Source organism: Sphingomonas sp., assembly GCF_019749955.1.
GTDB lineage: Bacteria > Pseudomonadota > Alphaproteobacteria > Sphingomonadales > Sphingomonadaceae > Sphingomonas.
Genome location: NZ_JAIEPC010000008.1, coordinates 111,533 through 166,728 on the forward strand (window position 1 = coordinate 111,533; position 55,196 = coordinate 166,728).

The 55,196-nt window shown below is 64.5% G+C and carries 54 protein-coding genes (1 of these 54 cut by a window edge); 31 read left to right on the forward strand and 23 right to left on the reverse strand.

Features of this window, described 5'->3' with window-relative positions:
• Positions 1 to 398, forward strand: the 3' portion of a protein-coding gene (locus K2W81_RS01615; RefSeq protein ID WP_294100719.1) for a GNAT family N-acetyltransferase. The gene continues 175 nt to the left of window position 1, outside the view; the window shows 398 of its 573 coding nt (coding positions 176-573); the start codon falls outside the window, past its left edge; its stop codon occupies positions 396 to 398.
• A 146-nt stretch (positions 399 to 544) separates the two neighbouring features.
• On the opposite strand, the gene K2W81_RS01620 is transcribed toward K2W81_RS01615, so the two are convergent.
• Positions 545 to 1,180: a trimeric intracellular cation channel family protein gene (locus K2W81_RS01620; RefSeq protein ID WP_294100721.1), complete on the reverse strand. Its 636-nt coding sequence runs from the start codon at positions 1,178 to 1,180 to the stop codon at positions 545 to 547.
• Between the two features lie 157 nt (positions 1,181 to 1,337).
• Here K2W81_RS01620 and K2W81_RS01625 point away from each other — a divergent pair, with 157 nt between their 5' ends.
• From K2W81_RS01625 to K2W81_RS01635, 3 genes are all read left to right on the forward strand, one after another.
• A complete protein-coding gene (locus K2W81_RS01625) occupies positions 1,338 to 2,501 on the forward strand; it encodes a phosphoserine transaminase (RefSeq protein ID WP_294100722.1) in 1,164 nt (387 codons plus the stop codon).
• Positions 2,502 to 2,628: 127 nt separating this feature from the next.
• Complete coding sequence (gene serA, locus K2W81_RS01630; protein ID WP_294100724.1) at positions 2,629 to 4,206, forward strand: phosphoglycerate dehydrogenase; 1,578 nt, start codon at positions 2,629 to 2,631, stop codon at positions 4,204 to 4,206.
• 19 nt (positions 4,207 to 4,225) lie between these two features.
• Positions 4,226 to 5,332: an ATP phosphoribosyltransferase regulatory subunit gene (locus K2W81_RS01635; protein ID WP_294100725.1), complete on the forward strand. Its 1,107-nt coding sequence runs from the start codon at positions 4,226 to 4,228 to the stop codon at positions 5,330 to 5,332.
• Here K2W81_RS01635 and K2W81_RS01640 read toward each other — a convergent pair.
• Positions 5,329 to 6,027 carry a TonB-dependent receptor gene (locus tag K2W81_RS01640; RefSeq protein WP_294100726.1) on the reverse strand — a complete coding sequence of 233 codons (699 nt, stop codon included), beginning with the start codon at positions 6,025 to 6,027 and terminating at the stop codon, positions 5,329 to 5,331. The genes K2W81_RS01635 and K2W81_RS01640 overlap by 4 nt on opposite strands.
• Positions 6,028 to 6,119: 92 nt before the next feature.
• Between K2W81_RS01640 and K2W81_RS01645 the strand changes: the two genes are divergently transcribed.
• Positions 6,120 to 7,409 carry an adenylosuccinate synthase gene (locus K2W81_RS01645; protein WP_294100727.1) on the forward strand — a complete coding sequence of 430 codons (1,290 nt, stop codon included), beginning with the start codon at positions 6,120 to 6,122 and terminating at the stop codon, positions 7,407 to 7,409.
• On the opposite strand, the gene aroC is transcribed toward K2W81_RS01645, so the two are convergent.
• The 7 genes from aroC to K2W81_RS01680 form a co-directional block, all read right to left on the reverse strand.
• On the reverse strand, positions 7,410 to 8,477 hold the full coding sequence (aroC, locus tag K2W81_RS01650; RefSeq protein ID WP_294100728.1) for a chorismate synthase: 1,068 nt from the start codon (positions 8,475 to 8,477) through the stop codon (positions 7,410 to 7,412). It abuts the gene before it with no gap.
• Complete coding sequence (locus K2W81_RS01655) at positions 8,474 to 8,698, reverse strand: DUF2442 domain-containing protein (RefSeq protein ID WP_294100729.1); 225 nt, start codon at positions 8,696 to 8,698, stop codon at positions 8,474 to 8,476. Before K2W81_RS01655 ends, aroC begins: the two co-directional genes overlap by 4 nt.
• Entirely contained in the window at positions 8,685 to 8,951 is a 267-nt protein-coding gene (locus tag K2W81_RS01660) for a DUF4160 domain-containing protein (protein ID WP_294100730.1), read from the reverse strand. The genes K2W81_RS01655 and K2W81_RS01660 overlap by 14 nt, the downstream gene beginning before the upstream one ends.
• Positions 8,951 to 9,337 (reverse strand): hypothetical protein, encoded by a 387-nt coding sequence (locus tag K2W81_RS01665; RefSeq protein WP_294100731.1) that lies wholly within the window; start codon positions 9,335 to 9,337, stop codon positions 8,951 to 8,953. The genes K2W81_RS01660 and K2W81_RS01665 overlap by 1 nt, the downstream gene beginning before the upstream one ends.
• Before the next feature lie 77 nt (positions 9,338 to 9,414).
• Positions 9,415 to 10,206, reverse strand: coding sequence for an enoyl-ACP reductase FabI (gene fabI, locus K2W81_RS01670; RefSeq protein ID WP_294100866.1), 792 nt, complete (start codon positions 10,204 to 10,206; stop codon positions 9,415 to 9,417).
• 8 nt (positions 10,207 to 10,214) lie between these two features.
• Entirely contained in the window at positions 10,215 to 11,174 is a 960-nt protein-coding gene (locus tag K2W81_RS01675; protein ID WP_294100733.1) for a YihY/virulence factor BrkB family protein, read from the reverse strand.
• Between the two features lie 10 nt (positions 11,175 to 11,184).
• The gene (locus tag K2W81_RS01680; protein ID WP_294100735.1) at positions 11,185 to 12,114 is read right to left on the reverse strand and encodes a DnaJ C-terminal domain-containing protein; all 930 of its coding nucleotides are present in this window, start codon (positions 12,112 to 12,114) and stop codon (positions 11,185 to 11,187) included.
• A 150-nt stretch (positions 12,115 to 12,264) separates the two neighbouring features.
• Between K2W81_RS01680 and pdxH the strand changes: the two genes are divergently transcribed.
• The 3 genes from pdxH to K2W81_RS01695 are packed head-to-tail and all read left to right on the forward strand — an operon-like array spanning position 12,265 to position 14,605.
• Positions 12,265 to 12,840 (forward strand): pyridoxamine 5'-phosphate oxidase, encoded by a 576-nt coding sequence (gene pdxH / locus K2W81_RS01685; RefSeq protein ID WP_294100736.1) that lies wholly within the window; start codon positions 12,265 to 12,267, stop codon positions 12,838 to 12,840.
• 44 nt (positions 12,841 to 12,884) lie between these two features.
• Complete coding sequence (locus K2W81_RS01690; RefSeq protein ID WP_294100868.1) at positions 12,885 to 13,811, forward strand: cation diffusion facilitator family transporter; 927 nt, start codon at positions 12,885 to 12,887, stop codon at positions 13,809 to 13,811.
• Positions 13,808 to 14,605, forward strand: a complete 798-nt coding sequence (locus K2W81_RS01695) for a PhzF family phenazine biosynthesis protein (protein ID WP_294100739.1) — start codon at positions 13,808 to 13,810, stop codon at positions 14,603 to 14,605. Before K2W81_RS01690 ends, K2W81_RS01695 begins: the two co-directional genes overlap by 4 nt.
• A 214-nt stretch (positions 14,606 to 14,819) precedes the next feature.
• Here the strand turns inward: K2W81_RS01695 and K2W81_RS01700 are convergent, their stop codons facing one another.
• Positions 14,820 to 15,431: a 1-acyl-sn-glycerol-3-phosphate acyltransferase gene (locus K2W81_RS01700; RefSeq protein ID WP_294100740.1), complete on the reverse strand. Its 612-nt coding sequence runs from the start codon at positions 15,429 to 15,431 to the stop codon at positions 14,820 to 14,822.
• An 816-nt stretch (positions 15,432 to 16,247) separates the two neighbouring features.
• Here K2W81_RS01700 and K2W81_RS01705 point away from each other — a divergent pair.
• A complete protein-coding gene (locus K2W81_RS01705; RefSeq protein ID WP_294100741.1) occupies positions 16,248 to 16,556 on the forward strand; it encodes a glycine zipper 2TM domain-containing protein in 309 nt (102 codons plus the stop codon).
• Between the two features lie 56 nt (positions 16,557 to 16,612).
• Here K2W81_RS01705 and K2W81_RS01710 read toward each other — a convergent pair whose 3' ends face one another.
• Positions 16,613 to 16,834, reverse strand: a complete 222-nt coding sequence (locus K2W81_RS01710) for a hypothetical protein (RefSeq protein WP_294100742.1) — start codon at positions 16,832 to 16,834, stop codon at positions 16,613 to 16,615.
• 96 nt (positions 16,835 to 16,930) lie between these two features.
• On the opposite strand from K2W81_RS01710, the gene K2W81_RS01715 reads away from it, so the two are divergent.
• The 3 genes from K2W81_RS01715 to K2W81_RS01725 are packed head-to-tail and all read left to right on the forward strand — an operon-like array spanning position 16,931 to position 19,188.
• Positions 16,931 to 17,686 carry a hypothetical protein gene (locus tag K2W81_RS01715; protein ID WP_294100743.1) on the forward strand — a complete coding sequence of 252 codons (756 nt, stop codon included), beginning with the start codon at positions 16,931 to 16,933 and terminating at the stop codon, positions 17,684 to 17,686.
• 36 nt (positions 17,687 to 17,722) lie between these two features.
• Positions 17,723 to 18,088 carry a fluoride efflux transporter CrcB gene (crcB, locus tag K2W81_RS01720; protein ID WP_294100744.1) on the forward strand — a complete coding sequence of 122 codons (366 nt, stop codon included), beginning with the start codon at positions 17,723 to 17,725 and terminating at the stop codon, positions 18,086 to 18,088.
• Positions 18,085 to 19,188 (forward strand): RluA family pseudouridine synthase, encoded by a 1,104-nt coding sequence (locus K2W81_RS01725; protein WP_294100745.1) that lies wholly within the window; start codon positions 18,085 to 18,087, stop codon positions 19,186 to 19,188. The genes crcB and K2W81_RS01725 overlap by 4 nt, the downstream gene beginning before the upstream one ends.
• Positions 19,189 to 19,212: 24 nt before the next feature.
• On the opposite strand, the gene K2W81_RS01730 is transcribed toward K2W81_RS01725, so the two are convergent.
• Together K2W81_RS01730 and K2W81_RS01735 are read right to left on the reverse strand one after the other, a co-directional pair.
• Positions 19,213 to 19,860 (reverse strand): hypothetical protein, encoded by a 648-nt coding sequence (locus tag K2W81_RS01730; RefSeq protein WP_294100746.1) that lies wholly within the window; start codon positions 19,858 to 19,860, stop codon positions 19,213 to 19,215.
• A gap of 181 nt (positions 19,861 to 20,041) precedes the next feature.
• On the reverse strand, positions 20,042 to 21,310 hold the full coding sequence (locus K2W81_RS01735; protein ID WP_294100747.1) for a DUF418 domain-containing protein: 1,269 nt from the start codon (positions 21,308 to 21,310) through the stop codon (positions 20,042 to 20,044).
• 847 nt (positions 21,311 to 22,157) lie between these two features.
• Between K2W81_RS01735 and K2W81_RS01740 the strand changes: the two genes are divergently transcribed.
• On the forward strand, positions 22,158 to 22,397 hold the full coding sequence (locus tag K2W81_RS01740) for a hypothetical protein (RefSeq protein ID WP_294100748.1): 240 nt from the start codon (positions 22,158 to 22,160) through the stop codon (positions 22,395 to 22,397).
• A gap of 244 nt (positions 22,398 to 22,641) precedes the next feature.
• A complete protein-coding gene (locus tag K2W81_RS01745; RefSeq protein ID WP_294100749.1) occupies positions 22,642 to 23,178 on the forward strand; it encodes a hypothetical protein in 537 nt (178 codons plus the stop codon).
• Between the two features lie 196 nt (positions 23,179 to 23,374).
• Here K2W81_RS01745 and K2W81_RS01750 read toward each other — a convergent pair whose 3' ends face one another.
• Entirely contained in the window at positions 23,375 to 25,147 is a 1,773-nt protein-coding gene (locus tag K2W81_RS01750; protein WP_294100750.1) for an ATP-binding cassette domain-containing protein, read from the reverse strand.
• 11 nt (positions 25,148 to 25,158) lie between these two features.
• Positions 25,159 to 26,565, reverse strand: coding sequence for a hypothetical protein (locus K2W81_RS01755; RefSeq protein WP_294100751.1), 1,407 nt, complete (start codon positions 26,563 to 26,565; stop codon positions 25,159 to 25,161).
• Between the two features lie 75 nt (positions 26,566 to 26,640).
• Between K2W81_RS01755 and K2W81_RS01760 the strand changes: the two genes are divergently transcribed.
• From K2W81_RS01760 to K2W81_RS01775, 4 genes are all read left to right on the forward strand, one after another.
• The gene (locus K2W81_RS01760; protein WP_294100752.1) at positions 26,641 to 26,949 is read left to right on the forward strand and encodes a hypothetical protein; all 309 of its coding nucleotides are present in this window, start codon (positions 26,641 to 26,643) and stop codon (positions 26,947 to 26,949) included.
• A 25-nt stretch (positions 26,950 to 26,974) separates the two neighbouring features.
• The gene (locus K2W81_RS01765) at positions 26,975 to 27,640 is read left to right on the forward strand and encodes a response regulator transcription factor (RefSeq protein WP_294100753.1); all 666 of its coding nucleotides are present in this window, start codon (positions 26,975 to 26,977) and stop codon (positions 27,638 to 27,640) included.
• A 150-nt stretch (positions 27,641 to 27,790) separates the two neighbouring features.
• Positions 27,791 to 29,182 (forward strand): HAMP domain-containing sensor histidine kinase, encoded by a 1,392-nt coding sequence (locus tag K2W81_RS01770; RefSeq protein ID WP_294100754.1) that lies wholly within the window; start codon positions 27,791 to 27,793, stop codon positions 29,180 to 29,182.
• Positions 29,183 to 29,187: 5 nt separating this feature from the next.
• Positions 29,188 to 29,886 (forward strand): enoyl-CoA hydratase/isomerase family protein, encoded by a 699-nt coding sequence (locus K2W81_RS01775; RefSeq protein WP_294100756.1) that lies wholly within the window; start codon positions 29,188 to 29,190, stop codon positions 29,884 to 29,886.
• A 9-nt stretch (positions 29,887 to 29,895) separates the two neighbouring features.
• Here K2W81_RS01775 and K2W81_RS01780 read toward each other — a convergent pair whose 3' ends face one another.
• Together K2W81_RS01780 and K2W81_RS01785 are read right to left on the reverse strand one after the other, a co-directional pair.
• Positions 29,896 to 30,894, reverse strand: a complete 999-nt coding sequence (locus K2W81_RS01780; protein ID WP_294100758.1) for an LLM class flavin-dependent oxidoreductase — start codon at positions 30,892 to 30,894, stop codon at positions 29,896 to 29,898.
• A gap of 122 nt (positions 30,895 to 31,016) precedes the next feature.
• Complete coding sequence (locus K2W81_RS01785) at positions 31,017 to 31,520, reverse strand: hypothetical protein (protein WP_294100759.1); 504 nt, start codon at positions 31,518 to 31,520, stop codon at positions 31,017 to 31,019.
• A 183-nt stretch (positions 31,521 to 31,703) separates the two neighbouring features.
• On the opposite strand from K2W81_RS01785, the gene K2W81_RS01790 reads away from it, so the two are divergent.
• The 4 genes from K2W81_RS01790 to glpX all read left to right on the forward strand — a co-directional run bounded on the left by K2W81_RS01790 (position 31,704) and on the right by glpX (position 36,128).
• Positions 31,704 to 32,369, forward strand: coding sequence for a pyrimidine 5'-nucleotidase (locus tag K2W81_RS01790; protein WP_294100760.1), 666 nt, complete (start codon positions 31,704 to 31,706; stop codon positions 32,367 to 32,369).
• A complete protein-coding gene (gene dapD, locus K2W81_RS01795) occupies positions 32,366 to 33,193 on the forward strand; it encodes a 2,3,4,5-tetrahydropyridine-2,6-dicarboxylate N-succinyltransferase (RefSeq protein ID WP_294100762.1) in 828 nt (275 codons plus the stop codon). Before K2W81_RS01790 ends, dapD begins: the two co-directional genes overlap by 4 nt.
• A gap of 164 nt (positions 33,194 to 33,357) precedes the next feature.
• A complete protein-coding gene (locus K2W81_RS01800) occupies positions 33,358 to 35,049 on the forward strand; it encodes a DUF262 domain-containing HNH endonuclease family protein (protein ID WP_294100764.1) in 1,692 nt (563 codons plus the stop codon).
• A 110-nt stretch (positions 35,050 to 35,159) separates the two neighbouring features.
• Positions 35,160 to 36,128, forward strand: a complete 969-nt coding sequence (gene glpX, locus K2W81_RS01805) for a class II fructose-bisphosphatase (RefSeq protein WP_294100766.1) — start codon at positions 35,160 to 35,162, stop codon at positions 36,126 to 36,128.
• 93 nt (positions 36,129 to 36,221) lie between these two features.
• Here the strand turns inward: glpX and K2W81_RS01810 are convergent, their stop codons facing one another.
• A complete protein-coding gene (locus K2W81_RS01810; protein WP_294100768.1) occupies positions 36,222 to 36,737 on the reverse strand; it encodes a hypothetical protein in 516 nt (171 codons plus the stop codon).
• Positions 36,738 to 37,018: 281 nt separating this feature from the next.
• Here K2W81_RS01810 and K2W81_RS01815 point away from each other — a divergent pair, with 281 nt between their 5' ends.
• Entirely contained in the window at positions 37,019 to 38,875 is a 1,857-nt protein-coding gene (locus tag K2W81_RS01815) for a CocE/NonD family hydrolase (RefSeq protein ID WP_294100769.1), read from the forward strand.
• A 12-nt stretch (positions 38,876 to 38,887) separates the two neighbouring features.
• Entirely contained in the window at positions 38,888 to 39,115 is a 228-nt protein-coding gene (locus K2W81_RS01820) for a hypothetical protein (protein WP_294100770.1), read from the forward strand.
• Here K2W81_RS01820 and K2W81_RS01825 read toward each other — a convergent pair whose 3' ends face one another.
• The 5 genes from K2W81_RS01825 to K2W81_RS01845 all read right to left on the reverse strand — a co-directional run bounded on the left by K2W81_RS01825 (position 39,116) and on the right by K2W81_RS01845 (position 46,048).
• A complete protein-coding gene (locus tag K2W81_RS01825; protein WP_294100771.1) occupies positions 39,116 to 39,886 on the reverse strand; it encodes an ABC transporter permease in 771 nt (256 codons plus the stop codon).
• Positions 39,883 to 40,839: an ABC transporter ATP-binding protein gene (locus K2W81_RS01830; protein ID WP_294100773.1), complete on the reverse strand. Its 957-nt coding sequence runs from the start codon at positions 40,837 to 40,839 to the stop codon at positions 39,883 to 39,885. Before K2W81_RS01830 ends, K2W81_RS01825 begins: the two co-directional genes overlap by 4 nt.
• Positions 40,840 to 41,058: 219 nt before the next feature.
• Positions 41,059 to 41,787 carry a DsbA family protein gene (locus K2W81_RS01835; protein ID WP_294100774.1) on the reverse strand — a complete coding sequence of 243 codons (729 nt, stop codon included), beginning with the start codon at positions 41,785 to 41,787 and terminating at the stop codon, positions 41,059 to 41,061.
• A complete protein-coding gene (locus tag K2W81_RS01840; protein WP_294100775.1) occupies positions 41,784 to 43,130 on the reverse strand; it encodes a M48 family metalloprotease in 1,347 nt (448 codons plus the stop codon). The genes K2W81_RS01835 and K2W81_RS01840 overlap by 4 nt, the downstream gene beginning before the upstream one ends.
• A 266-nt stretch (positions 43,131 to 43,396) precedes the next feature.
• Positions 43,397 to 46,048 (reverse strand): ribonuclease E/G, encoded by a 2,652-nt coding sequence (locus K2W81_RS01845; RefSeq protein ID WP_294100777.1) that lies wholly within the window; start codon positions 46,046 to 46,048, stop codon positions 43,397 to 43,399.
• 540 nt (positions 46,049 to 46,588) lie between these two features.
• Here K2W81_RS01845 and K2W81_RS01850 point away from each other — a divergent pair.
• The 7 genes from K2W81_RS01850 (at position 46,589) to K2W81_RS01880 (ending at position 54,858) form a co-directional block, all read left to right on the forward strand.
• Positions 46,589 to 47,773: an N-acetylmuramoyl-L-alanine amidase gene (locus K2W81_RS01850; protein ID WP_294100779.1), complete on the forward strand. Its 1,185-nt coding sequence runs from the start codon at positions 46,589 to 46,591 to the stop codon at positions 47,771 to 47,773.
• 236 nt (positions 47,774 to 48,009) lie between these two features.
• Positions 48,010 to 50,556: a transglycosylase domain-containing protein gene (locus tag K2W81_RS01855; RefSeq protein WP_294100781.1), complete on the forward strand. Its 2,547-nt coding sequence runs from the start codon at positions 48,010 to 48,012 to the stop codon at positions 50,554 to 50,556.
• Between the two features lie 103 nt (positions 50,557 to 50,659).
• Positions 50,660 to 51,787 (forward strand): peptide chain release factor 2, encoded by a 1,128-nt coding sequence (gene prfB / locus K2W81_RS01860; protein ID WP_294100782.1) that lies wholly within the window; start codon positions 50,660 to 50,662, stop codon positions 51,785 to 51,787.
• The gene (locus K2W81_RS01865) at positions 51,768 to 52,472 is read left to right on the forward strand and encodes a class I SAM-dependent methyltransferase (protein WP_294100783.1); all 705 of its coding nucleotides are present in this window, start codon (positions 51,768 to 51,770) and stop codon (positions 52,470 to 52,472) included. Before prfB ends, K2W81_RS01865 begins: the two co-directional genes overlap by 20 nt.
• Before the next feature lie 188 nt (positions 52,473 to 52,660).
• Complete coding sequence (locus K2W81_RS01870; RefSeq protein WP_294100784.1) at positions 52,661 to 53,455, forward strand: thymidylate synthase; 795 nt, start codon at positions 52,661 to 52,663, stop codon at positions 53,453 to 53,455.
• A complete protein-coding gene (locus K2W81_RS01875; protein ID WP_294100785.1) occupies positions 53,452 to 53,919 on the forward strand; it encodes a dihydrofolate reductase in 468 nt (155 codons plus the stop codon). The genes K2W81_RS01870 and K2W81_RS01875 overlap by 4 nt, the downstream gene beginning before the upstream one ends.
• A 9-nt stretch (positions 53,920 to 53,928) precedes the next feature.
• Positions 53,929 to 54,858 carry a bifunctional riboflavin kinase/FAD synthetase gene (locus K2W81_RS01880; RefSeq protein ID WP_294100786.1) on the forward strand — a complete coding sequence of 310 codons (930 nt, stop codon included), beginning with the start codon at positions 53,929 to 53,931 and terminating at the stop codon, positions 54,856 to 54,858.
• The last annotated feature ends 338 nt before the right edge of the window (positions 54,859 to 55,196 follow it).

A 55,196-nucleotide genomic window follows, 5' to 3' on the forward strand; every position in this document is an offset into this window, starting at 1 on the left:
GCGAGGCCGATGACGAGGATGGCGGCGGCGTGCTGGCCTTTGCCTATGCCGCCAAGTTCCGCGAGCGCCCCGCCTATCGCTATGCGGTTGAAACGACCGTCTATGTGACGTCGGCAACGCAGGGGCAGGGAGTCGGGCGGCTGCTCTATCAGTCGCTGATCGATACGTTGCGCACGCAGGGATTTACCCAGGCGATCGCCGCGATTGCGCTGCCCAACGACTATTCGATCCGGCTGCATGAATCGGTCGGCTTCCGGCGTGCGGGCGTCTACCGCGAAGTCGGGTTCAAGCATGACCGGTGGATCGACGTCGGCATCTGGCAGCGCGAATTACACGAACCAAGCGTGCCGCCGGTCGAACCAAAACCCTTCAGCGACGTGGGTGTGGTGCGGGGCTGAGGTCTGAGGTTTGATCCCAGTCTGCCGTTTGCCCTGAGCTTGTCGAAGGGCCGTCCTTCTTCTGCGATCGGCTCGCAAAAGAAGGACAGTGCTTCGACAAGCTCAGCACGAACGGGATAGGTCTGGGAAGAACACACCCGCATCCCCTACCGCGCCCGCCGGTACGCTGGCAGCGCGAGCTTCCAGCGAATTGCCGCCCCCCGCAACGCAAAGCCTGCCGCCGCGCCCACGCCCGCTGCGACTTCGCCCGGCAGCCCGACCGTCACCAGCGCAACGTAGAGCCCGGCACTCAGCGCCGCCGCCGTCACATAGATCTCGGGCCGCATGATGATCGACGGCTCGCCCGCCAGCACGTCGCGGATGATGCCGCCGACGCACGCCGACATCACCCCCATCAGCGCGGCGGGCACCACCGGTACGCCGTAAGAGAGCGCCTTGGCCGCGCCGTAAACGGCATAGGCGGCGAGCCCGACCGCATCGAACCAGTCGAGCGCGGTGCCGCGCCACCAGCGTTCGGGCGTGACGTAGATCAGAAACGCAATGACGAGGCAGGTCGCCGCCGCGCGGCTGTCCTGCAACCAGAACACCGGTGCGCCGATCAGCAGATCGCGCACCGTCCCGCCGCCGACGCCGGTCGCGAGCGCGAAGAAGGCGAGCGTCACCATCGTCTGCCCGCGCCGCGCCGCCGCCAGCGCGCCTGACGCCGCGAACACCGCCAGCCCCGCAAGATCGAGCAGCGGGCCGACGGTCTGGGTAAAGCCGATGAGGGGCGGGGGCAGCATCGGCGCGACGATAGCGGGGCCAGACCCGAGGGCAACCGCGCGCGGCATTTGCTGCATCGCGGTCGCAACGCGCTTGACGCCGCCGCGTCGATCGTTAGGGCGGTCGACGGGCCACGCGGTCCCAACGCCGCGCGTGCTCTCTGTAAGGAGAGACTACATGACCGAGACTGCTGCGATTGACGCCACCACTGCGTCTGCGCCTGAAAAACCCCACACCAAACCTGCCCGCCCCTATTTCTCGTCGGGGCCATGCGCCAAGCCGCCGGGCTGGGACGCCGCCAAGCTCGCGACCGGATCGCTCGGTCGCTCGCACCGCTCGAAAATCGGCAAGGCGCGGTTGCAACATGCGATCGACCTGACTCGCAAAATTCTGCGCGTGCCCGACACGCACCGCATCGGCATTGTCCCTGCGTCCGATACCGGCGCCTATGAAATGGCGATGTGGACGATGCTGGGCGCTCGCCCCGTCACCGCAATCGCCTGGGAAAGCTTTGGCGAAGGCTGGGTGACCGATGCCGCCAAGCAGTTGAAGCTCGACCCCAATATCCTCCGCGCCGATTATGGTCAGCTGCCCGATCTGGGCGCGGTCGATTGGAGCCACGACGTGCTGTTCACCTGGAACGGCACGACGAGCGGCGTGCGCGTGCCGAACGGCGACTGGATCGCCGACGACCGGCACGGCCTCAGCTTCAACGACGCGACCTCCGCCGTGTTCGCTTACGATATGCCGTGGGACAAGCTCGATGTGACGACCTTCTCGTGGCAGAAGGTTTTGGGCGGCGAGGGTGCGCACGGCGTGGTCATCCTCGGTCCGCGCGCGGTCGAGCGGTTGACGAGCTACACCCCCGCCTGGCCGTTGCCGAAAATCTTCCGGCTGGTATCGAAGGGCGCGCTCACTGAGGGCATTTTCAAGGGCGAGACGATCAATACGCCGTCGATGCTCGCGGTCGAGGATGTGATCTTCGCGCTCGAATGGGCGCTGGAATTGGGCGGGCTCGATGGCCTGATTGCGCGGTCGGATGCCAATGCGGCGGCGCTCGACAAGATTGTCGAAGAGCGTGACTGGCTTGGCCATCTCGCGCCCGATCCGGCGACGCGGTCGAAAACGAGCGTGTGCCTGACGGTCGAGGGCGCCGACGAAGCGCTGATCAAGCGGATGGCGGGCGCGCTGGAAAAGGAAGCCGCGGCGTTTGATGTCGCGGGCTACCGCGACGCGCCGCCGGGCCTGCGCATCTGGTGCGGCGCGACGGTCGACACCGCCGATGTCGTGGCGCTCGGCCCGTGGCTCGACTGGGCCTACGCGGTCGCGAAGGCCGCTTAATCCCTTCCCCTCTCCTGAAGGGAGAGGGGTGCCGAACATAGTGAGGCGGGGTGAGGGTGACTGCCCCCCTGCGCTCACCCTCACCCCCACCCTCTCCCAACGGGAGAGGGAGCAGAAGGAAAATCCCATGCCCAAAGTCCTCATCTCCGACAAAATGGACCCCAATGCCGCCGCGATCTTCCGCGCGCGCGGTGTCGAGGTTGACGAAATCACCGGCCAGACCCCCGAAGAGCTGATGGCGATCATCGGCGAATATGACGGGCTCGCGATCCGCAGCTCGACCAAGGTGACAAAGGCGATCCTCGAGCATGCCACCAACCTGAAGGTCATCGGCCGCGCCGGGATTGGCGTCGATAACGTCGACATCCCCGCTGCTTCGGCCAAGGGCGTCGTTGTCATGAACACCCCGTTCGGCAACTCGATCACCACTGCCGAACACGCGATCGCGCTGATGTTCGCGCTCGCCCGCCAACTGCCTGAGGCGGACGCCAGCACCCAGGCCGGCAAGTGGGAAAAGAACCGCTTCATGGGCGTCGAGCTGACCAGCAAGACGCTGGGCCTGATCGGCGCGGGCAATATCGGATCGATCGTGGCGGACCGCGCTTTGGGTCTGAAGATGAAGGTGATCGCCTATGATCCCTTCCTCACGCCTGAACGCGCGCTCGAAATGGGCGTTGAAAAGGTCACGCTCGACGATCTGCTCGCGCGCGCCGATTTCATCACGCTCCACACGCCGCTGACCGACCAGACCCGCAACATCCTGTCCGCCGAAAATCTGGCGAAGACCAAGAAGGGCGTGCGCATCATCAATTGCGCGCGCGGCGGGCTGATCGACGAAGCAGCGCTCAAAGCCGGGCTCGATTCGGGGCATATTGCGGGCGCCGCGCTCGACGTATTCCAGACCGAACCGGCGAAGGAATCGCCTTTGTTCGGCACCCCGGGCTTTGTCTCGACGCCGCATCTGGGTGCGTCGACCACCGAAGCGCAGGTCAATGTCGCGCTCCAGGTCGCCGAGCAGATGGCTGATTTCCTCGTGACGGGCGGCATCACCAACGCGCTCAACGTGCCGTCGCTGTCGGCGGAGGAAGCGCCGAAGCTGAAGCCATATATGGCGCTCGCGGAAAAGCTCGGCTCGCTGGTGGGCCAGCTCGCCCACGGTGCACTGTCGGGCATTTCGGTCGAGGTTGAGGGTGCCGCAGCACAGCTCAACCAGAAGCCGATCACCAGCGCGGTGCTCGCGGGGATGATGCGCGTTCACTCCGATATCGTGAACATGGTCAACGCGCCGTTCCTCGCCAAGGAACGCGGGCTCGACGTGCGCGAAATCCGCCACGACCGTGAGGGTGATTACCACACCATGGTCCGCGTGACGGTGAAGACCGAAGGCGGTGACAAGTCGGTCGCGGGCACGCTGTTCGGCGACGCCGCGCCGCGTCTGGTCGAATTGTTCGGCATCAAGGTCGAGGCCGATCTGGTCGGGCACATGCTCTATGTCGTCAACGAAGACGCACCGGGCTTCATCGGGCGGCTTGGCACGTTGCTCGGCACGCAGGGGGTGAACATCGGCACTTTCCACCTCGGGCGCCGCTCGGCAGGGGGCGAAGCAATCGTGCTGCTGTCGGTCGACGAAGCCGTGACGCCTGCGCTGATCACCAATGTACGCACGCTGCCCGGTGTGAAGACGGTGATGGCGCTCGCGTTTTGAGGAAGCTAAGGGGCGCAGGATGACCTCCTCGCTCCTGCCCGAAGGCTTTCACGATCGTTTGCCACCCTTCGCGGATGCCGCCGCTTCGCTTGAAGCGCGGTTGCTCGGCGCGGCCTTTGCGCATGGTTATGAGCGCGTCGATCCGCCCCTGGTCGAGTTCTTCGAAGGGCTCGCCCAGCGGCTGAAGGCGTCGCGGACGATCGACGCGGTGCGCTATGTCGATCCGGTGTCGCAGCGCACGCTGGCGATCCGGCCTGACATCACCGCGCAAATCGGGCGGATCGCGGCGACGCGGATGGCGCACCACCCGCGCCCGGTGCGGCTGTCCTATGCAGGTCAAGTGCTCAAGCTGCGCGCCGCCGAACTCGATCCCGAACGCGAAATGCGGCAGGTCGGCTGCGAGCTGATCGGGCTCGACAATGTTGCCGCCGCGCAGGAGATCGTCGGCGTGGCGGTTGAGGCATTGCAGGCGGCAGATGTTGCTGGCCTGTCGATCGACTTCACCTTGCCCGATCTGGTCGACACGCTCGCGGCGGGGCCATTGTCGGTAGCACCCGAGCGGATCGAGCTGCTCAAGGACCGGCTCGACGCCAAGGATGCGGGCGCGGTCGCGGCAATCGACGCGCGCTATCTGCCGCTGATCGAAGCGGCGGGGCCGTTTGCGGCGGCGCATGACCGGCTTTGCGCGTTCGATGTCGGTGGTGCGCTGCGGTCACGCCTCGACGGGTTGTGGAAGATCGCCGAGGCGCTCGACGGCCGGATCGCGATGACGCTCGACCCGACCGAGCGGCACGGCTTTGAGTATCAAAGCTGGATCGGCTTTTCGATCTTTGCTGGGGGGGTGCGCGGCGAAATCGGGCGCGGCGGCAGCTACACCGTGCTGCACGACGAGGGCCGCGAGGAGCCGGCGATCGGCTTTTCGCTCTATCCCGACGTGATCGTCGACGGTGGCTTGAGCGTGCCCGAGCGGCGGCGGTTGTTCGTCCCGATCGGCACCGATCCGGCGCTGGCGGGGGCGATGCGGGCAGAGGGCTGGGTAACGGTGGCGCAATTGGATGCGGGGGATAGCCCTGAGGCGCAGCTTTGCACGCATGTCTTGACGATCGCAGGGCCAACCGGCGCTTAGTCTTTGGGCACGATCTGGAGATCATATTGAATGTAGAGCAGGACTTCGGTCGGGCCTGTCAGCACCCAACGCACCGGTTGGGCCAGGCTGCTGACTTGCGCGGCATAATCCTCACCGAACAGCTTTGCCGATGCGGTCGCGTCGGCGGCGATCGCTGCAATCACCTGCGCGCGATACTGCCCCGGATCGACGATCGAGACGCCCGCTTCGCCGTCGGGTTCAATCACGGCACGGCCGCTTAATGGCACAGCTTTGATGAAACTGCTCAGCCGGTCGAGCGCGGCAAAGGCATCGCCGTCCTTGAGCGGCGTCTTGATGATGAACGAAACCTGCTCCGCATCGTTGCGGCTATCATCCTCGGTAAATGAGAGCTTGGTGGCATAGTTGGCGAGCGTCAGCGGGCGAATAACCGAATCGCCATAGGCCAGCGTCACGCCACGCTTGGCCCCGGCATCGATCGCGTTCTTGACGGTCGCCAGAATTTCGGCGCGCCGCATCGCCTTGTCGCGGGTGTCGCCATAGATAGTCACGCGCTGCACGGCGAAATCGGCGCGCCGCTTGACGCCGACGCCGGCCACTTGCGACGCCATTTCCCCGCCACCGCGCTTGCTGCCGGTGACGACGACTTCGTCTTGGGCCAGTGCGGGGGCGGCGATTGCGCAGCCAAGGATGACGGCGAGCAATGGCTTCAGCATCTTCATCTCCCACAATTGTTTGCGCGAAAAGTTGGACCCCCGGCGCGCGCCTGTCTAGAGCGACTTTTTTCCAGGCAATGAGGAAGCAGGCCTTGGCCAACGTAGCAGTAATCGGCGCCCAATGGGGCGATGAGGGCAAGGGCAAGATCGTCGATTGGCTCGCCGAGCGCGCCGATGTCGTTGTGCGGTTTCAGGGCGGGCATAATGCCGGGCACACGCTCGTTGTCGGTGACAAGGTCTATAAGCTGTCGCTGCTGCCGTCGGGTATCGTGCGCGGGACGCCGAGCGTTATCGGCAATGGCGTGGTGCTCGATCCGTGGCATTTGCGCGATGAAGTCGCAAAGCTGCGTGGGCAGGGGGTGGAGATTACCCCCGACACGCTGATGATTGCTGACAACTGCGCGCTGATCCTGCCGTTCCACCGCGACCTTGATGCGCTGCGCGAGGATGCGAGCGGTGCGGGCAAGATCGGCACAACGCGGCGCGGCATTGGTCCGGCTTATGAAGACAAGGTGGGCAGGCGCGCGATCCGCGTGTGCGATCTGGCGCATCTCGATGATCTGGGGCCGCAGCTCGACCGGCTGACCGCGCATCACGATGCGTTGCGTGCCGGGTTCGGCGAGCCACCGATCGACCGCGCCGCGCTGATCGAGCAGTTGCGCGAGATTGCGGGCTTTGTGCTGCCGTTCGTGCGGCCCGTCTGGCGCGACCTCAACGCGGCGCGCGCGGCGGGCAAGCGCATTTTGTTTGAGGGCGCGCAAGGCGTGCTGCTCGATGTCGATCATGGGACCTATCCGTTCGTGACCTCGTCGAACACGATTGCGGGCACCGCGTCGGGCGGATCGGGGCTGGGGCCGAGCGCGGTGGGTTTCGTGCTCGGGATCGCCAAGGCCTATACGACGCGGGTCGGATCGGGACCGTTCCCGACCGAGCTCGAGGATGACATCGGCGAGCGGCTGGGCACGCGTGGCCATGAATTCGGAACCGTGACCGGGCGCAAGCGGCGCTGCGGCTGGTTCGACGCGGTGCTGGTGCGGCAATCGGCGGCGGTCAGCGGCATCACCGGCATCGCGCTGACCAAGCTCGACGTGCTCGACGGCTTCGACACCGTCAGCATTTGTACCGGCTATCGGCTGGGTGACCGCGTGCTCGATTATTTCCCGGCGCATGCGGCGGAGCAGGCGGCGGTCGAGCCGATCTATGAGACTTTGCCCGGCTGGCACGAAACCACGGCAGGCGCGCGGAGCTGGGCCGATCTGCCGGCGGCCGCGATCAAATATATCAAGCGCGTCGAGGAGCTGATCCGCTGCCCGGTCGCGCTGGTCTCGACCAGCCCCGAGCGCGAGGACACGATTTTGGTGCGCGATCCGTTCGCGGATTGATCAGCCGCACTGGCCCCGGTGGCGCAGCTTGTGGTCGGCCAGCACCAGCGCGACCATCGCCTCAACCACGGGCGTGCCGCGAATGCCGACGCAGGGGTCGTGGCGGCCCTTGGTCATGATCTCGGTCGCGTCACCGTCGCGGGTGATCGTTTCGACCGGGGTCAGGATTGAGCTGGTCGGCTTGAACGCGACGCGGACGCGGATCGGCTGGCCGGTCGAAATGCCGCCCGCGATGCCGCCTGCGTGATTGGCGAGGAATTCGGGGCCGTCGGCACCCGGCCGCATGGCATCCGCGTTGTCCTCACCACGGAGTGCCGCCGCGCCGAACCCGTCGCCGATCTCGACGCCTTTGACCGCGTTGATGCTCATGCACGCGCTCGCGAGATCGGCGTCGAGCTTGGCGTAGAGCGGCGCGCCCCAGCCGGGCGGCACGCCCACGGCTTCGCAGGCGATCACCGCACCGAGCGACGACCCGGCCTTGCGCGCGTCATCGACCAGCTTTTCCCAGCGGATCGCGGCCTTGGCGTCGGGGCAGAAGAAGGGATTGGCGTCGATTTCGTCGCCGTCGAAATTGGCCGGGTCGATCGCATCGCCGCCAATCGCTTCGACCCAGGCGCGGATGCTGACTTCGGGGATGACGAGCCGCGCGACCGCGCCCGCCGCGACGCGCATCGCGGTTTCGCGCGCGGAAGATCGCCCGCCGCCGCGATAGTCGCGAAAGCCGTATTTGGCGTCATAGGCATAATCGGCGTGGCCGGGACGATAGGCCTTGGCGACGTCCGAATAATCCTTCGATCGTTGGTCGACATTGTCGATGATGAGGCTGATCGGCGTGCCGGTGGTGCGCCCCTCGAACACGCCGGAGAGAATGCGGACCGCGTCGGGTTCCTGCCGCTGGGTCGTGAAGCGCGAGGTGCCGGGGCGGCGCTTGTCGAGGAACGGCTGGAGATCGGCTTCGGAGAGCGCCAAGCCGGGCGGGCAGCCATCGACTACCGCGCCAATCGCGGGGCCGTGGCTCTCACCCCAGGTGGTGAAGCGGAACAAGTGGCCGAAGCTGTTGTGGCTCACGCGGCTTGAGCGGGCGCGGGGTTCTCCAACCGGTTGGCTAGCAGGCTCGCAATCGAGATATCCTCGTCGAGTTCGTCCCAGTGCACACCGCTTGGTGAGATGAAGAAATCTCTGCGGGCATTCTCGCTACCTTTCAACAGTCGGGGAAACCAAGCCAGCGGCACCCCGATCGTTCGCCCGTCTTCGAGCACAACCCACATCGAATCTTCATCGAATTCCACGCTGATTGCTTCCGGTGAAAAAGGCGTTCCATGCATCTTCGATTTCCTGTCGCCGCTCAGTGACGATTTGTTCCACTTCCCGCAACTCGCGCGGATTGAGACGCCTATTATAAGCGACTCGAACCTCAGGATACAGCCAAAGCTTCGCATCGCCCCCGGGCCGTGCCACATGAATGTGAACAGGTTCCAAAGGTTTTCCCTCTTTGGAGAAGAAGTGAAAGCGAAATCCTCGTTCTCGGAACACGACGGGCATCAGCGCTTCCTCAACGTGTCGGCCGCCACCAATCGTCCATCCGCGCCACGGACAAACCAGAATAGCCAACCATTGATCGAGTGGTTTGTTATCGACGCACCGGCTGGAGAGAGGCCGGAATAAATGGCCCCATTCACCTCAATGCCGCGTGCCGTGACAGTTGCATGCACTATTCGCCCATCCCGGAATCGATGCTCAAGCCGGGTTCCCAGAGCGAATTTCACGCCTTCGCTCTCCCAGAATTCGCCACTAGGCACGGCAGCCTCCAATGGGACGCTGACCAAGCCAAGTGCCGCTTTCACAACGTCGCCCTCAGAGACATGCTCATTTGGACGTCGACGGGTAATTTCTTTAAAGGTTTCAAAATCGACGTCGATCATCGGCATTATGCGACTCCATCACATTAGAGAGCCGAATTACAAAGAGAAATAATCTTTGTCCAGAGGGCAATCGCCTTTGGAGTTCACCCCAGCGTGATATCCGGCGCGTCCTCCGCCTTCATGCCGACGACATGATAACCCGCGTCGACATGGTGCGTCTCCCCGGTCACGCCGCTCGACAAGTCGCTCAGCAGGTACAGCGCCGACCCGCCGACATCCTCGATCGTCACGTTGCGTTTGAGCGGCGAATTATACTCGTTCCACTTCAGGATCAGGCGGAAATCGCCGATGCCGCTAGCGGCCAGCGTCTTGATCGGCCCGGCCGAGATCGCGTTCACACGGATATTGTCGCGACCCAGATCGACCGCGAGATATTGCACGCTGGTTTCGAGCGCGGCCTTGGCGACGCCCATCACATTGTAATGCGGAATCACTTTCTCGGCGCCATAATAGCTGAGCGTCAGCAGCGCGCCGCCGTTTGGCATCATCGCGCTCGCGCGCTTGGCGACGGCGACGAACGAATAGACGCTGATGTTCATCGTCATCAGGAAATTGTCGAGGCTGGTGTCGACATAGCCACCGCGCAGTTCGTTCTTGTCCGAAAAGCCGATCGCGTGGACGACGAAATCGATCGTCGGCCACTCCACCGCCAACGCCTCGAAGGTCGCGTCGAGCGCCGCCATGTCCGACACGTCGCAGTCGAACAGCCGCGCGACGCCCAGTTGCTCGGCGAGCGGGCGCACGCGCTTTTCCATCGTCTCGCCCTGATAGCTGAAGGCGAGCTCGGCACCCGCCTCGCTCAGTTTCTTGGCGATCCCCCAGGCGAGCGAGCGATCATTGGCGAGCCCCATGATCAGCCCGCGTTTTCCCTGCATCAAATTCGTCACGCTTGTTGCGCCTCCGCATCGTTGTCGTCGCTCCCTACTCCCTGTTCATCGGCTTCCGCCAGTGCCGCGTTCAATTGCGCACCGACGACAAGCCCAAGCCCGACAAGGAAAAAGAAAATCAGCGCAATCATCACGCCCGCCAGACTGCCATAAGTCAGGTCGTAGCTGGCGAAGCTGGCGAGCAAGGTTGGCAGCAGCGCCGTGACGCTGAGCCACCAGACGGCGGTGAACACCGCGCCGGGCCATTTCGGCGCGCGGCTGTCGCGATATTGCGGCGGGGTGAGCGAGTAGAACAGCATGTAGAGCGCGCCGAACAGCGCCACAGCCGGGGCCAATCGCGAGACCGACACGATCATCGCGGCGTTTTTGGCAAAGGGCATCGCGCGGACGATGAATTGCTCGGCTGCGACCAGGCTCACCTGAAAGCTGAATGCAACGAGCGCGAGCAGCAGCGAGGCTAGCACGAGCACGATTGACCAAAAGCGGTAATGCCAAAAGGGGCGGACCGATTTGACGCCATAAGCGCGGCGCAGGATGTCGCGGATCGTCTCGACGAAGCTCGCCGTGGTCCACAGCCCGACGGCGGCGCCGAACCAGAGCAGCGATCCTGACCTTGCGGCGAGCACATCGGTGATCGGCGTTTGCAGCACCATCGCGACTTGCGGAGGCACGTTGCGCAGGAAGATGTCGACGGTGCGCAGGCCCTCGTCCGTGCGCCCGAACAGCCGCGCAACGGCAGCCGCCACGATGAAGAAGGGGAAGAGCGCGACCAGCGACAGATAGGCAAGGTTGCCCGCGTGGATGAAGCCGTCGCTGAACACGCCGACGAGCACGCGCCGAATGACTTCGCGGACATAGCTGCCCGGCGCCATGAACGCGACGCGGCTGTTGAGCGTCAGCCCTTCGCCCGGGTGGCGGCGGCGCGCCTCGGGCGAAGTGGGGGAAAAATCCTTCACTGGGGTTTGATCAGATGTCGAATTTGCCGCGCGGATTGCTCTTGTCGCGGCCCGGCCAGTTCTGGACGAATTCGACCAGCGCGTCATCGCCCACCGGCAGATCGACCATCAAGGTCACGAGCTGATCGCCGCGCACCCCGGTCTTGCCATGGAACCCGCGTCCTTTGAGCCGCAATACCTTGCCCGAGCTTGATCCGGCGGGGATCGTCAGCATCACCGCGCCCGACACCGTCGGCACGCGCACGCTCGCGCCGAGCACGGCTTCGCTGAGGCTAACGGGCAGGTCGAGCCGGACATCGTCGCCGTCGCGCGTGAAGAAGCGGTGCGGGTGGATGTCGATCGTGACAATGGCATCGCCGGGGCCACCGGGGCCGGGGTCGCCCTTGCCCGACAGCCGCATCTGCGTGCCACTCTCGACCCCGGCTGGCAGCTTCAGGTCGATCGTCTTGCCATCGGCGAGCGTAATGCGTTGCGGATTGAGGCAGGCGGCGTCGGCGAATGGCACCGCCAGACGGTAGGGGCGGTTGGCGCCCTTGGGCTGCGGCCCGCGCCGCCCGAAGCCGCCCGAAAAGCCGCCGCCAGCCTTGCGTCCCCCGAACAACCCTTCGAAAATGTCGCTGAAATCGCCGCCATCGGTCGCGTCGAAGCCTGCGCCCGGTCCGGGCGAAAAGCCGCCGTTGTTCGGCGTGGGCCCCTGACGGAAGCCGAAGCCCGCCGGATTGCCGTCGCCGTCGATCTCGCCGCGATCGAAGCGCGCGCGCTTGTCCTTGTCGGACAGCAGATCATATGCATTGGTGACGCGCGAAAACCGTTCCGTCGCCTTCGGATTATCCTTGTTGCGGTCGGGGTGCAGTTCCTTGGCGAGCTTGCGATATGCCTTTTTGATGTCGGCTTCGCTCGCGCCGCGCGCCACGCCCAGAATTTGATACGGATCGGCCATCATGCTCCCGTCGCTTGATTGGCGCCTATTTGGGCGATCACACGGCCAAGCGCAAATGCTGCGGGCAAATTCTTGGGGGTGCACCCTGACCCCGACCCTGGCCCTGCGCCGAGGGTGACGCACGCCTGCCAAGCCGCTAGAGCGCGCGGCATGACCGATCCCTTTGCCCTGTTCGATGCCTGGTACGCCGAAGCGCGCGCCAGCGAGATCAACGATTCGAATGCGATGGCGCTCGCGACCAGCGACGCGCACGGGCGGCTGGGGCTGCGCATGGTGCTGCTGAAGGGGCATGGGCCCGACGGCTTTGTGTTCTATACCAATCAGGAAGGCCGCAAGGCCGCCGATCTGGCCGCCAATCCGCAGGCTGCATTGCTGTTTCACTGGAAATCGCTGCGGCGCCAGATCCGCATCGAAGGGCCGGTGTCGACGGTGAGCGAGGCCGAGGCTGATGCCTATTTCGCGACGCGCAGCCGGGATTCGCGGCTCGGCGCCTGGGCGAGCGACCAGTCGCGGCCGCTCGATAGCCGCACGACTTTTGAGGCGCGTTTTGCCGACATGCAGGCGCGGTTCGAGGGCGGCGACGTGCCGCGCCCGCCGCATTGGTCGGGCTATCGCGTGACGCCCACGGCAATCGAATTCTGGCAGGATCGCGAGCACCGGCTGCATGAGCGGCGGCTGTTCACGCGCGACGGCGATAGCTGGACCGAGGGGCTGTTGTATCCGTGACCATCGGCAACCATCATGATGATCGCGCGACGCTCGCTGCCGAGATGGGGACGATCACCCAGCGCGCGGCGATCGCGAGCGTGGCCACTGCCACGCTGCTGTTGGGGGTGAAGGGGTTCGCCGCGTTCCATACCGGGTCGGTAGCGATGCTGGCGTCGCTCGCCGATAGTGGCCTTGATCTGGTCGCCTCGCTGATGACCTTGTTCGGCGTGCGGCTGGCGGCACAGCCCGCCGATCACGACCACCGCTTTGGCCACGGCAAGGCGGAGGCGCTGGTGGCGCTGGTGCAGGTCGCGCTGATCGCTGCGTCGGCCTTTGCGATTTGCTGGCGGGCGATCGGGCAATTGGCCGGCGCGCAGCCGATTGAGGACATCGGCTTTGGCATCGGCGCGTCGGTGGTAGCGATGGTCGCGACGGCGATGCTGATTGCCTATCAGCGCCACGTCATCGCGCGCACCGGATCGGTCGCGATCAGGACCGACCATATGCATTATCAGTCCGATCTGGTGATCAATGCCGCCGTCGTGGTTGCGCTGGTGATGGAACAGCAATTGGGGCTGAAGGGTGCCGATGCGCTGTTCGGCATCGGCATCGCGATCTGGTTGCTGTGGGGTGCGTGGCGCGGATCGAGCGAGGCGATCAACCAGCTGATGGACAAGGAATGGCCCGAGCCGAAGCGCCGCCGCTTTGTCGAAATCGCCAGCCGCCACCCCGAACTCAAAGGGCTGCACGATCTGCGCACGCGCACCAGCGGGGCGACCGATTTCGTGCAATTCCATATGTGGATGGACCCGAGCATGACAGTGGCCGAGGCGCATGATGTGGTCGAGGATATCGAGCGGCGGCTAGCGGCGGAATTTCCCGGCACCGAAATCCTCATCCACATTGATCCCGAGGGGCAAGTCGATCATCCCGGCAACCCGCTGGTTGAGGCGGACGAAATCGCCAAGCTGAAGGGAAGTCCCGCATGATACGTCTGCCATTTGTTCAGATCGATGCCTTTGCCGACCGGCCTTTCACCGGCAATCCGGCAGCAGTGATGCCGCTCGATGCTTGGCTCGACGACGCTGTGCTGCAAGCCATCGCGCTGGAGAATAACCTGAGCGAGACCGCGTTTCTGGTGAAGGATGCGACCGGCGCGGCGGATTATGAGCTGCGCTGGTTTACGCCTGCTGCCGAAGTGGTGCTGTGCGGCCATGCGACGCTGGCGAGCGGGCATTATCTGCTGGAGGGTGATCCGGCGCTGGAGCGGGTGACGTTCCGCACGCGCAAGGCGGGGATGCTGTCGGTGGCGCGGGCGGGCGCGGGGTACGAACTCGGCTTGCCGGCATGGGTGCCGGTGCCCAAGCCTTTGCCGGAGATTGTCGCGGCACTCGGGATCGAGGGGGAGTTTTCGACGCTCTGGCATGAGTCCGGTTATCCGCTGATCGTGGTCGATCGCGCGGCGGTGGTGCAGGGATTGAAGCCCGATCTCGGCGCGCTCGCAAAGCTTGGTCCGCTGGTCGCGATCGTCACCGCGCCGGGCGATGACAGCGACGTGATCAGCCGGGTTTTCACGCCCTTCTACGACATCCCCGAAGACCCGGTGACCGGGTCGGCGCACGCCGTGCTGACGCCCTATTGGGCCGACCGGTTGGGGCGCGACAGCTTCACCGCGTATCAGGCATCGAAGCGCGGCGGGCGACTGACGTGTCGGCTCGATGGCGACCGGGTGGTGTTGGGCGGGAGCTGCGTGACGGTGATCGAGGGCATTTTTTTGCTGTAGGGTGCGCCCCACCTTCCGCTACGCGTCACCCCGGCCTTGTGCCGGGGCCCACGGATCAACGGGCGAAACGATCCACAATCTGAGCCCGACAATTGCCGAACTGGCGCTTGCGGCACGTCCGCCCACGTCCCCCTGAAGCCGTCTCGCGCTCTGCGCGGTGGGCCCCGGCACAAGGCCGGGGTGACGAACGGAATTGGTATTCGCCCGCTTTCCGTCACTCGCCCGTCGCAAACGCCCCGCGCACCTTGCCCACCGCATCGCGATACGGCGCGCGGATCGCCTCGATATCGGCGGCATAATCGCCGGTCGGGTGGAAGACGCCCGCGATGCGGATCGTGCGGGTGCCATAGTCGAGCACGGTCAGGATGATCGGCACCTGCGCCTGACAGGCGATGTGGTAGAAGCCGGTCTTCCATTCGCGCGTCAGGCTGCGGGTGCCTTCGGGCGGGATGGCGAGGATCATGCGGTCGGCGGCGGCAAAGGCGTCGGCCATCACCCGCACGACATCGTTGCTCGCCGCGCGGTCGATCGGCACGCAGCCGAGCCACAGGATCACCCGCCCGAACGGCCCGGTGGTGAGGCTCTTCTTGCCCATCCAGCGCAGGCTCACCCGGAAATAGCCGGCGGCGGCGAGCATATTGAGCCCGTCCCAGTTCGAGGTGTGGGGTGCGGCGACCAGCACCGCCTTGGCCAGCGGCGGCCAATCACCACGTACCTTCCAGCCGCCGAGCCGCAGAAAAGCGATGCACAGCCAGCGCAGCATTTCGCCGCCGATCCCGCGATAGGGACCGGGCCGGCCGCTGCGCGCCGTGGTTACGTCATCCATGCATCCGATCCCCCTTATCGGCGCGAGCCTAGCATCAATCGGGGACGGCGCATCGACTCATTACAGTGGTGCGGCGGCGCCGCGTGCGCCAGACGCTTAATCAAGGGGGGGAGAGAGATGCGGCCGCAGCCGCCACGGCGCGCGCAAACGCCGCGCAATAAAATGGGGGCCGGCATTGCTGCCAGCCCCCTGTCGCCGGACTTCGGCACCGCGACTTCCATGGCTTTCGCCGCTTGCTCGCGCCACCTGGTTTCGGCGGCATGCACGGCCCCACCGCGGGGGGCGTTAGGCCGCACGTGACCGCTCCCGTTCGATCGGCCGGAGATGTCTTCCAAGGCTTGCGCCCTTTCCCTCATCCGCCGGTTGGTCAGCCGTGAACGATCGGCATGTTTTCCGCACCGAAGCGCTTCCCTCATGCCTTGGACGCCGGTTCTTCCTTTCCCGATTCGCCCCGTCGCAAGCGACGTTGCTCCTCCTTCAGTCCGATCGACTTCCCGCCTGGATCCTTGCGCGGTTTGCCAAAAGCCACCTGCGCCGGTTTTCCCGACCTAAGCTGCTGCTCTTTCAGTGGTTTCCCGCCTGTCCGACCCGCTGCCTACAAATGAATGGTGTCACCGAATCCGAGTCGCACCAAGCGCAATCACGCGCGGCGCGCCTGTGGATAATGTGGATATCGTGGAGCGAATCGGCACCCGCCTTGCGGCGATGCGTTGCTTCGGTGCGACCTAAATGGCGCCTTGTTGTTTCAGGTTCATGAAACTGCCCGCATAAATTGCGCGTTATGGCCCCGTTCTCAACCTGAAGCAGGAGCTTGCAATGCGTAATCTATTGATGGTGATCGCTGCCGCCGGGCTGATCGTGCCGCCCGCCGCGATGAGCTTTCCAACCAAGGCCGAAGCGAAGGAGAAGAAGCATCGCGCCTATACCTATCGCCGGGGTGGCCGCACCTATTGCCGCCATTCGGACGGCACCACCGGGCTGATCGTCGGTGGCGTCGGCGGTGCCGTGGTCGGCAATTCGGTCGACAATGGTGGGCTGCTCGGCACCGCGCTGGGTGCCGTGGGCGGCGCATTTGCGGGGCGCGCGGTCGACCGCACGCTGACCGCCAACAAGCGCTGCCGCTAACCTGCGGAGCGTCGCTTGCGAGAGGGCTCGGCAGCAATGCCGGGCCCGCGTCGCGTTCAGAGAATGCCGAAGCCCAGCCAGAGCCGCACGCAGCCGACGATAATCACGAAGATGTTGAAGTTGCGCCCCGATGGGTGGCGCGAAAACATGCCGACGACCGCGCCGACGATTGCGATCGGAATCGACAGCCAGTTGAGCGCGCCCAGCAGCGGGATGAAGCCGATCAGCGCGATCGGCAGCGCGATCAGGCCAATGAGGATCGAGACAATGTTGAGCATCGCCTCCCTCTAGCCGATACGCAAGTGTGTTGCAATGATAATGCACCAACGCCAATGCCACGCTTCTTTAACCGTCTTGCGGCATAAACGGCGTCTATGTCGATCCGTTCCCCTTTGCGCGCCGCGACTGTGGCGATGATCGCCCTGATGTTGCCGCTTGCCGCGTGCGGTGGCGCCACCGACAATAGTCTCGACGCGCTCGACGCCGAGCTGAATGACGGCAATGCGCAAGCCAACGCCCGCGACCCGGCGCTGACGAGCGCGCTGCACGACCAGATCATGGTCGATCCCAATCTCGCCAGCCAAAGCAACCGCGACGCGATCCGCCCGCCAAGCCAGCCCTATGCCGCGCCGGTGCCGACTGCGGAAGGCGCGCCGGTTGCGGGTGATGTGCGGGTGAGCGAAGCGACCAAGACCGCGCCTGCCGCCAAGACCGATTGCCCCAATTGCAAGGCGCAGCGCGAGTCGATGACGCTCGGCGGCCTTGCGTCGCGTCAGGCTGATCGGCGCACGGCGGCTTGTGCCGCCAATGTCAGCTATTCGACGCGCTGGTCGCTGCGGCTGCCCGCCGATATGCCGCTTTATCCTGACGCGCATGTGGTGGAAGCGGCGGGCAATGCCGATAATGGCTGTGCGCTTCGCATCGTCAGCTTCACCAGCCGCGCGCCGGTGCAAAGCGTGATCGATTTCTACTACACGCGCGCGACCAATGGCGGCTATTCGGCCGACCATCAGGCCGACGCCGAAGGGCATGTGCTGGCGGGATCGCGCGGCAATGATGCCTATGCGGTGTTCGTGACCAAGGTGTCGGGTGGGACGCAGGTCGATCTGGTCGCCAATAACGGGCGCTAGAGTTCCCATAGCGCGCGGTTCGCGCTAGGCGCGGGCATGGTCAATCTTTTCCTCGTGATGGCAGGCGGCGCGTTGGGCGCGGGGGCGCGCTACCTTGTCGGGCTGTCGTTCGCCGGTGCGCGTTACCCTTGGGGGACGCTGGCGGTGAATATCGTGGGCGCGCTGGCGATGGGATTGCTGGCCGGGGTTATCGCCAAGGGGTTGGCGGGTGAGCCTGCACGGCTGTTGCTCGGCGTCGGTGTGCTGGGCGGTTTCACGACTTTTTCCGCATTCTCGCTGGAGCTGGTGACAATGGCCGAGCGCGGCGCGATGCTCGCCGCGATCGGCTATGCGCTGGCGTCGGTGATCGGCTCGGTCGTCGCACTCTTCATCGGCCTAAGCGCCGTGAGGGCCATCGCATGAGCGACGTGCGGCAATTCACCGTTTCGGCCGAGGATGACGGCATCCGGCTCGATCGCTGGTTCAAGCGGCATCTGGAGGACACGAGCTTTACCACCGTCGCCAAATGGGCACGCACCGGGCAGCTGCGCATCGACGGCGCGCGCGCGACGCCGGGCGACCGGCTGGTGGCGGGGCAAGTGCTCCGCCTGCCCCCCGCCGAGCCGGTGCGCACCGATGCGCCGCAGAAGCGCGAACGCGCGCCGATCAGCGATGATCAGGCCGCCTTCATCCAGGAAATGGTGATCCACAAGGATGCGCAGGCAATCGTGCTCAACAAGCCGCCGGGCCTCGCGACGCAAGGGGGGACCAAGACCACCGAGCATGTCGATGCGCTGCTCGACGGGGTGCAGTTCGAAAGCGAAGGGCGCCCGAAGCTCGTCCACCGGCTCGACAAGGATACGTCGGGCGTGCTGCTGGTCGCGCGCAATGCCCGCGCGGCGGGGTTCTTCGCCAAGAGCTTCTCCAGCCGCACCGCGCGCAAAGTCTATTGGGCACTCGTCGTCGGCGTGCCGCACATCCACGACGGGATGATCGAACTCCCCATCGCCAAGCAACCCGGCACCGGCGGCGAGAAGATGCACGTCGACGAAGCCGAGGGCGCCGCCGCGCGCACCCGCTACCGCGTGATCGAGCGCGCGGGCAACCGCGCCGCCTGGGTCGAGCTGCAACCCTTCACCGGGCGCACGCATCAGCTGCGCGTGCACATGGCGGCGATCGGCCACCCGATCGTCGGCGACGGCAAATATGGCGGGCAAGCGGCATTCCTGACCGGGGGCGTCAGCCGCAAGATGCATTTGCACGCGCGGCGGCTGCGGATCGATCACCCCGATGGCGGGCAGATCGACGTCGGCGCCGAGCTGCCGCATCACTTCGTCGAAAGCCTCGCGCTGCTGGGGTTCGAGGAGCGACAGGGCGACCTGATGCCGCTCGACGAGCCCAAGTTCAGCGAGACGGCGGAAGGCAAGCGCCGCGTGACCGCCGCCATCGCCAAGTCGCGGCGGCAGGACCGCAAGGGCGAACGTCGCGGGCGGACACGGGCTGCGCCGCCGCCGAAGCGGTAGTTGCCGCCCGTTTAGTCTTCACGCCTACTTTCGTGAAAGCGAGAGCCGGGTTTCTTTGTTCGCCAAGGCTGGGAAGCGTGCCGTCAGTGCGCTGGTCAGCGGCACATCCTTGCCGACTACTTGGACGGTGATCCGCTTGATGGCGTAGCCCTTACCGAGGTGCTCCTGAAAGGATTTTGCCTGAAACTCAGTGTCCGAGTGCGGGTTCGTCACGTCTGCAAATGTCGCAAACACCGGAAAGTCGGTCGGCGCGACCTCCCCCAGCGGCTTGGTTCGATTGAGTTCACGAAAGACCGCTTCGTTGCTGTCTTCAGCCGTGGCGCGTCGTCGGGCGAACATTTTTAGGCCATCGGTGATGACGTATTCGGCCTCGGGCCGACTGTCTTTAGAGGAGTATTTCATGAACAGCACTTGGTTGCCAAGATTCACGAACGGCGCTTCGCCGAACAGTTGGAACCCACCACCACTTTCGCTCCCGTTTCCACCCGGCATAGGCACGATAAATGGTCGTTTGAGAACCAGTTCCATCACCGACGAACCAATCTTGAGGCCGCCGGGGGTGTCAACTTCGATGACGATCCGGCAACGAAGGGTCGCCGCAGGCGTTGTGCAGCGATAGACGAGCAAAGCCAATGCGAGCGCCAGCGCGACAAAAATGGTGGCTTTGGACATTGATCGCGCTCCCGGAGTCGCTGCGAGCTTAGCGGCTCCTCCTTTCCAGATCATGTTTCATCCTTCGGTCACAGGATCGAAGCGGCATGGACCTGAAGGATGGTTCCACCAATTGTGGTCGATCCTGATTCATACTTTCGAGCCGAAACCCGCAGACACGCCAAATCGACGCTGACGAAAGCTAGTCCGCTTCTGCGCGTCGGAATGGAAAGCGCTTTCCATAGGTCAGGCAACGCCAAAGCCATTCGAGCGGACCGTAGCGGAACCGGGCGAGCCACGGCTTCGACCATCCCAGCATCAGCGCCCAAACGCACAGCACGACGCCGAACAACTCGATCCGGTTGAGCTCTCCATACAGGCCCAGCCCCCAGCCATGAAATATGGGCATCATCAGCAGCGACGTGCCGAGATAGTTCGAGAATGCCATCCGCCCGGCGGCGGCGAACCGCTGGCCTAGCGGAGTCTGCGCCGCATTAGGTGCCCAGACCACCAGCAGGAACAGCAGGCCGAATGCGGTCAACAGATGCGGCAATTTGCCGAGGCTGCTGAAGACCAGAATGGTCTTGGTCAGGCCGAAGCCCGTCGCCCACGGCCAGTATCCGGCGACAGCCGCGAGCAACAACCCGGGTATCAGCAAGCTCCAGCCCCACCGTCTAAGGCGCGTGGCCTCGACGGCGCCAGAAAACAGGCCAAGGCGGTACAATGCCATTCCAATGAGGACCAGGCAGAACGTCTCGGCCCCCCCGGTCAGCAGGCCTGCCCTCAGGAATTTTCCCGCCTCCGAAAGCCGGTCGGCCAGGATAGCCGCGTAGGACCCCTGATAGACGACGGTTTCCTTTCGCGCCTCGGCGAGGGCTTCGGTTTCGACCTGCGCGATCTGCGCGCGGGCCGCCGCCGACGTGGTTTCTGCCGCCGCCGACACATTGGCAGCGGTGTAACTCATCGTCGCCAGCGCGGTCATCCCCAGCGACTTGATCACGATGATGGCGATCCCGACTCTCAGCTGCGTTTTCGCCTTCCACTTCATCGTGCTCAGCGCGACGAGCCCCCAGACCGCGTAAAGCGACAGGATGTCGCCGATCCAGATCAGAAAATAATGCATTAGCCCGAATAACAGCAGGATAAGGAGCCGCCGGGCCTGCAAGCCGCGCCCGTCGCCGCGCGCCCAGGCGCGTTCCGTGAAAAGGTAAAGACCCGCCCCGAACAACAGCACAAAGAGAACACGGAACTTTTCATCAATGAAGACGAACTGAAACAGCCAGAACGTCTCGTCGAGGCGCGTCGCGCCTGCGCCGAGCGCTGGTGGCCAGAGATAGGCGATTTCGGGCTGGCCGAAGGCGACGATATTGGCGAACAGAATGCCAAGAACTGCGATACCACGAATGAAGTCGAGGCTTACAATCCGCTCGGCCGACGCCGCAGGCGCGCGCTGCGGCTGATCGGGCGTCACGGGCACCGCAAACGTCGCGGCTGTGCTATCGGTCACGAGAATTCACCTCAAACTTGATCCCCGGGCGCAACATCCCTCACCGACTCATCCAAGACAAGGCAATTTCGTCCGGCACGCTTGCGCACGGCGTTGTTACTGCGGTGTTTTTCAATTTGCCGATTGCTGACTTTGTCCTGTCGCTGGCAGATGCCCTCGCGACGACCGAACTGAAACGGGCCCGTCGGATTACGAAAGTTCAAATTGCTTGAAGCGGCAGGCGTTGAGTTACCCATCGGGACTCCAGCATGAACCGGCAAGCAGACTTTCAAAAAACCACGCAAACTCCGCCATCCCGCATCCACCCACTCAGAGCCCAAGCCCGCAGACACGCCAAAGCGCGCGGGCGCGTGGATGCGCGCTCGCGGGAAACGAGGGAGGCGATCGACCGGCGCGTCCTGCCACGGGCATCCGGGGCTTGACGACTTTGGGTAGTCTCAATTTGCAAGCGTCAAGGCTTGGCAAGTCGACGATGAAGGGGCACGCTCCGGCTCCGACACCGGTTAAAGTGGCATCCACACCGGTGATGGGACGAATCCCGCCACCGCTGCTTCGCGTGCATTTAGCCTGGTCTCCCTCACCGCCCAGTTGCGGAAAATCCGTCTTCTTTCCACGGATGGCTCCGCGCCGGTCGATTGATCGGTCGGGGTTTAGCCCTGCCGATCGCAGCCATCATTCCACTTGCGCACCGGCCGGATACGGTTGGAATGACGGGCACACTTATAACCCAATTGGTTGTAAATGTCAAGCGAAAACGCGGCTGCGCCCGGTCGAAGCACTCGAAGCGAGCGGCAAGCGCGACAAGGCGGCGGTGGCCCATGAGCTGGCGCCGCTCAACCCGGCGGTGGTCGATGCCTATGGCTGGGTCGCCTATCAGGCGGGCGGGACCAAGGCGAACATCGCGGCGGCGCTGGCCTGGGGGGTGAGGCTGGAGCGCATAGCTCCCCCCAACCGTCACCCCGGCCTTGTGCCGGGGCCCACGTCCCCACCAGCGACACCGCCTGCGGCTCGGTGGGCCCCGGCACAAGGCCGGGGTGACGATGGGGTGTGATAGGGCCGATGGCTCGCTACGCGAATGGCACGAATTGGTGGAGAACGCTGATCCGGTTTCGAGTTTGCAGATCGAGGTAGCAGCCGCGAGGCTTGGCCCTCTGATACGACCAGCCCCCCGACAGTCCGTGCGTCTACAAACAGGAAGAAGAACGTCGATCCGGCAACCAAGGTATCACCTATGCGCTAAGCCGGATCGGCACTATACCCGTCCCGGCGAGCATCGGAATTTTGAGGAGTAGGTGATGCGTCATTGGACTTTGTCGGCGGCGATAGGCGCTGCGATCTTGAGCTCTAGCTCAGGTATCGCGAGTCCAGTTCAAGTTGTGGTTTCAGGCATCTATGTTCTGGACGATGAACGGAGCGACAACGCCTTTAAAGTGATCGACAGCGCTACCGCCGACCTTCCCGACGCCAAGCACCCTGGCCTTCGCCAGAGGCTCCGCAAGTCCGTCGCGGTAAGTAGACTTAGAATTTCGACTGCAGGAAGTCGAGTGGGGGTTGCGTACGATGCCAAAGCACCTATCGTCGTTTGGATAGGCGAAGCACCCATCAAGTGGAAGCTCGTGGAAGGGTTTGTTTTCGACGTGTCGGCCAAAGCGAATGACGACTCCGTCTCTCTAACTTTCCGTGATGAAAGCGCACGGACCGTAACATATGGAATCGAACGGACCGTAACATATCGCAGTGTTGGTCAGGACTTGGTGGCGGATACCACCATCATCAGTCCACTCTTCTCTAAACCGATCGTCTATAGGCAAGTCTATATGCCGACGAGATGACAGAATTACGAGGGAAACTTTCTGGTTAGAAGCCGTCGAACGGTCTTCGACTTGTGATGTGGATGCCGGTCAAGATGATCTCTCGCGCGTCTGCCATAGGGCGCGCTACGACCGTGAACGAACGGCAGCAACTGGGCGAAAGCCGCCGTTCGGTCTGTAAGTTCACGACCTAGCGGTGCTCAACCCCTCAAGCCCCCTACCCCTCCACCATCTCCGCCAGTTCCAGCCAGCGCAGTTCCGCCGCTTCCTTCTCCGCCCGCGCCGCATCGACCGCCTTCGTCAGCATCTGAAACCGCGCGAAGTCCTTCGTGTACAGCCCCGGGTCCGCTAGCGCCGCTTCGTCCCGCGCAATCGCCGCATCTAAAGCCTCGATCCGCTTGGGCAGTTGCTCGTAGTCGCGCTGGTCCTTGTAGGTCAGCCGCACCTTCGGCGGTGGCGGCGGTGCAGGAGCAGGGGCCGCCGCCTTGGCGATCTTCTTCGCGCCCGGCCGCTGGCGTTTGGCTTCCCAATCGGCATAGCCGCCCGCGACGACATCGACCGTCCCCGACCCGTCGAGCCCCAAAGTCACCGTCACCGTGCGGTCGAGGAAATCGCGGTCGTGGCTGACGATCAGCACAGTGCCGCCATAATCGCCGATCACTTCCTGGAGCAGATCGAGCGTTTCGAGATCGAGGTCATTGGTCGGCTCGTCGAGCACGAGCAGGTTCGACGGTCGCGCAAATTCGCGCGCGAGCAGCAGCCGCGACCGCTCGCCGCCCGAGAGCGTGCCGATCTTGGCGTCGACCATATTGCCGTCGAAGAGGAACTCTTTCAGGTAGCCGACGACGTGCTTCTTTTGCCCAAGCACTTCGATCCAGTCGCCGCCGTCCGCCAGCACGTCGCGGATCGTTTTCTCCGGCGCCATCAGCTTGCGCTGCTGGTCGATCACCACGCCGTCGAGCGTCTTCGCCAGCCGGATCGTGCCGCTGTCGGGCGCGAGTTCGCCGGTGAGCAGGCGGATCAGCGTCGTCTTGCCCGCGCCGTTCCGCCCGACGATCCCGATCCGGTCGCCGCGCGTCACCCGCAGCGACAAGTCGCGGATGATCGTGCGGTCGCCATACGCCTTGGAGATATGCTTGGCGTCGATCACGACCTTGGTCTTGGCGTCGTCGCTGGCGATCGCGAGGTTCGCCGCCCCCTGCGGCCCGAGCATCGACGCGCGTTCGGCGCGCATTTCCTTGAGCTTCGAGAGCCGCCCCTGGTTGCGCCGCCGCCGCCCGGTGACGCCGCGCAGCAGCCAATGTTCCTCGATCTTGAGCTTGGCGTCGAGCCGCTCGGCATTGCGTTCTTCCTCGGCATAGACTTGCTCCGTCCACGCCTCGAACCCGCCAAAGCCGACTTCGGCGCGGCGGATCGCGCCGCGATCGAGCCACAAGGTCTGCTTGGTCAGCCGCGTCAGGAACGTGCGGTCGTGGCTGATGACGATGAACGCGCCATTGTAGCGCGCGAGCCAGTTTTCGAGCCATTCGATCGCGGCGATGTCGAGATGGTTGGTCGGCTCGTCGAGCAGCAGCACATCCGGGCCCTGCGCCAGCGCGCGCACGATCGCCGCGCGCCGCCGCTCGCCGCCCGATGCGCTCGCGGCCTCGCGGTCGAGGTCGATGCCGAGCTGGTCGGCAATCGCATCGGCTTCATAGCCGAGCGGGGCATCGTCGCCCGCCATGACGAAATCGCGCAAGGTCTCGTGGCCCGCGACGCTGGGGTCCTGTTCGAGCAGGATCACCTTGGTCCCCGGCACGATCGTGCGCCGCCCCTCGTCGCAGTCGATCGCGCCGGCGATGAGCTTCAACAGCGTCGTCTTGCCCGCGCCATTGCGGCCAATGAGCGCGAGCCGGTCGCGTGGCCCCACATGAATGTCGAGTCCGCGAAACAGCCAGCCCGATCCCTGAACAAGGCCGAGATTTTCATATGCGAGAATTGGTGCTGCCATGAGGAGCGCGCTTAGGGGGCTGGCGGCGGTCCAGCAAGCGCGGTGCAGGGGCCGGGGGCAAGGATGAACTGCGGCACGCCGCCGTCAACCCGCATTGTCCCGCACGGCAGCAGATCGGCGGGCAGGGTGGCGAGGCCCTCGCGCGTCAGCATCGCCGCCACGCGGACGAGGCCACCGGGCAGCGCGCGCTCGATCGCAGCTTCGGCACGCGGTCGGTCGCCGAGACCGCCGCTGCGGTTGATCTCGGCGATGATCGGCAGCAGCCCCGGCTTGCCAGCGGCACGGAGCTGCGCGTCGAGGATCGTCGCGGTCAGTTGCCCTTCGTCATAGGGAAATTGCTGCGCCGCGTCGTCGGTCCAGAACCGCTCGAAGCGCTGCTGCGGCGTCAGCGCGAGCGCTGAGGAGGTCGCGTGGCGCTTGAGCACGGCGTTGAACTGCTGCGCCCAGCGCGCGGCGTCCCAATCGCCGGTGCGCAGCATCGCCTGCGCGCTGAACCAGTCGTTGAAGCCTTCGGTCAGCCAATAGCTGTTCGCCTCGTCGCTGCCGCTACTGTTGAACCAGCGATGCGCATATTCATGCCCCAGCAGCCGGGGCAGATTGCGAAATGGCATGTTGGGGGTGCCCGTCAGCGCGAAGCCGGCGGTGCGGCCAGTGCCGCCATAGGACAGCGAGGTCGGCTTCGACTGGATAAGCGGCGTGAGCGTTACCAGAAAGGGAATCGCGGGCGCGCCCAGCATCGCATTTTCGGTTTCGATCACTTTTCGGGTGTGATCGACGAGCTGATCGTCGGTGAAACCCCATTGCCCGAGCAAGGCGAAGCGCAGCGGCGTACTGCCCACCCGCCGCTCGACCAGTCGCAGTTCACGGCCGCCGGTGAAAATGCCTTGCGCCACCTGGTTCGCGGTGAGCGTGGGCGGCGGCGTGTCGAGATCGCTCGCCACCCGCCAGCCCTTGGGCGCGGCGCCCCAGCGAAAGCGCGCGGGGCGGTTCTCGCCGCCGGTGGGAATCACGATCACCCCCTCGCCGTGCAGCGTCACCCAGTCGCGCTCGATCCACGGCAGCGCCTTGTGAAAATCGGCGCCAGGCGGCAGCGGATCGGGATCGGTGACGCGGTACCGGATCGTCAGCAGCGCGCCGGGCTTGTGCCGCACACGCTTGACCTCGGGCTTGTCGGTATCGACGATCGTGCCGCCGGTGACGCGCCAGCCGCCGATGTTCCGCCACAGCGTATCGCTGCCTGCCCATGTGTTGGGCAGATCGAGGTCGGTAATTCCGTCGGCATCGCCGCGCATCGTCAGCGTCACGGTCACCGCCGGCTGCGGATCAGCGGCGGTGATCGACAGCCGATAGCCAATTGGCTCAGCCGCAGGGGCAGCTACCGGCGCGGCCAGCATGAGTACGGCGACGAGGAGCTTCATGATGCTTTTCCTGAGCCGATGCTGTCGATACCATTCATTGGCTATTCAATGGGCCGATCCTATGCAAGCTGCACCATGATGTTTCGCGTCGCCCTTTTTGCCCCCCTGTTCGTGCTCGCGGGCCTGCTGGCCGCCGCGCCTGCAGAGGCGCAGCGCCGGGGCGAGAGCCGTGATGTTTTCGAAGCGATGCGAACGGGCAAGCTGTTGTCGATCCGCGACATCGAGCATCGCGTCGTGCCGACGATGCGCGACGCGCAATATCTCGGCTTCGACTTCGATTCGGGGAGCGGGATTTACACGCTGAAGTTCCTGCGCAATGGGAATGTCATCTGGGTCGAGGTTGACGGGCATTCGGGGCAAGTCGTCGGCCGCAGCGGCAATTGAACGCCGCAAAAACGGGGATGACAGCATGCGCGTTCTGATCGTCGAGGACGAACCCAGCCTGGGCCAGCAGCTCAAGAACACGCTCGAAGGCGCGGGCTATGCGATCGATCTCGCCACCGATGGCGAGGAAGGGCATTTCCTGGGGAGCACCGAAGCCTATGACGCGGTCGTGCTCGACCTTGGCCTGCCCGAGATCGACGGGCTGACCGTGCTCGATCGCTGGCGGCGCGAGGGGCGGGTGATGCCCGTGCTCGTGCTCACCGCGCGCGATAGCTGGTCGGACAAGGTCGCCGGGCTCGACGCGGGTGCCGATGATTATGTCGCCAAGCCGTTCCAGTCGGAGGAACTGATCGCGCGGCTGCGGGCTTTGATCCGCCGCGCCTCGGGCAATGCCTCGTCCGAACTGACGGCGGGCGATGTCCGGCTCGACACCCGCAGCGGCAAGGTGACCAAGGCCGGCGAGCCGGTGAAGCTGACCGCGCAGGAATATAAGCTGCTGAGCTATCTGCTCCACCACAAGGGCAAGGTCGTCAGCCGTACCGAGCTGATCGAGCATATCTATGACCAGGATTTCGATCGCGATTCGAACACGATCGAAGTGTTCGTGACCCGCATCCGCAAGAAGCTGGGGCAGGATGTGATCACCACGATCCGCGGGCTTGGCTACAGCCTCGAAGAACCGAATGGCTGAGATGCTCCAATGACCACAAGCGTTCGCCCTGAGCTTGTCGGGCCGAAGGCGGGCGGAGCCCAACGGCTGTTCTTCTTTTTCCGGCGTTCCGAAAAGAAGGACGGTGCTTCGACAAGCTCAGCACGAACGGGGAGAGGGTAAAGGCATGTCATGGACGCGGTAACCGTTTCTGCGCCGCCCGCGACCGAGTCTGCCGCCCCCCCACGCCGCGCGACCGGATCGCTCAGCCGCCGGATGATCCTGATTGCGACATTGTGGATTTCGGTGCTGCTGGCGGGCGGTGCTTTCGCGCTCGACCGCGTGCTGACGGGTGCGATCACGCGCAATTTTGATGATCAGCTCGAATATGTGCTCAAGACGCTGATCCTGTCGGCGCAGATCGGCCCTGACGGCGAAGTCATTTTCAACCGCGAGCCCGCCGACCAGCGCTTTCTCGAACCCTATTCGGGGCTTTACTGGCAAGTCAGCGCCAAGGGGCGCGAGGATTTTCCGTCGCGGTCGCTATGGGACCGGCGGCTGGCGTACGGCCAGGATCATAATGATCGCGAGGTCCATCTCTATGACAGCCGTCAATTCGGCGAGGAGAAGCTGCGGATCGTCGAGCGCGACGTGAAGCTGCCCGGATCGCCGGTGCGGTGGCGGTTCAAGATCGCGGGCAATCGCGACACGCTCGACGCGCAGATTTCAGCGCTGCGCCAGATTCTCGCGATCAGCTTTGCACTGCTCGCGCTGGGCCTGATCATCATGGCGGGGTTGCAGACCTTCTACGGGCTGCGCCCTCTGCGCAAGGTGCGTGAGGAAATCGCCCGGATGCGCAGTGGCGCGGCGCGCCAGATCGAGGCGCCGATGCCGGTCGAAGTGATGCCGCTGGTCGACGAACTCAATGCATTGATCGCGCACAACGAGCGCCAGGCCGAGGAAGCGCGCCGCCATGCCGGCAATCTGGCGCATGCGCTCAAGACCCCGCTGACCGTCATCATGAACGCCGCGACCGCGCACGCCGATGATCTGGCGCCGACAGTGATCCGCGAAGCAACGACGATGCGGCGCCAGGTCGATCACCACCTTGCGCGGGCAAGGGCGGTCGGGCGGCGCGGCCATGCGCATAGCCGCGCGGCCGTGTGGCCGAGCCTCGAATCGGTCGAGCGCGCGGTCGGGCGGCTCTACCCGCATGTCCGCTTCGATGCCGATGGCCCGAAGGATTTGCAGGTCCATGTCGAGCGGCAGGACCTCGACGAAATGCTCGGCAACCTGATCGAGAATGCCGCCAAATATGGCGGCGGCAGCGTGTTTGTGACCGTCAAGCCGGTGGGGACCTTCGTTGAATTTCTGGTCGAGGACGACGGGCCGGGCATCGCCGAGGCCGACCGCCAGCGGCTGTTCGATCGCGGCGCGCGGCTCGATACGGGGAAGCCGGGGACCGGGCTGGGTCTGGCGATCGTGCGCGACGTGGCGGAGATTTACGAAGGCGGGGTCGAGCTCGACGAGAGCGAGGATCTGGGCGGGTTGCTGGTGCGACTGAAGCTGCCGGTGGCGGGGTGAGGGCGATGGCGATTGCGGTGGGCGAAGTCGAAGAGTGCCGGATGATCACGATCGATCGCCCGCCGGTGAACGCGCTCGATCTTGAGGCCATCCTGGCGCTGGAGGCGGCGTTCGTTGCCGCCGCGGCTGACCGACCGCGCGGGGTGGTGCTGACGGGGGCGGGGAATGCCTTTTGCGCGGGGGTCGATACGCGGGCGTTCGGCAGCTATGACCGCGCGACGCGGCACGAAATGGTCCGTGCGATCACGCGGATGGTCGCGGCACTGCTGGCGATTCCGGTGCCGGTGGTGGTGGCCGTCAATGGCCATGCGCTCGGCGGCGGCTTTGTGCTGATGCTGGGCGGCGATTACCGGCTGGTGGCGGATGCGGCGGGGGCGAAGCTCGGGCTGACTGAGGCCAAGGCGGGGGTGCCGTTTCCGGCGGGGCCGCGCGCGATGATTGCGGCCGAACTCGCGCCATCGCTGCTGCGGCGGCTGACGCTGACCAGCGCGACGCTGAGCCCCGCCGAAGCGGTTGCGGCCGACATCGCTGATACGCTGGTGGTGCCAGAGGATTTGATCACGCAGGCCTGCTCGGTGGCGGCGGCAATGGCCGCGCAGCCCGCCTTTGGCGCGGTCAAGCAGCAGGTGCGGGGGCCGCTTGCCGCGCGGGTGGCAGCGCTCGCCGCATCGGGTGAGGAGCCGTTTCTGGCCGCCTTTGGCTGAAGCCCCGGCTCACGCCGCCGCGCGCACCTCCTGCATCGCCGTCGCCGCATAGCTGAGGCTGGCTTTGCGCGCTTCGTGGTCGAAGATCGAGCTGGTCAGGATCAGCTCGTCGGCGCCAGTGCGCGCGACGAACGACGCGATCCCGCGCGCGAGCTTGGCCGGGCCGCCGGTCGCCGAGCATTGCAGCACGTGGCCGAGGATCGCGGCGGCACTGTCGGGCAGGCTCTCGCGGTAGCCCGCGACCGGCGGCGGCAGCTGGCGCGGCTGGCCGGTGCGCAGGGCGACAAAGGCCTGCGCCTGCGAGCTCGCGAGATACTCGGCCTCGGCATCGGTTGCGGCACCGAACACGTTGAACCCGGCGGCGACATAGGGCCGGGCAAGCGCCGCCGAGGGGCGGAACTGGCTGCGGTAGATTTGCAAAGCCGCATCGAGCGCATCGGGCGCGAAGTGCGAGGCGAAGGCATAGGGTAGCCCAAGCGCGGCGGCGAGTTGCGCGCCGAACGTGCTTGAGCCGAGAATCCACATCTCGACCTTCGCCCCCGCACCCGGCATCGCGCTTATGCCGGTCTGGCCGTCATCGGCGAAATAGCTCTGGATTTCGAGCACATCCTGCGGGAAGGCATTGGGATCGCTGTCGAGACCCCGGCGCAGCGCCCGCGCGACCCGCTGGTCCGATCCCGGCGCGCGGCCGAGCCCGAGATCGATCCGCCCCGGAAACAGCGCGTCGAGCGTGCCGAATTGTTCGGCGACCACGAGCGGCGCATGGTTGGGCAGCATGATCCCGCCCGCGCCGACGCGGATGCTGCGCGTGGCAGCAGCGACATGGCCGATCACGACGGCGGTGGCGCCGCCTGCGATCCCCGGCATGCCGTGATGCTCGGCAATCCAGTAGCGGGTGAAGCCGAGGTCCTCGGCATGGCGCGCGAGATCGGCGGTGTTGGCAAACGCCTGCGCCACGCTGCCGCCTTCGACGACGGGGACCAGATCGAGGAGCGAGTATTTCGTCATGGGCGGAAGATGGGGAAGATCGGGGCGGAGCGCCAGTGGCTGTCGCGCACTTAGTAGGGCGCTTACCTGACGAACGCCCACAGCCGCAAACGCGAACGACCGGAAGCCGCAGGAAGCGGACGTTAAAAAATTACCAGACGCCCACCGTTGGGAAAAGCACCCTTCCATCCGCAGGGGAAGTGACCTCCTGCATACCAGTAAGCTTGACTGGCGTAGAATCCGGGAGGGTAAACGTCAGCAAACTCTGCCTCCATGCAGAGGTGCAAAACGTCCCATTCTACCGTATTCACGAACACCGGAGGTAGCTGGTTCTCCGCTATGACCGCCGCCGTTTTTTCATCTACGAGACTTTCAACCGTTGGTTTGACGGCTGAGACCCTGGCGTTCCAGTCGCCGAGTATTCCGGGGCACCGCTCCTGTAATCTCTCTCTGAATTGATTAGCCGCTTCTAGGCACAGGTCCTCCCACTCGGGAGCGCTACACGAGGCTATAGCGCTCACCCAGTCCGGTAGAACATCGGCGGCATCTGTATCGACGCGACCTACATTTGCGAACCAAGCCACCCCTTTAAGCTGATCCAGCGTTGCGCTTGTTCTCGGATGCATACTTATTGCCTCTCCTGCCATCAAGCTGGTAGCAGGCCGAGCATATCCAACTGGGGCGAAAGCTTATAGGCCAATTTGTTGGGCTACGCTCTGTAGTTGATAGCGTTATGGCGAGCGTTGCGAAGCAATGACGGACCGGGCTGCGTTGCCGACCCTCACCCCCCCCGCTTGCCCCCATCCCCCGTCCCCCTTAGGACCACGCCCATGCTCGCGCGCTTGGCCCCGATCCGGAACTGGATCTTCGATCTCGACAATACGCTCTACCCCGCGCGGACCAATATCGCCGGGCAGATGGACGCGCGGATCACGCAATATATCATCGATCTGCTGGGGCTCGAGTGGCCCGAAGCGCGCACGCTCCAGAAGAAATTCTTCCATGAGAAGGGCACGACGCTCGCCGGGCTGATCGCGCATCACGGCGTCGATCCGCACCATTATCTCGATTTCGTCCATGATCTCGAGATGGACGTGCTCGAACATGACGCGCCGCTCGTCGCCGCGATTGCGCAGCTGCCGGGGCGCAAGCTCATCTTCACCAATGCCGACGCGCCCTATGCGACGCGGGTGCTCGAACGGCTCGGCCTTTCCGATAGCTTCGAGGCGATCCACGACATTCACGCCACCAATTACGTCCCCAAGCCCGACCCGCAGGTCTATCGCGGGCTGTGCGAAGCCTATGATCTCGATCCGTGCGAAAGCCTGTTCGTCGAGGACATGGCGCGCAACCTTGCGCCCGCGAAGGCGATCGGCATGACGACGGTGTGGGTCAACAACGGCTCTGAACAGCCGCCGGGGCCAGCCAATGACTTTATCGATTTCACCACGCACGATCTCGCGGCATGGTTGCACGCGATAATGGAGGCAGCATGACCGAAGCCCTGCAAACGACGATCGACGCCGCGTGGGAAGCGCGCGACACGATCAATTTCGATACACGCGGCGCAGTGCGCGATGCCGTGGTCGACTCGATCCGCTTGCTCGACGCCGGCACCGCGCGCGTCGCCGAGCCTGACAGCCATGGCGGCTGGCGCGTCAATCAGTGGCTCAAAAAAGCCGTGCTGCTGTCGTTCCGGCTGAACGACAATATGCTGATCGCAGGCGGGCCGAGCGACGGGCCGTGGTTCGACAAGGTGCCGTCGAAATTTGCGGGCTGGGGCGACGCCGAGTTCCGCAGCGCGGGCTTTCGCGCCGTACCGGGCAGCATCGTGCGGCGCGGCGCCTATATCGCCAAGGGCGCGGTGCTGATGCCGAGCTTCGTCAACATCGGCGCGCATGTCGGCGAAGGGACGATGGTCGACACCTGGGCGACGGTAGGGAGCTGCGCGCAGATCGGCCGCAATGTCCATCTGTCGGGCGGCGCGGGGATCGGCGGCGTGCTTGAGCCGTTGCAGGCCGGGCCGGTGGTGATCGAGGACGGCGCCTTCATCGGCGCACGGGCCGAAGTCGCCGAAGGCGTGCGCGTCGGCGAAGGCGCGGTGCTGTCGATGGGCGTGTATCTCGGCGCCTCAACCAAGATCATCGACCGCGCGACCGGCGAAATCCACCGCGGCTTCGTGCCGCCCTATTCGGTGGTGGTGCCGGGGACGATCGGCGGCGGGAATGGCGTGCCCGCGCTGTACTGCGCGGTGATCGTGAAGCAGGTCGACGCGCAGACGCGGTCGAAGACGAGCATTAATGAGCTGCTGCGGGATTAGGGGGACTTGGTAAACCAGTTCGCTATCAACGTCCCAATGTGGCTGTTGGTTGCTCGACTCCGGCTACGGTCGAGAGGACCGTCTCCCCGTTAAAGCCAGAGGGCAGATTGACAGAACCTTCGACTTAATTGCACACTTTCTCAAATATTGTTGAGGGAGTCAGTATGTCGAAGAAAATAAGCGGTGCGGAATTTCCACTGTCAAAAATCTTCAGCTCGGATTTCGAATATGTAATACCTTCCTACCAGCGACCCTACGCATGGGGGGTAGAGCAAGCTTCCGAGCTATTCGACGATCTCGTGGCATTTTTTCGTGCCGAGGCCGAGGAAGGATACTTCCTCGGTAGCATCGTTCTGATCAAGGCAGAGGGCAGCGCCCTTTCTCAGGTTATAGACGGACAGCAGCGGCTCACTACACTGACAATATTGCTGTCCTCAATGGCATGCGCTCATGGCGGAGCCGACAAGGAAGAGTTGCGTCCTTATATTCTTGAGCCCGGTAAAAAAATGGAAGGCATTATGCCGAAGCCGCGCCTCTCGCTTCGAGAGCGGGATCGGGATTTTTTCTCAAAATACGTCCAAGATCTCCAGATCGATTCACTGATTGAAATCGACCCTTCGTCATTGAATAATGAATCGCAAATCAATATTCGCAAGAATGCAGAGTATTTCGTAGGCGCTGTACAAGAAACCTTTCCGAACTCGAAAGATTTGGAGGCGTTCAGTCATTTTCTTTTGACTCGTTGCTATCTGGTGGCAGTCTCGACACCGAGTCAGGAGTCGGCATTTCGTGTGTTTTCTGTGATGAATAGTCGCGGTCTCAATCTACAACATACCGATATCATTAAGGCCGATACCATAGGAAAACTTAAAAGCGAGGTAGATCAGGAAGCATACAACAAAAAATGGGAGTCAATGGAGGTCGATCTCACACGATCCGGATTTAACGATCTCTTCGCATATATCCGAATGATATACGCCAAAGAGAAAGCTAAGAGATCACTTTTAGAAGAGTTTCGTGCTTATGTTTTGCCGTATAATCCCGATGCAAAATGCTTTATCGACAACGTTCTAAAGCCTTACGCTGATGCGCTTGAAGACATTCGGACTGCCTCCTACGCTGCCACGTCGCATGCCGAAGAAATTAACTACTACATCACTTGGTTAAATCGTATCGACAATTCGGACTGGATTCCGCCAGCGATACTCTTTTTGAAGAAGAATCGCAGTAAGCCTAAACGAGTGGCGCGCTTCTTCGAAATGTTGGAACGGCTTGCGGCATATATGCACATTTGTCGTTTCAACGTGAACGATCGCATCGAAGTGTACGCGCACGTTATCTCGGATATCCAGAGCGACCTCCAGCCCGATGACATGGAAGCGCTCGACCTTGATGAGGAGGATTGTGAGGCGTTTCGTGAAGCGCTGGATGGCAATATTTATGAGCTAGCGCCACGTCGTCGAAATTATCTAATCCTGCGGCTGGACTCCTTCATCTCGGACGGTGCCGCCACTTACGATCCAAGAATTCTGACGATCGAACACGTTCTCCCTCAAACCGTACCAGTTGATAGCGAGTGGCGCGATTGGTGGCCCGACGCATCGATTCGAAAGGAATGGCTTCACCGTCTCGCGAACCTAGTGCCGCTTAACAAGAAGAAGAATTCGTCCGCCCAGAATTACGAGTTCGCCGACAAATGCAGAATCTACTTCGCGGGTACCAAGAGCGTTTCTTCGTATGCGCTCACCAGCCAAGTCATCTCTCAACAGGAATGGACGCCCGAGTCGGTTGAAAAACGGCAAGGCATGCTGCTCAAGGTGCTCTATGAGGGTTGGGCAATAGATAGTGGGAGCTAGTATCTATCGTTCCTGCGGGCTGTTTGCTGGCGAAGCCCCTCACCCCCATTCTCGACAACCCGCCGCCAACCGCCTATCGCGCACCCCAACAAATCAAAGGGGAGCCCGAAATGCCCAAAGCCTCCAAGACGCTCGACCGTGTGCTCGTGCTCGAAATGGTGCGCGTTACCGAAGCCGCGGCGGTTGCCGCCGCCAGCCTGATCGGGCGCGGGGATGAGAAGGCGGCCGATGCCGCCGCGGTCGAGGCGATGCGGGAGGCGCTCAACAAGCTCTACATGGACGGCACCGTGGTGATCGGTGAGGGCGAGCGCGACGAAGCGCCGATGCTCTATATCGGCGAAAAGGTCGGCTCGGCGATCGGCAAGGGACCGAAGATCGACATTGCGCTCGATCCGCTCGAAGGCACGACGATCACCGCGAAGGCCGGGCCGAATGCGCTCGCGGTGCTGGCGATTGCCGAGGAAGGCTGCCTGCTCAACGCGCCCGACGTCTATATGGACAAGATCGCGGTCGGGCCGGGTTACCCGAAGGACCTGATCGACCTCGACAAGACGCCGACCGAAAATGTGAAGGCGCTGGCCAAGGCCAAGGGTGTGAAGCCGCGCGAGATCATCGCCTGCGTGCTCGATCGCCCGCGCCACGAAAAGCTGATCGCCGAATTGCGCAAGATCGGCTGCGGGATCGTGCTGATCGATGACGGCGATGTCGCGGGCGTGATCGCGACGACCAACCCCGAGACCAACATCGACATCTACATCGGCCAGGGTGGCGCGCCCGAGGGTGTGCTGGCGGCCGCCGCGCTGCGCTGTGTCGGCGGGCAGTTCAAGGGGCGGCTGGTGTTCCGCAACGACGACGAGCGCGCGCGGGCGGCGAAATGGGGCGTCACCGATCTCGACAAGCAGTACGACCTGAAGGAGCTGGCGAAGGGCGATTGCATCTTTGCCGCGACCGGGGTGACCGACGGGTCGCTGCTCGGCGGCGTCAAGCGCGTCGGCGGCAAGCTGATCACCCACAGCGTCGTGATGCGCGCGTCGAGCGGCACGGTGCGCTGGGTAAAGGGCGAACGCCGGATCGATTGAGGGGGCGGGGACTGCGATTGGCGCTTGAAGCTGACGCGGTGAGGGTGACGCGCCATCCCGGCACGCCGCCGGAATGGCCGAACTACCGCGCGTTCAGCCGAGCTTCACCTTGCCCATCATCACGCCCTCACTGAACATCATCAGGTCGAAGGTTGCATATTTGCGGGCATGGTCACTGAGGTCGCTACGTGTGGCGAATTCGCGCAGCTTTTCAGCCTGCATCACGACCAGGCCATCATGATAGCCGTTCTCGGCATCGGGATTGTAGAGGTTCACCCCGAAGCGCGCGCTTTCCAGCGTGCTACGCAGCGGGCTGTCGGCCTTCATGGCCGCGAGCTTGGCGACCGACACCGGGCTTTTGAGCAGCGCGATGCGGTTACCGGCCATGTTGGGCTGAAGTCCGAGCCCGGTCAGCATCGCGCCGATCGCACGATCGTGCCAGAGGCTCGGCGCGAAGATGAAGGCGCTCCCAAAATCGAGGTCCAAGCCGAGTGCTTGCGAGAGCAGCGCGATCGCTTCATCGGCGCCGTCATTCGCGCCGGACTGCGACGGGCGGGGCTGCGGGGCGAAGCGCATCGGCTCCGGCTTAGGCTTCTTGCGACCGAACATGAGGCACTCCGGACTTGCGGTTCTTCCGCGACACTTACGCAGGTCAAGTTGAAAAGAAGTGAAAACTACCACGAGCGCTTCTCGCTCGACTGCCTCGTCTAGTTGAAGCTCGCGGTACCGCAGCGGGCCGATCCGTCTCCCTACTGGGAGAAGGCCATTCCAAACCGCCCTCGCCATGGCTTCCGCCGCGCGCGCCTTGGTGGGCGGCAACAGTCCCGTTGCGCCCACGCCCGCGCCCCGATAGCCTGCGCGGGTCGCTCCCCAAGCAGGAATCCCGCCCCATGCGCCTTTCCCATATCGCCGTCCTGCTCGCCGCCGTTGCCGCGCCTGCCGCTTTTGCGCGTCCGCAAGCGGCGCCCGCGCCTGCCGCCACCCCGCAACCCGCCTTCACCTTTGAAAAGGTGATGGTGCCAATGCGCGACGGGGCGAAGATGGAGACGGTGATCCTGCGCCCGACCGGCGCGACCGGGCCGCTGCCGATCCTGTTCCAGCGCACCCCTTATGGCGTGCCGCAAGCCGCGCTGCCGCGCGTGCCCGGCGGATGGAAGGCGCTCGCCGACGACGGCTATATCTTCGTGTTCCAGTCGATGCGCGGGCGCTTTGGCTCGGACGGGGTGTTCACCTTGTCGACGGCGGTCCACCCCAAGGACCCCAAAGCGACCGACGAAGCGACCGACGCTTATGATTCGATCGGCTGGCTGGTCAAGAATGTGAAGGGCAACAATGGCAAGGTCGGGATGTGGGGCATTTCCTATCCCGGCTTCACCGCCGCGATTGCGCTCGCCAAGCCGCATCCGGCGCTCAAAGCGGTCAGCCCGCAGGCGGCGTGGATCGATTATTGGCAGAATGACGATCTCCACCGCAATGGCGCGCTGCGGATGGCCTATCTGGTCGATTGGGTGGCCGCGCTCCAGCTCAAGAAGGATGGCTTTGCCGATTTCGATTACGGCACCGTCGATACCTATGATTATTTCCTGAAGCTCGGCAGCGCCGCCAATCTCGACAAGATTTGGCAGGGGCGCGCCGCGACTGCGACCGCGCTGTTCGACCACCCCAATCATGACGCGTTTTTCACCGATCAGCGCTGGTCCGATACGCTCGGCAAGACGACGGTGCCGACGCTCAACGTGGCGGGCTTTTGGGATCAGGAAGACCCATGGGGGTCGTGGCAAATCTACGCCAAGCAGAAGGCGAATGACCCCGATCATCTGAGCCAGATGGTCGCGGGGCCGTGGGCGCATGGCACCTGGTCGGCGCCGGGCAAGGATTTGGGGCGCATCCCGATCCCGGTCGACAGCCCGCAGCAATTCCGTGACGAGATTCAGGCGCCCTTCTTCCGCTATTGGCTGCACGGCAAGGGCGAACGGCCGAATTTCGACACGCGCATGTTCCAGTCGGGGTCGTGGGTGTGGAAGACTTACGAAAGCTGGCCGCCCAAGGGCACGGCGGCGACCGCGCTGTATCTCCACGCCGATGGGTCGCTTGATTTCGCCGCGCCCGCTGCCGGTGAAGCCTGTCGCAGCTATGTCTCGGACCCCGCGAACCCGGTGCCGTTCCGCCCGCGCCCGATCTCACCGACCTATCCGCGCCCCGAATGGCGCTGGTGGGAAGCCGAGGACCAGCGCTTTGTCGATCACCGCCCCGATGTGCTGAGCTACGTCTCGGCGCCACTGACCGAGGATTTGACGGTCACGGGCCAGATCGCCGCCGAGCTGATGGCATCGACCAGCGGCACCGACAGCGATTTCGTGGTCAAGCTGATCGACGTGCTGCCCGACGATTTTGAGAAGTTCAACGAGGGCGCGCCGCTCGGGGCCTATACCCGGCAGCTCAACGGCTATCAGTGGCCGATCGCGATGGAAATCCGGCGCGGGCGCTTCCTGAAGAGCGATGTGACGCCGCAGGCGTTGGTGCCGGGGCAAGTAACGCCGTGGGATGTGCCACTCCGCGACCACGACCATGTCTTCAAAAAGGGCCACCGGATCATGGTGCAAATCCAGTCGAGCTGGTTCCCGGTGATCGACCGCAACCCGCAGAGCTTCGTGGCAAATATCGCGAAGGCGAAGCCGGAGGATTATGTGAAGGCCGAGCAGAAGGTTTGTGCTGGGTCGCGGGTGGTGTTGCCGGTGATGCGGTGAGGGACGGAAAAAATGGTAAATCTTGAAATTCAGGAACTTAACACGGGCGAGAAGATCGGAACCTTCACCTTCTCGATCTTACCAAGGATCGGGGAAGAGATTGTCGTGCCTTGGGCTTCAGACAGTGAAGGTGTCAGGTTTTTCGAGATCCATGACATCTGCCACTCCGCCTTAGAACTCAGCGTTGGGGTTGACGCGATCGCACGGGCTACAAACGCAATGGTCGTGGAGATAACCTAGCTAACTCTTCAGCCGCCATCCGGTGCGGAAAATCCACGCCACCGCGCCCAGGCACAGCAGCAGGAACACGCCCGTCACGCCCAGGCTCCAGCCGATGCTCACGTCGCCGCGCCCGAAAAACGTCCAGCGGAAGCCGCTGATGAGGTAGACGATCGGATTGAGCAGCGCGATCTGCTGCCACGCGGGGGGCAGCATCGAGATTGAGTAGAAAGTGCCGCCCAGAAATGTCAGCGGGGTGATGACGAGCAGCGGGATCACCTGCAATTGCTCGAAGCTGTTCGCCCAGATGCCGAGCACGAAGCCGAACAGGCAGAAAGTCACCGCCGTCAGCGCCATGAAGCCGATCATGTAGAGCGGATGCGCGATCGGTAGCGCGACAAACAGATGCGCGGTCGCGAAAATTACCAGCCCCAGGATCATCGATTTGGTTGCCGCCGCGCCGACATAGGCGAGCACGGTTTCGAACGGCGACAGCGGCGCCGACAGCAGCTCGTAAATCGTCCCCGACCATTTGGGCAGGTATATCCCGAAGCTCGCATTGCCGATGCCTTCGGTCAGCATCGACAGCAGCATCAGCCCCGGCACGATGAACGCGCCATAGGGCACGCCGTCGACAGTGTTGATCCGGCCGCCGATGGCGGAGCCGAACACCACGAAATAGAGCGATGTGGTGATCACCGGGGTCGCCAGGCTGGTGAGGATCGTGCGGCGGAAGCGCGCGAGTTCGAAGCGGTAGATCGCGCTGACGCCCGCCCAGTTGAAGCCGTTCATGCCGCGACTTCCTCTGCCAGCGCATGCTCGCCTGCGTCGTGGAGCAGCCCGACGAAGATATCCTCGAGCGAGCTTTGCTGGGTGTTGATGTCCTTATAGGCGATCCCCGCATCGCCGATCGCGCGGAGCAGCCCGGCAATGCCGGTGCGTTCGCTCCCCGCCTCGAACACATATTCGAGTTCATGGCCGTCATTCTTCAGCGTCGGCGCCCAATCGGCGAGCGCGGGCGGCACGGCGCTCAGCGGCTCGGTGAGGGTCACGGTCAAGGTGCGCTTGCCGAGCTTTTGCATCAGCGTCGCTTTCTCCTCAACGAGGATCAGCTTGCCCTTCAGGATCACGCCGACGCGGTCGGCCATTTCCTCGGCCTCTTCGATATAATGCGTCGTCAGGATGATCGTGGTGCCGCCGTCGCGCAGCTTGCGCACCAGCGCCCACATGTCACGGCGCAGCTCGACATCGACTCCCGCGGTCGGCTCGTCGAGGAACAGCACTTCGGGTTCGTGCGCGAGCGCCTTGGCGATCAGCACGCGGCGCTTCATCCCGCCCGACAGCGCCATGATTTTCGAGTGGCGCTTGTCCCACAGCGACAGGTCGCGCAGGATCCGCTCGATATGCGCGGGGTCGGGCTTGCGGCCGAACAGGCCCCGGCTGAAGGTGACAGTGTCGATCACCGTTTCGAACGCATCGGTCGACAATTCCTGCGGCACCAGCCCGATCCGGTAGCGTGCCTGACGATAGTCGGCGGCAATGTCATAGCCCGCGACGCGCACGCTGCCGCCGCTCGCGGTCACAATGCCGCAGACGATCGAGATCAGCGTCGTTTTCCCTGCGCCATTGGGGCCGAGCAGCGCGAAGATTTCCCCCTTGGCGATCGACAGGTCGACATGGTCGAGCGCGGTCAGCCCCGAGGCATAGGTTTTGGTGAGGCCGGCAATGGCGAGGATCGGTTCCAAAGGCGTGGTGTCCCCGAATGGCGTGAGGGCTGGAGATAGGGGCGGGGGGCGGGAGGCGCAACGTGGCGACGGGGCTAGAGTTTTATACCCTGACCCGTTCGTTTCGAGCGTAGTCGAGAAACAGGCCAAGGGCGACGTCGCTTGTGGCCTGTTTCTCGACTGCGCTCGAAACAAACGGGGGGTGAAGGTGCCGGGAAAGCGAGGTGACCTATCCCCCCCTCAGCGCGCCGCCCGCGCCTCGGCCACCAGTCGCTGCAACTCCTCGATCGGGAGTGCCGAGGAAATCACCTGATCACCGATCACCCACGACGGAGTGCCGCTCATGCCGAGCCTCTTGGCGGTATCGAGATTGCGCGCGAGTTCGGCTTCGATGCGCGGCGTCTTGGCAGCGGCCTGTACCTTGGCCAGATCGAGCCCGGCGGTGGTGACGGCAGCAGCCAGCGTCGCGTCGCTCACCGGGCCACCGGCATAAAGCGCGCGGTGGAATTCGGCGAATTTGCCCATGTCGGCGGCGACGAGGCTGTAGCGCGCGGCGGTCGCGCTTTCGGGCGACAGGATCGGCCAGTCGCGATAAACGACGCGCAGCTTGGGGTCGCCCGCAATCAGCGCGTCGATGGCCGGCAGGGTGGACCGGCAATAGCCGCAGTTATAATCGAAATATTCGACGATCGTCAGATCGCCCTGCGGATTGCCTGCCCAGGCAGTGCCAAAGGGTTCGAGGATCGCAGCCTTGTCGGCGTCGATCGCTTGCCCGCTCTGGCGGCGGCGCAGCGCGCTCGATGCTTCGACCAGCACTTCGGGATGGCTGACGAGATAGTCGTGGACGATCTGCTCGGTACGCGCGCGGTCGCTGGCGATGGGTGCCCCCATGCGGCCCGCGAAATACATCCCGCCCGCACCCAGCAACGCGGCGCCAATCGCCACCGCCAACAGCAGCAACCGGTTCATCGCCGTCCTTTACGCTGATCATCGATCACATTTTGCGTCAGCAGCACCAGATCCTGCGCGCGGATCCAGTCGGGCGTGTTGGGCGGTAGGCCCGCCAGCGCGCCGCGGGCGCTGACCGATGCGGTGCGCAGATCGCCGTTGAGCGCGGCGCGCTCGGCGGTCGCGAGCAAGGCGCGCGGCTGATCGCCCTTGCGTTCATACACAACGCCGAGTTGGAACCAGGCAAAGGGGTTTTCCTCGTCGCGGCCCACGGCCTGACGCAGTACTTTTTCGGCTTCGGGGAAATTGGCGGGATTCTCGGTCGCGATCAGCGCGTGGCCAAACGTGGTCGCGATCAGCGGCTGGTAGCCGCTGCGCTCGGTCGCTTCGCGCAGCGGGGTGAGGGCTTCATCGGGCTTGCCCGATTCGAGCAGAATCTGGCCCTTGATTTCGAGAAAATAGGGATCGTGCGGCAGCGCCTTCACCAGCGCATCGGCCTCGGCATTGGCTTTTTCCGGGTAGCCACCTTTGTGATAGGCATAGGCGCGCGCATAATGCGCGTAGATGCTCTGGTCCTCGACCGGATAAGCGGTCAGCGTGCGCGGCGGATCGTTGACGAAGCCCGCAAGCTTGGCCTTCACCCGTTTGAACTTGTCTTCGAGCACGGGATCGGTCGGCTTGCCGAATGCGGGCGATTCGCGCACGGTTTCGGTCAGCGTCGCGACGCGCTCGCCGCTCAAAGGGTGGCTCTGCGAGAAGGGGTCGATGTTGTTGTAGCCCGCGCGATATTCGAGACTCTGGAGCTTTTTGAAGAATTCGAGCATCCCGCGCCCGCTGACGCCTGCCGTTTGCAGGAATTTGGCGCCGGTCGCGTCTGCCGTTGATTCCTGCACGCGACTGAACGCGAGATATTTGCCGATCGCTGCCTGCTGCCCCGCCGCGATGATGCCGGCGGCGGCGTCGCCTGAGCCAGCGGCGGCGGCGGCGACCCCGAGCACGAGGCTCAAAATCTGGATCGCGACCGCCGGCTTGATCCCGGCATCGCCGAGCGGGACATGGCCGTCGGCGACATGGCCGAGTTCATGCGCGATCACGCCCTGCACCTGATTGGCATTGTCGGCCGACGTGATCAGCCCTGAATGGACATAGACGATCTGGCCGCCCGCGACGAAGGCATTGATCGAGTCGTCCTTGATCATCACGACCTTGACGTTGCGCGGTGATAGCCCGGCCGCGATGATCAGGGGGCGCGACATGTCGTCGAACATCGCCTCGGTCTCGGCGTCGCGCAGGAGCGACTGAGCTTGCGCAGGCTGCACAGCGGCGAGGAGCGACAGCGCGAGCGCGGCAACGAATTTCTTCATGAGTCGGCTATCGGCCAATTCGCGTTTGCGTTCAACGCTTGGCATGTGCCCTGACAGCGCACGGTCGCGCGCAAAGAACTCAATCTCGTTCCGTTCGCCCTGAGCTTGTCGAAGGGCTGTCTTTCTTTTGCTGTGACGTCGCGAAAGAAGGGCAGTGCTTCGACAAGCTCAGCACGAACGGAACAAGGGTATCACGTGATTCCAAAAACGGACGGGCGCGGGATCGCCCGTGCCGCCAGATCAGACGGCACGGGCGCGTTGGGCGTTCAGGCGCCGAAGGTGCTGCTCCACCACCCCTTGCGGCGCGGGGCGGCGGGGCCGGTGTCCGGGGCCACCGCATCGTCGTTCGACGCGACCGGCTCGGGCGCTGCCTCGGCTGCTTCGGCGACCCGTTCGGCTTCGGCCACCGGTTCGGCTTCGGCGACTTCGGCCTTTTTGCGGCGCGCGCGCTTGGGCTTGGCGTCGGATTCCTCGACAGCTTCGGCTTCGACCGGGGCTTCCGCTGGGGCTTCGACCTCGACCTCGGCCTTTTTGGCGCGGCTGCGCGTCCGCTTCGGCGCTTCCTCGGCGGCGGGTTCAACCTCGACGGGCGTGCTCAGCTCAGGAGCCTCAGCGACGGCTTCGGCCGCCTTGCCGCGACGACGGCGTGCAGGCTTGGCTGCGGGCTCCTCGACCATAACCTCGGCAATTTCGGCAAGCGCGTCGGACTCAGGCGCCGCATCGGCGTCGACCGGTGCGCCAGCATCGCTCGGCTGACCCTCGCCACGCCGACCCCGGCGACCGCGACGGCCCCGGCGACGCGATGCCCCGCCTTCGCCGCGCTCGGCGGTTTCGGCGCCAGTCGCTTCAGTGGTGTCGTCGCCGGTGTCGTCACCGGCATCGGCCTCATCGGCTCCGGCATCGACCGGACGCTCATCGTCACGCTCAAAGCCTTCGCCCGGTGCATCGCTGCGCTCACCGCCCTCGGCACTGCGACCGCGACGGCCGCGCCGACGCCGCCGTTTGCGGCGCGTGCCATCGCCCTCGGCGGGGCGATCCTCGCGCGGCGGGCGGGCATCACGCGGACGCTCGGCGCGCTCCGCAGGCTCTTCCTCGGCTTCTTCTTCCTCGTCGATTTCTTCCTCGACGTCATCGATATCGTCGTCGAGATCGACCTTGGGCGGTTCGAAGCGCGGGGTGAAGGCAGGCGGCGGGCCTGACGCTTCGACCGCCATGCGTGCGCCTTCGCGTTCGCCGTCGGACATGACTTCGACCGTTACGCCGTAGCGTTCCTCGATCTCGGCGAGTTCGGCGCGCTTGCGGTTGAGCAGATAAAAGGCTGCTTCCTGGCTCGCGCGCAAAGTGATGATCGAACCGCGACCGCGTGCGGCCTCATCCTCAATCAGCCGCAGCGCGCTCAAGCCCGCCGACGAGGCGGTGCGCACGAAGCCCGAGCCTTCGCAATGCGGGCAGGGGCGGGTGGAAGCTTCGAGCACGCCGGTGCGCAAGCGCTGACGGCTCATTTCCATGAGGCCAAAGGACGAAATGCGACCGACCTGAATGCGGGCGCGGTCGTTCTTCATCGCCTCCTTCATCGCCTTTTCGACTTTGCGGACGTTGGAGTTGTTGTCCATGTCGATAAAGTCGATGACGACGAGGCCGGCCATGTCGCGTAAGCGCAACTGGCGCGCGATTTCCTGCGCGGCTTCGAGGTTGGTCGCGGTCGCGGTCTGCTCGATATTATGCTCGCGCGTCGACCGGCCCGAGTTGATGTCGATCGAGACCAAAGCCTCGGTCGGGTTGATCACGAGGTAACCGCCCGACTTGAGCTGGACGACGGGGTGATACATCGCCGCGAGCTGATCCTCGACCGCGCTGCGCTGGAACAGCGGCACCGGGTCGCTGTAATGCTTCACGCGGCGGGCATGGCTCGGCATCAGCAGTTTCATGAACTGCTTGGCCTGGGCATAGCCCTCGTCGCCCTCGACGATCACCTCGTCGATATCCTTGTTATATATGTCGCGGATCGCGCGTTTGATCAGGTCGCTGTCGCCATAGACGAGCGCAGGCGCCGCCGAGGCGAGCGTCTTCTCACGGATTTCGTCCCACAGCCGCGCGAGATAATCGAAGTCCCGCTTGATCTCGACCTTGGTGCGCTGGAGCCCGGCGGTGCGGACGATGCAGCCCATCGACGGCGGCAGCCGCAGATCGGCCATGATCGACTTCAGCCGCTTGCGATCGGCGGCGTTGGAGATTTTGCGGCTGATCCCGCCGCCATGCGACGTGTTGGGCATCAACACGCAGTATCGGCCCGCGAGGCTCAGATAGGTGGTGAGCGCCGCACCCTTGTTGCCGCGTTCTTCCTTGACGACCTGCACCAACAGCACCTGGCGGCGGCGGATGACGTCCTGGATCTTGTAGCGGCGGCGCAGATTCATCCGGCGTTCGCGCAACGCGTCGACATCGTCGCCGCCGCTCGATTTGGCGCGGCGGCGCGGGGCGTCCTCGCCTTCGCTCGCGGTTTCGGACTCGCCATCGCCGTCGTCGTCGCGGCGTTCGGCGGCGTCGCGATCGGCTTCCCCATTGCCGTCGTCGTCGCCGTCATCCTCATCGTCGTCATGCTCGGCGCGCAGCGCTGCCTCTTCGGCGGCGTGCTCGGCCTCTTCGCGGAGCAGTGCTTCGCGATCCTCCTTGGGGATCTGATAATAGTCGGGGTGGATTTCCGAAAAAGCGAGGAAGCCGTGGCGGTTGCCGCCGTAGTCGACGAAAGCGGCCTGGAGCGATGGCTCCACGCGCGTCACCTTGGCGAGATAGATATTGCCTTTGAGCTGCTTGCGCTCGGCGGATTCGAAATCAAACTCCTCGATTCGGTTCCCTTTGACGACGGCAACCCGGGTTTCCTCCCGGTGCCGCGCGTCGATCAGCATACGCATGGTCATTTATTGGTCTCCGTGCGCGCGCGGCGCCGGAAAATGGGGTTCGCGCGCGAAATGGCGTGCGCTGGGCGGCGGCGAAGCGGCCTGCCCCAGACGCGAGCGGGATGGTGTAAACTGCGTCTGCCCGCTGTGCATCCGACCCAAACGGGGCCGCCAAGCCCCATGCGACCACATACCCGCCGGCGTGGGCCGGTCGGTGTGCGGGGCAAGGGGAATGCAACATGCGGACGTCAACCTGGATGAACCGCGCGCGGGCGAGATCGCCCATCAGCGGTTGGTTTACCGGCGCGACGCCTGTGGCATCAGCCGATATATTTCATGCGTAGCACTGCTATCCGCAAGCAGCAACCGGCATGAATTTGCCGCCCGAACGGCAAGAAGATGCCGAATGCCTTGTTAACCGCCTCCTTTCACGACGATTTGACAAGGGGGCGGTTACGAGGGGGTCAATCGAGTAACCGAGCGGAGCCCCCCGCAATGCCTTTTCGCTGGACCGCCGGTGCCCCCGCGCGGCAATACCGCCCTGTGTCTTTTTTCCTGGCCATGCTGACATTGTGGTTCGGCGGTGTGCCGGCCTGGGCTGCGACCGTCGAGCGGGTCGAAGTCGCGGCTGATCATGTCGTGCTGCATTTTGATGCGCGCGTCGCGGGCGCCTCCGCCGTGCTGCTCGACGGGCCACAGCGGATCGCAATCGATGTCGCGGGGGCGACGCCGGGGGGCGTGTCGACCACCGACGGCCCGGTGCTGCGCGTGCGGCAGGGCGTTTATCGCGACGGCGCGCGCATCGTGCTCGATCTCGCGCAGCCCGCGATCGTTTCCGAAGGCCGGTTCGGCGCCGATGGCATGACCCTCACGCTCGCGCTGCGCACCGTCAGCGATGCGCGGTTCGCGCGCGCGGCGGCGGAAGGCAAGCTGCGCTATCTGCCGCCGTTCAGCTATGGCGGCCGCGCGATTCCGGCGAGCTATAGCGTGACCACGCCGATCCCCGCGCCGCGCGCGCAGCTCGCGCTGCCGCGCGTCTACGGTGACGACGATAGCCGCCCGCTCGTGGTGATCGACGCGGGGCATGGCGGCATTGATCCGGGCGCGATTTCGCCGACCACGGGCCTGAAGGAAAAGGACGTGACGCTGCGCATCGCCAGGGCGATCCGCGACGAACTGCTTGCCTCGGGCCGGGTGCGCGTGGCGCTGACCCGCGACGACGATCGCTTTCTGGTGCTGCAGGAACGCTATGGCGTCGCGCGCAAACTCAAGGCCGATTTGTTCATTTCGGTCCACTGCGACAGCGTCGGCGGCGGCGATGCGTCGGGCGCCTCGGTCTATACCCTGTCCGAAGTCGCGTCGGACAAGGAAGCCGCGCGGCTGGCGGCGCGCGAGAACAAGGCCGACATTATTCAGGGCATTAATCTGGGCGAGGCGTCGCCCGACATTTCGTCGCTGCTGATCGATCTCACCCAGCGCGAGACGATGAACAATTCGGCGAGTTTCGCGCAATTGCTGGGCCGCGAAGCCCGGCCGCTGGTGCCGGTGAAGTCCAATTTCCACCGCATGGCGTCGCTCGTGGTACTCAAGGCGCCCGACATGCCGTCGATCCTGTTCGAAACGGGCTATATCTCCAACCCGCGCGACGCGGCCTTCATCGATTCGCGCGAAGGGCGGGCACGGATTGCCGAGAGCGTGCGGCGCGCGGTCGACATCCATTTCGCGCGGCGGCTGGCGTCGAATTAGCGGCCTCTTGCTTAATCTCTGCACCCGTTTGTTTCGAGCGAAGTCGAGAAACAGGCCACAAGCGGTGCGCTCGGCGCCGCTCGCTCCGCTCGCCTCGACTTCGCTCGACACGAACGGGGGGCAAGGGGATTCTTACCAAACCCTGTCCCCTTTGCGCTGGGTGACGATGGGGGCGGGGGGATGACGCATACGCCCACTGGCGCGCGGCGCCAGTTTTGCTACAGCCTGCGCCAATCATGCCAGCGTCTGACTCGTCCGTAAATTTTCGCCTGCACCGCGAGACCAACCGCTTGCGGGCCGGGGTGCGCTGGCTGTGGGCGCGCTGGTGGGGCAAGCTGTTGGCGGTGCTCGCAGCGCTGGCGGCGATTGGCTATGCGCTCGTCTGGGTGCTGGTCGCGCGCGATCTGCCCTCGGTCGACAAGCTGCGCACTTATGAACCGCCGCTGCCGACCAATGTCCGCTCGGTCGAGGGGATGCCGATCCACAGCTACGCGCGCGAACGCCGCGTCGAGCTGAGCTATGACGAATATCCGCCGCTGCTCGTGCGCGCGTTTCTGGCGGCTGAGGACAAGAGCTTTTTCGAGCACCACGGCGTCGATTATCCCGGCGTCGCGGGCGCGGTGATCGATTATGTCAGCAAGCTCGGCACGGGCAAGCGCGCCAAGGGCGGCTCGACGATCACCCAGCAGGTCGCGAAAAACCTGCTCGTCGGCAATGAATATTCGCCCGTGCGCAAGCTGCGCGAGGCGATTCTGGCGTACCGGATCGAGGATACGCTCACCAAGCAGCAGATTCTGGAACTTTACCTCAACCAGATTCCGCTGGGTCGCAATGCGTTTGGCGTCGCGGCGGCGAGCCATGCCTATTTCGACAAGGAGCTGACCGAACTGACGCTCGGCCAGTTCGCTTTCCTCGCGATTCTGCCCAAGGGGCCGTCGCTGTTCGACCCGTTCCGCAATACCGAGCGCGCGCTGGGGCGGCGCAATTATGTGCTGCGCGAAATGCTCAAGAACCGCTTCATCGAGCAGGCGCAATTTGATCAGGCCAATGCCGAGCCAATCGGGGCGGTGCTGCGCCAGACGCCGAAGTTCGAACGCGTCGGCGGCTATTTCGTCGAGGAAGTCCGCCGCCAGCTGATCGACAAATTCGGCGAAAGCGAGCGCGACGGGCCGTATAGCGTCTATTCGGGCGGGCTGTGGGTGCGCACTTCCTATGATCCGCAGCTCCAGCAATATGCGCAAAAGGCACTGCGCGAGGGGCTGCTCCGCTATGATCGCGGGCGCGGCTGGAACGGGCCGCTCGGCCATGTCGATCTGCCGGCCGGCGCCTCGGCGGAGAGCGGCGGGTGGCTGCAGCCGTTCCTCAACACCAATATCGGGCTCGATTATGAGGATTGGCGCGCGGCAATCGTGATCGCGCGTGGCGACAATCAGGCGGTGATCGGCTTTGCCGATGGCAAGACGGGCATGCTGCCGCGCTGGGCCGCGCAAATGCCGGTGCGCGGCAAGGGCGGCAATGTTTTTTCGGCGATTGTCCCCGGCGACATTATCTCGGTCGCGCCCGAAGGCGATGTGTTCGCGATGCGGGCGATTCCGCGCGTGGCGGGCGGGATGGTGGTCGAACAGCCATCGACCGGCCGCGTGCTGGCGATGCAGGGCGGGTTCGATGCCCGGCTCAATTCGTTCAACCGCGCGACACAGGCGATGCGCCAGCCGGGATCGACGATCAAACCGATCGTTTATTCGGCCGCGCTCGAAAACGGCCTGACGCCAGCCTCGATCATCGTCGATGCGCCTTATTGCGTCTATCAGGGCGCGCGGCTCGGGCAGAAATGCTTCCGCAATTTCGGCGGCGGGCAAGGGTCGGGGCCGCACACTTTGCGCTGGGGGATTGAGCAATCGCGCAACCTGATGACGGTGCGCGCCGCCAGCACCGTCGGGATGGACCATGTCGTCGACACGATCAGCCGGATGGGGATCGGCAAATACCCGCCCTATCTGTCGATCGCGCTCGGTGCGGGTGAGACGACGGTGCAGCGGATGGTCAACGCCTTTTCGATCATCGCCAATCAGGGGCGCGGCGCGCCGTCGACCTTGATCGACTATGTCCAGGATCGCCACGGCAAGGTCGTCTGGCCCGAAAACTGGCGCGCCTGCGCGCGGTGCAACGCGCCCGACTGGAATGGCCGCGCGATGCCGCGCCCGGTCGTGCGCCAACGCCAGGTGATCGATGCGGTGACCGCGTTCCAGATGGTGCACATCACCGAAGGCGTCATCCAGCGCGGCACCGCAACCGTGCTGCGCGACCTCAACCGGCCGATCATGGGCAAGACCGGCACCTCGACCGGGCCGACCGATGTGTGGTTCATCGGCGGGACGCCGCAGATCATCGCTGGCCTCTACATCGGCTATGACAGCCCCAAGAGTCTCGGTGGCTATGCGCAGGGCGGCACGCTCGCCGCGCCGATCTTCAAGGCGTTTGCCGAAAAAGCTTATGAAGGGCTCGATCCGCTCCCGTTTCGCGCCCCCGCCGGCGTGCGGTTCGTGCGGATCGACCGCGGATCGGGGCGTCCGGTCTATGGCGGCTGGCCGAGCGACGACCCCAAGGCGGCGGTGATCTGGGAAGCCTTCAAGCCCGACAGCGAGCCGCGCCGCGCGGTCGCGCGGTCGGTGGGTGCCGATCCTGCCGTCGCCGCGCGCCCGCGGGAAGTGGCCCCGCAGGCCAACCCCGCCAAACGCCAGAGCGACAGCGATTTCTTGCAAAGACAGGGCGGAATCTACTAGCGGCGGCAGCTGCGGCTCATCAGATAGGCAGAAAATCGTCGCCACCCGATCGTCACGTTCCGCCGACGTCGCAGCGACCAGTGTGGAAAAAGGTTGAAGTTCAATGCGCGCCGAAGCGCAGGCCCATATCGACAGCATTCACGAGTCGCTCGCGCTCGTCCGCCGGTTCCTCGACTGGGACCGTGCGTTGCGCCGCCTCGACGAACTCAACGCGCGCGTCGAGGACCCGAGTTTGTGGAACGATGCCAAGGCCGCGCAAGCGGTGATGCGCGAACGGCGTCGGCTCGACGAAGCGATTGCCGCGACGCGCGCGATCGAGCAGGAACTCAACGATACTGCCGAGCTGATCGAGATGGCCGAAGCCGAGGGCGACAGCGCGATGGCCGATGAAGGCGTCGCCGATCTCGCCAAGCTCGCCGCGCGCGCCAATGACGACAAGGTCAGGGCGCTGCTCGCGGGCGAAGCCGATGGCAATGACACCTATATCGAAGTCAACGCGGGCGCGGGCGGCACCGAAAGCCAGGACTGGGCGGGCATGTTGAGCCGCATGTATACGCGCTGGGGCGAGCGGCGCGGGCTGAAGGTCGAGCTGATCGACCAGCATTCGGGCGAGCAGGCGGGCATCAAATCGGCGACGCTGCTGCTGAAGGGCGAAAATGCTTACGGCTATGCCAAGACCGAAAGCGGGGTGCACCGGCTGGTGCGGATCAGCCCTTATGACAGCGCGGCGCGGCGGCACACCAGCTTTGCGAGCGTGTGGGTTTATCCGGTGATCGACGACAATATTGAGGTCGACATCAACGAAGGCGACCTGCGCATCGACACGTACCGTGCGTCGGGCGCGGGCGGGCAGCACATCAACACCACCGATTCGGCCGTGCGCATCACCCATTTGCCGACGGGCATCGTCGTCCAGTGCCAGAACCAGCGCAGCCAGCACAAGAACAAGGCCGAAGCCTATAACCAGCTCCGCGCGCGGCTGTACGAACGCGAACTCTCGATCCGCGAAGCAGCGGCCAATGCCGAAAATGCCGCCAAGACCGACATTGGCTGGGGGCACCAGATCCGCTCCTATGTCCTCCAGCCTTATCAGCTCGTGAAGGATTTGCGCACCGGCGTCACCTCGACCGCGCCGGGTGATGTGCTCGACGGCGCGCTCGAACCCTTTATGGCGGCAGCGCTGTCGCAGCGCGTGACCGGCGAAACGGTCGATGTGGAAGACGTCGATTAAGGCGCGCACCGCCCTTGCCGCCGTGCTGGCGCTGCTGGCTGCGTGCGGCCAGAGCGCGGCGCCGACGTTTCCGGCGGCCGACCGCCCCGTCGCGCGCATCGTGTCGCCACGCTGGTCGACCGAAGAAGCGCGTGATCGCAAGAATGAAGCCGGCGAGGTGATGGACAAGGCCCGGATCGCGCCGGGCATGACGGTGGCCGATATCGGCGCGGGCGAGGGTTACTACACCATCCGCCTCGCCCAGCGCGTCGGGCCGAGCGGGCGCGTGCTGGCGCAGGATATCGTGCCCGCGACGCGCGATGCGCTCGCCGAACGCGTCACGCGCGAGCGGTTGCAGAGCGTGTCGGTCCGGCTCGGCGAACCCGCCGATCCCAAGCTGCCCGACAACAGCTTCGACCGCGTTTTCATGATCCATATGTATCATGAGATTGCGCAGCCCTATGAATTCCTCTGGCGGCTGCGGCCCTCGCTCAAGCCCGACGGGCTGGTGATTGTGGTCGATGCCGATCGACCCACGCAGAATCACGGCACGCCGCCCGCGCTGCTCAAATGCGAATTCGCGGCCATCGGTTATCAGCTCGTGTCGACCGAAGACATGCCCTCGGCCGGCGGCTATCTGGCGGCGTTCAAGGCGGTCGGCCCGCGGCCCTATCCCGCCGCGATCAAGGGTTGTCGATTGAAATAGCGGGTGCTGTCACAGCGCGACCACGATCTCGACAGAGAAATCCTGCTTCACCGTTCGCCCTGAGCTTGTCGAAGGGCTGTTCTTCTTTTCCACCGGCGGGGCTGAAGAAGGACGGTGCTTCGACAAGCTCAGCACGAACGGGTTGAGAGTGAATTCCCTTCATCGCGACGCTGCGCTAACGTCCTGCGATGCACGCTTATCACGACCTTATGCAGCGCATCCTCGACGACGGCGTCGAGACCGCCGACCGCACCGGCGTCGGCACCCTCTCGGTGTTCGGCCACCAGATGCGGTTCCGGCTGAGCGACGGTTTCCCGCTCGTCACGACGAAGAAATTGCACTTGCGCTCGATCATCATCGAATTGCTCTGGTTCCTGCGCGGCGAGACCAATGTCGGCTGGCTGCGCGACCGCAAAGTCAGCATCTGGGACGAATGGGCTGATGAGGCGGGTGAGCTTGGCCCCGTATACGGCAAGCAGTGGCGCGACTGGGAAACCCCCGACGGCGGCCATGTCGACCAGATCGCCGAACTGATCCGCCAGATTCGCGAGACGCCATCGTCGCGGCGCCAGATCGTGTCGGCGTGGAATCCGGCGGACCTGCCGCGGATGGCGCTCGCGCCCTGCCACTGCCTGTTCCAGACGCATGTCGCGAACGGCAAGCTATCGCTTCAGTTGTACCAGCGCTCGGCCGACGTCTTCCTTGGCGTGCCGTTCAATATCGCCAGCTATGCGCTGCTGACGCATATCCTTGCCGATCAATGCGGGCTGGAAGCGGGCGACTTCATCTGGACCGGCGGCGATTGCCATTTGTACCTGAACCATCTCGAGCAAGCACGGCTGCAACTGACGCGCACGCCGGGGCCGCTGCCGCGCCTCGAAATCCTGCGGCGGCCCGACGCGATCGACGGGTATGAGTATGAGGATTTCGCGATCCACGATTATGTCGCCGATCCGCACATCAAGGCACCGGTGGCGGTGTGATCACTTTCTTCCTCGCCCGCGCCGATAATGGCGTGATCGGCGCCGACGGCAAAATCCCCTGGCGTTTGCCCGCCGACATGAAGCGGTTCAAGGCGATGACGATGGGCCTGCCGATGATCATGGGCCGCAAGACTTTCGAGAGCTTTCCGAAGCCGCTGCCGGGAAGGCGCCATATCGTCCTCACGCGCTGTCCGGATTGGCGCGCGGCAGGTGCGGAGCCAGCGCATGATCCGGACAGCGCGCTGGCGCTCTGCGGCGGCCCAGCGGCGGTGATCGGCGGCGCGGAGGTCTATGCGCTATTTCTGCCGCGCGCGACCCGGATCGAATTGACCGAAGTCCACATCACGCCACCGGGCGACGCGATCGTCCCGCCGTTCACCGGCTGGGGCGAGATCGCGCGCGAGGATTTTGCCGCTGAGGGGGAACGCCCGGCCTATAGCTTCGTGACGCTCGCCCCCCTATAGCCCGTGGCTATGGAGCGCCTTGACGGGGGTGCCGGGGTGCCCGAGGCTTTGCGCGGCGGCATCGTGGCGCTTGGCAATTTCGACGGCTTTCACCTGGGCCATCAGGCGGTCGTCGGGCGCGCGCGGGAGCGTGCGCAGGCCGAGCAGCGGCCGCTGCTGGTCGCGACCTTCGATCCGCACCCGGTGCGCTTCTTCAAGCCCGATGCAGCACCGTTTCGCCTGACGACACTCGACCAGCGCGCGCGGTTGTTCGCCGAAGCCGGGGCGGACGGCATGGTAGTGTTCGGCTTCGACGCCGCGCTCGCCGGGCTGACGGCGGAGGAATTCGTTGCGCAGCGGCTGGTGGCGGGGCTGGGCGTCGCGGGCGTGGTGACGGGCGACGACTTCACCTTTGGAAAAGGTCGCGGCGGCAATGTTTCCGTGTTGGCCGCGCTGGGGGAGCGCCACGGCTTCAGCGTCGACACGGTTTGCGCGGTCGGGGCAGGCGGCGAGGCGGTGTCGTCGAGCCGCATCCGCGATCTGCTCAAAAGCGGTGACCCGGCCGGGGCCGCCAAGCTGCTCACCCGCCCCTTCGCGATCGAGGGCGTGGTGCAGCACGGTGACAAGCTGGGCCGCACGATCGGCTATCCCACCGCCAATGTGGCGCTCGGCACTTATCTGCGGCCCGCTTATGGCATTTACGCGGTGCGGGTGCGGCTCGACGATGGGCGCATTGTCGATGGCGCCGCCAACCTTGGCATCCGTCCGACCTTCGATCCGCCCAAGGAACTGCTCGAAGCTTATCTCTTCGATTTCGCCGAGGATTTGTACGGGCGCACGATCGAGGTTGCCCTGATCGCGTATTTGCGGGCGGAAGCGAAGTTCGACGGGCTGGAGGCGCTGGTGGCGCAGATGGATGCCGATTGCGTGGCAGCGCGCGTGGTGCTGGCGGGGGGTTGAGTTCACGCGAAGGCGCGAAGTTTCGCGAAGGGCGAGCAGATTTTGGTTCACGCGAAGGGCGCGAAGTTTCGCGAAGAGCGCGAAGGCTTTGGTTCACGCGGAGGCGCGGCGGCGCGGAGAAGAAGATTTCTGCGCGCAGAGGGCGCAGGGCACTTGCTCAACCCGTCTCGCGCCAGCGAGACCTTCATTCATCGTCGAAGCGAGCGACTTGGTTTCGGCTACGCCGAAGGCCTGCCGCGACGCCCATTTCCTCCGCGTCTCCGCGTCTCCGCGCCTCCGCGTGGACTCACTTTTCTCTTCGCGCCCTTCGCGAAACTTCGCGCCCTTCGCGTGAACGG

What these genes read in the sequence shown, in the direction of transcription:
- K2W81_RS01620 (WP_294100721.1), bottom strand. Translation starts at nt 1,180, where the DNA reads ATGCTGCCCCCGCCCCTCATCGGCTTTACCCAGACCGTCGGCCCGCTG.
- K2W81_RS01625 (WP_294100722.1), top strand. Translation starts at nt 1,338, where the DNA reads ATGACCGAGACTGCTGCGATTGACGCCACCACTGCGTCTGCGCCTGAA.
- serA (WP_294100724.1), top strand. Translation starts at nt 2,629, where the DNA reads ATGCCCAAAGTCCTCATCTCCGACAAAATGGACCCCAATGCCGCCGCG.
- K2W81_RS01635 (WP_294100725.1), top strand. Translation starts at nt 4,226, where the DNA reads ATGACCTCCTCGCTCCTGCCCGAAGGCTTTCACGATCGTTTGCCACCC.
- K2W81_RS01640 (WP_294100726.1), bottom strand. Translation starts at nt 6,027, where the DNA reads ATGCTGAAGCCATTGCTCGCCGTCATCCTTGGCTGCGCAATCGCCGCC.
- K2W81_RS01660 (WP_294100730.1), bottom strand. Translation starts at nt 8,951, where the DNA reads ATGCCCGTCGTGTTCCGAGAACGAGGATTTCGCTTTCACTTCTTCTCC.
- K2W81_RS01665 (WP_294100731.1), bottom strand. Translation starts at nt 9,337, where the DNA reads ATGCCGATGATCGACGTCGATTTTGAAACCTTTAAAGAAATTACCCGT.
- fabI (WP_294100866.1), bottom strand. Translation starts at nt 10,206, where the DNA reads ATGCAGGGAAAACGCGGGCTGATCATGGGGCTCGCCAATGATCGCTCG.
- K2W81_RS01680 (WP_294100735.1), bottom strand. Translation starts at nt 12,114, where the DNA reads ATGGCCGATCCGTATCAAATTCTGGGCGTGGCGCGCGGCGCGAGCGAA.
- pdxH (WP_294100736.1), top strand. Translation starts at nt 12,265, where the DNA reads ATGACCGATCCCTTTGCCCTGTTCGATGCCTGGTACGCCGAAGCGCGC.
- K2W81_RS01690 (WP_294100868.1), top strand. Translation starts at nt 12,885, where the DNA reads ATGGGGACGATCACCCAGCGCGCGGCGATCGCGAGCGTGGCCACTGCC.
- K2W81_RS01695 (WP_294100739.1), top strand. Translation starts at nt 13,808, where the DNA reads ATGATACGTCTGCCATTTGTTCAGATCGATGCCTTTGCCGACCGGCCT.
- K2W81_RS01700 (WP_294100740.1), bottom strand. Translation starts at nt 15,431, where the DNA reads ATGGATGACGTAACCACGGCGCGCAGCGGCCGGCCCGGTCCCTATCGC.
- K2W81_RS01705 (WP_294100741.1), top strand. Translation starts at nt 16,248, where the DNA reads ATGCGTAATCTATTGATGGTGATCGCTGCCGCCGGGCTGATCGTGCCG.
- K2W81_RS01710 (WP_294100742.1), bottom strand. Translation starts at nt 16,834, where the DNA reads ATGCTCAACATTGTCTCGATCCTCATTGGCCTGATCGCGCTGCCGATC.
- K2W81_RS01715 (WP_294100743.1), top strand. Translation starts at nt 16,931, where the DNA reads ATGTCGATCCGTTCCCCTTTGCGCGCCGCGACTGTGGCGATGATCGCC.
- crcB (WP_294100744.1), top strand. Translation starts at nt 17,723, where the DNA reads ATGGTCAATCTTTTCCTCGTGATGGCAGGCGGCGCGTTGGGCGCGGGG.
- K2W81_RS01725 (WP_294100745.1), top strand. Translation starts at nt 18,085, where the DNA reads ATGAGCGACGTGCGGCAATTCACCGTTTCGGCCGAGGATGACGGCATC.
- K2W81_RS01730 (WP_294100746.1), bottom strand. Translation starts at nt 19,860, where the DNA reads ATGTCCAAAGCCACCATTTTTGTCGCGCTGGCGCTCGCATTGGCTTTG.
- K2W81_RS01745 (WP_294100749.1), top strand. Translation starts at nt 22,642, where the DNA reads ATGCGTCATTGGACTTTGTCGGCGGCGATAGGCGCTGCGATCTTGAGC.
- K2W81_RS01750 (WP_294100750.1), bottom strand. Translation starts at nt 25,147, where the DNA reads ATGGCAGCACCAATTCTCGCATATGAAAATCTCGGCCTTGTTCAGGGA.
- K2W81_RS01755 (WP_294100751.1), bottom strand. Translation starts at nt 26,565, where the DNA reads ATGAAGCTCCTCGTCGCCGTACTCATGCTGGCCGCGCCGGTAGCTGCC.
- K2W81_RS01760 (WP_294100752.1), top strand. Translation starts at nt 26,641, where the DNA reads ATGATGTTTCGCGTCGCCCTTTTTGCCCCCCTGTTCGTGCTCGCGGGC.
- K2W81_RS01765 (WP_294100753.1), top strand. Translation starts at nt 26,975, where the DNA reads ATGCGCGTTCTGATCGTCGAGGACGAACCCAGCCTGGGCCAGCAGCTC.
- K2W81_RS01770 (WP_294100754.1), top strand. Translation starts at nt 27,791, where the DNA reads ATGGACGCGGTAACCGTTTCTGCGCCGCCCGCGACCGAGTCTGCCGCC.
- K2W81_RS01775 (WP_294100756.1), top strand. Translation starts at nt 29,188, where the DNA reads ATGGCGATTGCGGTGGGCGAAGTCGAAGAGTGCCGGATGATCACGATC.
- K2W81_RS01780 (WP_294100758.1), bottom strand. Translation starts at nt 30,894, where the DNA reads ATGACGAAATACTCGCTCCTCGATCTGGTCCCCGTCGTCGAAGGCGGC.
- K2W81_RS01785 (WP_294100759.1), bottom strand. Translation starts at nt 31,520, where the DNA reads ATGGCAGGAGAGGCAATAAGTATGCATCCGAGAACAAGCGCAACGCTG.
- K2W81_RS01790 (WP_294100760.1), top strand. Translation starts at nt 31,704, where the DNA reads ATGCTCGCGCGCTTGGCCCCGATCCGGAACTGGATCTTCGATCTCGAC.
- dapD (WP_294100762.1), top strand. Translation starts at nt 32,366, where the DNA reads ATGACCGAAGCCCTGCAAACGACGATCGACGCCGCGTGGGAAGCGCGC.
- K2W81_RS01800 (WP_294100764.1), top strand. Translation starts at nt 33,358, where the DNA reads ATGTCGAAGAAAATAAGCGGTGCGGAATTTCCACTGTCAAAAATCTTC.
- glpX (WP_294100766.1), top strand. Translation starts at nt 35,160, where the DNA reads ATGCCCAAAGCCTCCAAGACGCTCGACCGTGTGCTCGTGCTCGAAATG.
- K2W81_RS01810 (WP_294100768.1), bottom strand. Translation starts at nt 36,737, where the DNA reads ATGTTCGGTCGCAAGAAGCCTAAGCCGGAGCCGATGCGCTTCGCCCCG.
- K2W81_RS01815 (WP_294100769.1), top strand. Translation starts at nt 37,019, where the DNA reads ATGCGCCTTTCCCATATCGCCGTCCTGCTCGCCGCCGTTGCCGCGCCT.
- K2W81_RS01820 (WP_294100770.1), top strand. Translation starts at nt 38,888, where the DNA reads ATGGTAAATCTTGAAATTCAGGAACTTAACACGGGCGAGAAGATCGGA.
- K2W81_RS01825 (WP_294100771.1), bottom strand. Translation starts at nt 39,886, where the DNA reads ATGAACGGCTTCAACTGGGCGGGCGTCAGCGCGATCTACCGCTTCGAA.
- K2W81_RS01835 (WP_294100774.1), bottom strand. Translation starts at nt 41,787, where the DNA reads ATGAACCGGTTGCTGCTGTTGGCGGTGGCGATTGGCGCCGCGTTGCTG.
- K2W81_RS01840 (WP_294100775.1), bottom strand. Translation starts at nt 43,130, where the DNA reads ATGAAGAAATTCGTTGCCGCGCTCGCGCTGTCGCTCCTCGCCGCTGTG.
- K2W81_RS01845 (WP_294100777.1), bottom strand. Translation starts at nt 46,048, where the DNA reads ATGACCATGCGTATGCTGATCGACGCGCGGCACCGGGAGGAAACCCGG.
- K2W81_RS01850 (WP_294100779.1), top strand. Translation starts at nt 46,589, where the DNA reads ATGCTGACATTGTGGTTCGGCGGTGTGCCGGCCTGGGCTGCGACCGTC.
- K2W81_RS01855 (WP_294100781.1), top strand. Translation starts at nt 48,010, where the DNA reads ATGCCAGCGTCTGACTCGTCCGTAAATTTTCGCCTGCACCGCGAGACC.
- prfB (WP_294100782.1), top strand. Translation starts at nt 50,660, where the DNA reads ATGCGCGCCGAAGCGCAGGCCCATATCGACAGCATTCACGAGTCGCTC.
- K2W81_RS01865 (WP_294100783.1), top strand. Translation starts at nt 51,768, where the DNA reads ATGTGGAAGACGTCGATTAAGGCGCGCACCGCCCTTGCCGCCGTGCTG.
- K2W81_RS01870 (WP_294100784.1), top strand. Translation starts at nt 52,661, where the DNA reads ATGCACGCTTATCACGACCTTATGCAGCGCATCCTCGACGACGGCGTC.
- K2W81_RS01880 (WP_294100786.1), top strand. Translation starts at nt 53,929, where the DNA reads ATGGAGCGCCTTGACGGGGGTGCCGGGGTGCCCGAGGCTTTGCGCGGC.